Annotated in this window: 50 protein-coding genes (1 of these 50 running past the window's edge); 35 read left to right on the top strand and 15 right to left on the bottom strand. The window is 41.7% G+C overall.

All coding sequences use genetic code 11. The annotated features are described in order from the left end of the window. Positions 1-218: 218 nt before the first annotated feature. On the top strand, positions 219-1,433 hold the full coding sequence (locus Q0Z55_RS06065; RefSeq protein ID WP_297425658.1) for an iron-containing alcohol dehydrogenase: 1,215 nt from the start codon (positions 219-221) through the stop codon (positions 1,431-1,433). A 133-nt stretch (positions 1,434-1,566) separates the two neighbouring features. Then, positions 1,567-2,535: an alpha/beta hydrolase gene (locus Q0Z55_RS06070; RefSeq protein ID WP_297425689.1), complete on the top strand. Its 969-nt coding sequence runs from the start codon at positions 1,567-1,569 to the stop codon at positions 2,533-2,535. On the opposite strand, the gene Q0Z55_RS06075 is transcribed toward Q0Z55_RS06070, so the two are convergent. Further along, positions 2,532-3,704 carry a transcriptional regulator gene (locus tag Q0Z55_RS06075; protein WP_297425691.1) on the bottom strand — a complete coding sequence of 391 codons (1,173 nt, stop codon included), beginning with the start codon at positions 3,702-3,704 and terminating at the stop codon, positions 2,532-2,534. The two genes, Q0Z55_RS06070 and Q0Z55_RS06075, sit on opposite strands and share 4 nt — an antisense overlap. A gap of 193 nt (positions 3,705-3,897) precedes the next feature. On the opposite strand from Q0Z55_RS06075, the gene Q0Z55_RS06080 reads away from it, so the two are divergent. Beyond that, positions 3,898-5,409 (top strand): aldehyde dehydrogenase family protein, encoded by a 1,512-nt coding sequence (locus Q0Z55_RS06080; RefSeq protein ID WP_297425693.1) that lies wholly within the window; start codon positions 3,898-3,900, stop codon positions 5,407-5,409. A 158-nt stretch (positions 5,410-5,567) separates the two neighbouring features. Here the strand turns inward: Q0Z55_RS06080 and Q0Z55_RS06085 are convergent, their stop codons facing one another. Then, the gene (locus tag Q0Z55_RS06085) at positions 5,568-6,332 is read right to left on the bottom strand and encodes a 3-hydroxyacyl-CoA dehydrogenase (protein WP_297425695.1); all 765 of its coding nucleotides are present in this window, start codon (positions 6,330-6,332) and stop codon (positions 5,568-5,570) included. Positions 6,333-6,458: 126 nt separating this feature from the next. Between Q0Z55_RS06085 and Q0Z55_RS06090 the strand changes: the two genes are divergently transcribed. Together Q0Z55_RS06090 and Q0Z55_RS06095 are read left to right on the top strand one after the other, a co-directional pair. Continuing rightward, positions 6,459-7,469: an AraC family transcriptional regulator gene (locus Q0Z55_RS06090; RefSeq protein WP_297425696.1), complete on the top strand. Its 1,011-nt coding sequence runs from the start codon at positions 6,459-6,461 to the stop codon at positions 7,467-7,469. A gap of 161 nt (positions 7,470-7,630) precedes the next feature. After that, on the top strand, positions 7,631-7,984 hold the full coding sequence (locus Q0Z55_RS06095; protein ID WP_297425698.1) for a hypothetical protein: 354 nt from the start codon (positions 7,631-7,633) through the stop codon (positions 7,982-7,984). A 36-nt stretch (positions 7,985-8,020) separates the two neighbouring features. Here Q0Z55_RS06095 and prmC read toward each other — a convergent pair whose 3' ends face one another. Continuing rightward, the gene (gene prmC / locus Q0Z55_RS06100) at positions 8,021-8,839 is read right to left on the bottom strand and encodes a peptide chain release factor N(5)-glutamine methyltransferase (protein WP_297425700.1); all 819 of its coding nucleotides are present in this window, start codon (positions 8,837-8,839) and stop codon (positions 8,021-8,023) included. Continuing rightward, a complete protein-coding gene (prfA, locus tag Q0Z55_RS06105) occupies positions 8,840-9,928 on the bottom strand; it encodes a peptide chain release factor 1 (protein ID WP_297425702.1) in 1,089 nt (362 codons plus the stop codon). 336 nt (positions 9,929-10,264) lie between these two features. Here prfA and Q0Z55_RS06110 point away from each other — a divergent pair, with 336 nt between their 5' ends. Both Q0Z55_RS06110 and Q0Z55_RS06115 read left to right on the top strand, forming a co-directional pair. Next, on the top strand, positions 10,265-10,699 hold the full coding sequence (locus Q0Z55_RS06110; protein ID WP_297425704.1) for a glycine zipper domain-containing protein: 435 nt from the start codon (positions 10,265-10,267) through the stop codon (positions 10,697-10,699). 226 nt (positions 10,700-10,925) lie between these two features. After that, entirely contained in the window at positions 10,926-11,921 is a 996-nt protein-coding gene (locus tag Q0Z55_RS06115; RefSeq protein WP_297425706.1) for an LLM class flavin-dependent oxidoreductase, read from the top strand. 242 nt (positions 11,922-12,163) lie between these two features. Here Q0Z55_RS06115 and Q0Z55_RS06120 read toward each other — a convergent pair whose 3' ends face one another. Continuing rightward, on the bottom strand, positions 12,164-13,000 hold the full coding sequence (locus Q0Z55_RS06120) for a pyruvate, water dikinase regulatory protein (RefSeq protein WP_297425709.1): 837 nt from the start codon (positions 12,998-13,000) through the stop codon (positions 12,164-12,166). Between the two features lie 155 nt (positions 13,001-13,155). On the opposite strand from Q0Z55_RS06120, the gene ppsA reads away from it, so the two are divergent. The 12 genes from ppsA (at position 13,156) to alr (ending at position 25,530) form a co-directional block, all read left to right on the top strand. Beyond that, entirely contained in the window at positions 13,156-15,537 is a 2,382-nt protein-coding gene (gene ppsA / locus Q0Z55_RS06125) for a phosphoenolpyruvate synthase (protein ID WP_297425711.1), read from the top strand. A 68-nt stretch (positions 15,538-15,605) separates the two neighbouring features. Beyond that, the gene (locus tag Q0Z55_RS06130; RefSeq protein ID WP_297425714.1) at positions 15,606-16,358 is read left to right on the top strand and encodes an RDD family protein; all 753 of its coding nucleotides are present in this window, start codon (positions 15,606-15,608) and stop codon (positions 16,356-16,358) included. A gap of 282 nt (positions 16,359-16,640) precedes the next feature. Then, positions 16,641-17,735 (top strand): ubiquinol oxidase subunit II, encoded by a 1,095-nt coding sequence (cyoA, locus tag Q0Z55_RS06135; RefSeq protein WP_297425717.1) that lies wholly within the window; start codon positions 16,641-16,643, stop codon positions 17,733-17,735. 3 nt (positions 17,736-17,738) lie between these two features. Beyond that, positions 17,739-19,727, top strand: a complete 1,989-nt coding sequence (gene cyoB, locus Q0Z55_RS06140) for a cytochrome o ubiquinol oxidase subunit I (RefSeq protein WP_297425720.1) — start codon at positions 17,739-17,741, stop codon at positions 19,725-19,727. A gap of 4 nt (positions 19,728-19,731) precedes the next feature. Continuing rightward, positions 19,732-20,352, top strand: coding sequence for a cytochrome o ubiquinol oxidase subunit III (cyoC, locus tag Q0Z55_RS06145; RefSeq protein ID WP_297425723.1), 621 nt, complete (start codon positions 19,732-19,734; stop codon positions 20,350-20,352). Further along, a complete protein-coding gene (cyoD, locus tag Q0Z55_RS06150; protein ID WP_297425842.1) occupies positions 20,349-20,684 on the top strand; it encodes a cytochrome o ubiquinol oxidase subunit IV in 336 nt (111 codons plus the stop codon). Before cyoC ends, cyoD begins: the two co-directional genes overlap by 4 nt. A 10-nt stretch (positions 20,685-20,694) precedes the next feature. Continuing rightward, positions 20,695-21,579 (top strand): heme o synthase, encoded by an 885-nt coding sequence (cyoE, locus tag Q0Z55_RS06155; protein WP_297425725.1) that lies wholly within the window; start codon positions 20,695-20,697, stop codon positions 21,577-21,579. A gap of 193 nt (positions 21,580-21,772) precedes the next feature. Further along, on the top strand, positions 21,773-22,162 hold the full coding sequence (rpsF, locus tag Q0Z55_RS06160) for a 30S ribosomal protein S6 (RefSeq protein WP_297425728.1): 390 nt from the start codon (positions 21,773-21,775) through the stop codon (positions 22,160-22,162). A 12-nt stretch (positions 22,163-22,174) separates the two neighbouring features. Beyond that, positions 22,175-22,402, top strand: a complete 228-nt coding sequence (gene rpsR / locus Q0Z55_RS06165) for a 30S ribosomal protein S18 (RefSeq protein WP_152874543.1) — start codon at positions 22,175-22,177, stop codon at positions 22,400-22,402. Between the two features lie 9 nt (positions 22,403-22,411). Further along, positions 22,412-22,858, top strand: coding sequence for a 50S ribosomal protein L9 (gene rplI / locus Q0Z55_RS06170; protein ID WP_297425734.1), 447 nt, complete (start codon positions 22,412-22,414; stop codon positions 22,856-22,858). A gap of 143 nt (positions 22,859-23,001) precedes the next feature. Further along, the gene (gene dnaB, locus Q0Z55_RS06175; RefSeq protein WP_297425737.1) at positions 23,002-24,435 is read left to right on the top strand and encodes a replicative DNA helicase; all 1,434 of its coding nucleotides are present in this window, start codon (positions 23,002-23,004) and stop codon (positions 24,433-24,435) included. A gap of 24 nt (positions 24,436-24,459) precedes the next feature. Beyond that, positions 24,460-25,530 (top strand): alanine racemase, encoded by a 1,071-nt coding sequence (gene alr, locus Q0Z55_RS06180; protein WP_297425740.1) that lies wholly within the window; start codon positions 24,460-24,462, stop codon positions 25,528-25,530. A 35-nt stretch (positions 25,531-25,565) separates the two neighbouring features. Here the strand turns inward: alr and Q0Z55_RS06185 are convergent, their stop codons facing one another. From Q0Z55_RS06185 to Q0Z55_RS06205, 5 genes are read right to left on the bottom strand one after another with little or no spacing between them, the layout of a single operon-like run. Beyond that, positions 25,566-25,991 carry a BLUF domain-containing protein gene (locus tag Q0Z55_RS06185; RefSeq protein ID WP_297425743.1) on the bottom strand — a complete coding sequence of 142 codons (426 nt, stop codon included), beginning with the start codon at positions 25,989-25,991 and terminating at the stop codon, positions 25,566-25,568. A 3-nt stretch (positions 25,992-25,994) separates the two neighbouring features. After that, complete coding sequence (locus Q0Z55_RS06190; protein ID WP_297425746.1) at positions 25,995-26,729, bottom strand: proteasome-type protease; 735 nt, start codon at positions 26,727-26,729, stop codon at positions 25,995-25,997. A gap of 27 nt (positions 26,730-26,756) precedes the next feature. Next, a complete protein-coding gene (locus Q0Z55_RS06195) occupies positions 26,757-27,536 on the bottom strand; it encodes a transglutaminase family protein (protein ID WP_297425749.1) in 780 nt (259 codons plus the stop codon). Beyond that, complete coding sequence (locus Q0Z55_RS06200) at positions 27,533-28,135, bottom strand: alpha-E domain-containing protein (RefSeq protein WP_297425752.1); 603 nt, start codon at positions 28,133-28,135, stop codon at positions 27,533-27,535. Before Q0Z55_RS06200 ends, Q0Z55_RS06195 begins: the two co-directional genes overlap by 4 nt. Before the next feature lie 27 nt (positions 28,136-28,162). Continuing rightward, on the bottom strand, positions 28,163-29,704 hold the full coding sequence (locus Q0Z55_RS06205; RefSeq protein WP_297425755.1) for a circularly permuted type 2 ATP-grasp protein: 1,542 nt from the start codon (positions 29,702-29,704) through the stop codon (positions 28,163-28,165). Positions 29,705-29,943: 239 nt separating this feature from the next. Between Q0Z55_RS06205 and Q0Z55_RS06210 the strand changes: the two genes are divergently transcribed. Further along, positions 29,944-30,948 carry a WYL domain-containing protein gene (locus Q0Z55_RS06210; RefSeq protein ID WP_297425758.1) on the top strand — a complete coding sequence of 335 codons (1,005 nt, stop codon included), beginning with the start codon at positions 29,944-29,946 and terminating at the stop codon, positions 30,946-30,948. Positions 30,949-31,257: 309 nt separating this feature from the next. Here Q0Z55_RS06210 and mhpT read toward each other — a convergent pair whose 3' ends face one another. Together mhpT and mnmG are read right to left on the bottom strand one after the other, a co-directional pair. Next, a complete protein-coding gene (mhpT, locus tag Q0Z55_RS06215) occupies positions 31,258-32,463 on the bottom strand; it encodes a 3-(3-hydroxy-phenyl)propionate transporter MhpT (protein ID WP_297425761.1) in 1,206 nt (401 codons plus the stop codon). Between the two features lie 399 nt (positions 32,464-32,862). Further along, positions 32,863-34,743, bottom strand: a complete 1,881-nt coding sequence (gene mnmG / locus Q0Z55_RS06220) for a tRNA uridine-5-carboxymethylaminomethyl(34) synthesis enzyme MnmG (protein ID WP_297425764.1) — start codon at positions 34,741-34,743, stop codon at positions 32,863-32,865. A gap of 228 nt (positions 34,744-34,971) precedes the next feature. Here mnmG and Q0Z55_RS06225 point away from each other — a divergent pair, with 228 nt between their 5' ends. The 14 genes from Q0Z55_RS06225 to Q0Z55_RS06290 all read left to right on the top strand — a co-directional run bounded on the left by Q0Z55_RS06225 (position 34,972) and on the right by Q0Z55_RS06290 (position 52,643). After that, positions 34,972-35,331 carry a hypothetical protein gene (locus Q0Z55_RS06225; protein WP_297425766.1) on the top strand — a complete coding sequence of 120 codons (360 nt, stop codon included), beginning with the start codon at positions 34,972-34,974 and terminating at the stop codon, positions 35,329-35,331. 146 nt (positions 35,332-35,477) lie between these two features. After that, complete coding sequence (prmA, locus tag Q0Z55_RS06230) at positions 35,478-36,377, top strand: 50S ribosomal protein L11 methyltransferase (RefSeq protein ID WP_297425769.1); 900 nt, start codon at positions 35,478-35,480, stop codon at positions 36,375-36,377. Between the two features lie 20 nt (positions 36,378-36,397). After that, positions 36,398-37,261 (top strand): DUF3426 domain-containing protein, encoded by an 864-nt coding sequence (locus Q0Z55_RS06235; RefSeq protein ID WP_297425772.1) that lies wholly within the window; start codon positions 36,398-36,400, stop codon positions 37,259-37,261. A gap of 400 nt (positions 37,262-37,661) precedes the next feature. Next, the gene (fis, locus tag Q0Z55_RS06240) at positions 37,662-37,931 is read left to right on the top strand and encodes a DNA-binding transcriptional regulator Fis (protein WP_001086304.1); all 270 of its coding nucleotides are present in this window, start codon (positions 37,662-37,664) and stop codon (positions 37,929-37,931) included. Between the two features lie 81 nt (positions 37,932-38,012). Then, positions 38,013-39,587: a bifunctional phosphoribosylaminoimidazolecarboxamide formyltransferase/IMP cyclohydrolase gene (gene purH / locus Q0Z55_RS06245; protein ID WP_297425778.1), complete on the top strand. Its 1,575-nt coding sequence runs from the start codon at positions 38,013-38,015 to the stop codon at positions 39,585-39,587. A 127-nt stretch (positions 39,588-39,714) separates the two neighbouring features. Beyond that, positions 39,715-40,998: a phosphoribosylamine--glycine ligase gene (gene purD, locus Q0Z55_RS06250; RefSeq protein ID WP_297425781.1), complete on the top strand. Its 1,284-nt coding sequence runs from the start codon at positions 39,715-39,717 to the stop codon at positions 40,996-40,998. Between the two features lie 498 nt (positions 40,999-41,496). Then, on the top strand, positions 41,497-42,363 hold the full coding sequence (locus Q0Z55_RS06255) for a MetQ/NlpA family ABC transporter substrate-binding protein (protein ID WP_297425784.1): 867 nt from the start codon (positions 41,497-41,499) through the stop codon (positions 42,361-42,363). An 82-nt stretch (positions 42,364-42,445) separates the two neighbouring features. Beyond that, positions 42,446-43,471: a methionine ABC transporter ATP-binding protein gene (locus Q0Z55_RS06260; protein WP_297425787.1), complete on the top strand. Its 1,026-nt coding sequence runs from the start codon at positions 42,446-42,448 to the stop codon at positions 43,469-43,471. Continuing rightward, positions 43,468-44,163 (top strand): methionine ABC transporter permease, encoded by a 696-nt coding sequence (locus Q0Z55_RS06265; RefSeq protein ID WP_297425790.1) that lies wholly within the window; start codon positions 43,468-43,470, stop codon positions 44,161-44,163. Before Q0Z55_RS06260 ends, Q0Z55_RS06265 begins: the two co-directional genes overlap by 4 nt. Before the next feature lie 125 nt (positions 44,164-44,288). After that, positions 44,289-47,852, top strand: a complete 3,564-nt coding sequence (gene dnaE / locus Q0Z55_RS06270) for a DNA polymerase III subunit alpha (RefSeq protein ID WP_297425793.1) — start codon at positions 44,289-44,291, stop codon at positions 47,850-47,852. A gap of 18 nt (positions 47,853-47,870) precedes the next feature. Continuing rightward, positions 47,871-48,719, top strand: a complete 849-nt coding sequence (locus tag Q0Z55_RS06275; RefSeq protein WP_297425796.1) for an RNA methyltransferase — start codon at positions 47,871-47,873, stop codon at positions 48,717-48,719. Beyond that, complete coding sequence (gene cysE / locus Q0Z55_RS06280) at positions 48,719-49,525, top strand: serine O-acetyltransferase (protein WP_297425799.1); 807 nt, start codon at positions 48,719-48,721, stop codon at positions 49,523-49,525. The genes Q0Z55_RS06275 and cysE overlap by 1 nt, the downstream gene beginning before the upstream one ends. A gap of 109 nt (positions 49,526-49,634) precedes the next feature. Continuing rightward, positions 49,635-50,540 carry an ABUW_2363 family tetratricopeptide repeat lipoprotein gene (locus Q0Z55_RS06285; protein WP_297425802.1) on the top strand — a complete coding sequence of 302 codons (906 nt, stop codon included), beginning with the start codon at positions 49,635-49,637 and terminating at the stop codon, positions 50,538-50,540. A 147-nt stretch (positions 50,541-50,687) separates the two neighbouring features. After that, on the top strand, positions 50,688-52,643 hold the full coding sequence (locus Q0Z55_RS06290) for an alpha/beta fold hydrolase (protein WP_297425805.1): 1,956 nt from the start codon (positions 50,688-50,690) through the stop codon (positions 52,641-52,643). A 33-nt stretch (positions 52,644-52,676) separates the two neighbouring features. Here the strand turns inward: Q0Z55_RS06290 and Q0Z55_RS06295 are convergent, their stop codons facing one another. Further along, on the bottom strand, positions 52,677-53,450 hold the full coding sequence (locus tag Q0Z55_RS06295; protein ID WP_297425807.1) for an iron-containing redox enzyme family protein: 774 nt from the start codon (positions 53,448-53,450) through the stop codon (positions 52,677-52,679). A 329-nt stretch (positions 53,451-53,779) separates the two neighbouring features. On the opposite strand from Q0Z55_RS06295, the gene Q0Z55_RS06300 reads away from it, so the two are divergent. After that, positions 53,780-54,988 (top strand): GGDEF domain-containing protein, encoded by a 1,209-nt coding sequence (locus tag Q0Z55_RS06300; protein WP_297425810.1) that lies wholly within the window; start codon positions 53,780-53,782, stop codon positions 54,986-54,988. Here the strand turns inward: Q0Z55_RS06300 and Q0Z55_RS06305 are convergent. Further along, a complete protein-coding gene (locus Q0Z55_RS06305; protein ID WP_297425813.1) occupies positions 54,915-56,003 on the bottom strand; it encodes a hypothetical protein in 1,089 nt (362 codons plus the stop codon). The two genes, Q0Z55_RS06300 and Q0Z55_RS06305, sit on opposite strands and share 74 nt — an antisense overlap. Continuing rightward, positions 56,000-57,671, bottom strand: partial view of an AAA family ATPase gene (locus Q0Z55_RS06310; protein ID WP_297425816.1) — the 3' portion only. 377 nt of this gene lie beyond the right edge of the window; the window shows 1,672 of its 2,049 coding nt (coding positions 378-2,049); its start codon lies beyond the right edge, outside the window; the stop codon is at positions 56,000-56,002. Before Q0Z55_RS06310 ends, Q0Z55_RS06305 begins: the two co-directional genes overlap by 4 nt.

Here is a 57,671-nt window from a genome sequence, read left to right on the forward strand (position 1 = left end):
TCTGAAAAACGGTTTAATTTCTGATATCTCATGAAATTTATATGGAGGTGATTTTTACTTTCGCAAGAGGTCTATTGATTTAAACTATAATCTTAGTCTCAAAAAGACTTATGGTAGGTATTTGGTAGGTTTTCTTTGCCTTTTAAAGTTTAGATACTCAAAACAACGGTGAGGCTCACCGAGCATAATCACAACAATACGAAAAAAGGAATTTAACTATGGCGTTTAAACATCTTGCCGACCAAACCAACGGCTTTTATATCCCATGTGTATCTTTATTTGGACCTGGCTGCGTTAAAGAAATTGGCAATAAAGCCAAAAGTTTAGGTGCAAAAAAAGCCTTAATTGTGACTGACGCCGGTTTGTTTAAATTTGGCGTGGCTGACATTATTGCCGGTCATTTAACCGAAGCTGGCGTACAAAGTCATATCTTCCCCGGCGCGGAACCGAACCCAACCGACATTAACGTGCATAACGGCGTAGATGCCTACAATGAACACGGCTGTGACTTTATTGTCTCTTTAGGTGGTGGTTCATCCCATGACTGCGCCAAAGGCATTGGCTTAGTGACAGCAGGTGGCGGGCATATTCGTGACTATGAAGGCATTGATAAAAGCACGGTACCTATGACTCCCCTCATTGCCGTGAACACCACCGCAGGTACAGCCTCTGAAATGACACGCTTTTGTATCATCACCAACACCGACACGCATGTCAAAATGGCAATTGTCGATTGGCGCTGTACCCCACTGATTGCCATTGATGATCCAAAACTGATGCTGGCCAAACCTGCTGCATTAACGGCGGCTACAGGTATGGATGCTTTAACCCATGCAGTTGAAGCTTATGTCTCTACTGCGGCCAACCCAATTACCGATGCATGTGCTGAAAAAGCCATTAGCATGATCAGTGAATGGCTGAGCCCTGCGGTAGCCAATGGTCAGAACTTAGAAGCGCGTGATGCCATGAGCTACGCGCAATACTTAGCTGGTATGGCCTTTAATAATGCATCACTTGGTTATGTCCATGCCATGGCACATCAATTAGGTGGTTTTTACAACTTGCCACACGGCGTATGTAATGCTGTTCTGTTACCGCATGTATGTGAATTTAACTTAATTGCCTGCCCAGATCGTTATGCCCGTATTGCAGAATTGATGGGTGTAAACACTTACGGTTTAACCGTCACTGAAGCGGCACATGCTGCAATTGACGCCATTCGTACCTTGTCTAAATCCATTGGTATTCCGGCCAGTTTATCTGAACTGGGTGTCAAAGAAGAAGACTTAGATGTGATGTCACAAAATGCACAAAAAGATGCCTGCATGCTGACCAATCCACGTCAAGCCACCCATGCCGATGTAGTCAATATGTTTAAAGCAGCCATGCAAAGCCCTGATGCCGGTATTGTGAACTTTAAAGCGGCAATGTAAGTTTTTCCCAAGTTTTAGGCTTACATGCTTTTTGGGTCAATCCCCTCTTGAGGGGTTGACCTTTTTTTTATTTGACAAGCAGTCGTAACCTGATCAAAGATGCACGTTTACAACAATAACATGTTACACAATTATGGCGAGTCTCTTACAGTTTCCCCTTCACTATGACACTGACCCCTTAACCGGCTTTGACTGTGCCACTATAAACTTGCCAGATGACCATGAAGGTGCTGTGATTGCCAAACTGATTCGTCACACTGCCCCACATCGCACCCCAAAAGCGGTACTGTATATTCACGGTTTTATTGACTATTTTTTTCAAACTGAACTTGCCCAGCAATTTAATGAACACGGCTATGATTTTTATGCATTAGATTTACGTAAATACGGGCGTGCTTTGTTGCCGCATCAACGGGCTTACGATGTACACGACTTACGTGAATATGATGCCGAAATACATCAGACTTTAGATGTGATTTGGCGCGAAGGTCATCAAAGCTTAATTTTAGCTGGACATTCCACCGGTGGCTTAATTTGCACCTCATTTGCTGCACGCCACAGTAAACACCCTTTGATTAAGGCTTTATGGCTCAATAGCCCTTTTTTTGATTTTAATTTAAATCACTCAGTGCAAAAATTCTTACTGCACCAAGTGGTGAAATTGGCAAACATGCTGCCTAATTTAGCCGTGCCTAGTGGCTTAAATCCTTTATATGTACCGAGTTTGCATCAAGACTTCGATGGTGAATGGTGTTTTGATTTAAAGCTTAAACCGCAACATTATCCATGGGTGCGTTTAAGTTTTATTCACGCAGTCTATCGCGTACAGCAACAGTTACAGCAAGGTATCTCGCTGCACCTACCTACGCTTGTCATGCACAGTCAAAAAAGTAGCGCACCCAGAACAAAGACCAAGGAGGTTAACCATAGCGATATTATTTTAAATGTCGATGACATTGTGCGCTGTGCCAAACAGATCCAAGGCGATGTCAGCATTGTTGCCGTGGAGGGCGCATTACATGACGTAGTGCTGTCTCAACCCGCTGTACGCGCTTTTGCCTATCAACAACTTTTTGCATGGTTACAACAAAAAGCACTTTAATGGGCTTTATACTTGAGTAAATTTTGATGTACAGGATGCTCCATTGGCATCAGTTCAATCAGACGTTCAATAGCATCAATTGCCTCTGGACAACGGGCTAAATGTCTGAGCAATACATCGGTTTCATTGGCTTTAAAAATCGCATCACTTAAGCGTGATTCTAAGCAATCACGCCATGCTGACAAAAATGGACTTTCCGTTTTGGACAAAAATACGCCCGAGCAAAGTTTTAAAGCAGCAGTGGTCGCACCACGATCTAAAGCATGTTCGGCTTGTAAAAAGTCAGCTTCTACATCTGCCAATAAACGATAAGGACGTGAGCCCAGCAAGCCCCCCAACAGTTCTCGCAATTGTGACATTTCTGCTTTTAAAGTCCCCATACTCACTTTACGCTCACCATATAAAGCTTGATGCAAAGAGTCTAAGCTTAGACCTTGCGGGCACAGCGCTAAAATAGTCAAGATTTCAATTTGACGTGGGGTAAGCACTAAAATCTTACCGTTAAACAACACTTGCGGCACACTAAAAGCACGGATATACAAATGCTGGCGCTGACATTGCAGTAATGCGGTTTGAATGATTGCCGCACAGCGCTCTGCTGCGAGCACCCCTAAACTATTGTGCTGATCCCAAATGGTCGACAAATCCACCACGCCTAAAATTTGTTTTGAATATGGATCTGTGATGGGGGCGGCATAACAGACCCAATTTTGTACCGAGGGCATATAGTGTTCATTAGAAAATACCCAGCTCGATTGCTCGGTCTTGATACTCAAAGCCAAAGCATTGGTGCCCACCAACGCCTCACACCACTGCCCGCCTTGTACAAAATGCACATTTTCTGCCTCGCGTTGCATCTGTCCTTGTGCGGCACTCCATAAAATGGTGCTGCCCACATCAGCAATGGCTAACACCATATTGGCCTGTGCTGCAATGGCTTTGAGCTCATCTTCACAATAGGCTAAGGCATGTTGTAATGGACTCGGCTGTGTATCTAAGCGAATTAAAGGTGCTGCCATACGTTCTTTGGGAATATCAGCACGGGCTGAGCGTTGCCATGAGCGTATGATGCTTTCGCCTAAAACATGGCTGTGTTGGGTCAGACTGTGTGGATTGTGCTTAAATTGTTCAATTTGTTGTCTTTTTTCAATCAATTGGCTTTTATTCATTTTTTTATTCCTTGAGACCACACTCAAAAACGCGCATCCTACGCATTGCTTATGTAAACAATTGTCTTGATCTTGTAATAGGACTTTTGCCTACCTTTTTCCAACCTTATGCTAAGTATGCTTTTCACTATATTCAGTTGATGAATGTTTGTCATTAACCCTGACATATTACACCACGCAAAGGAAAATAAATATGCGCTATATCGATCCAAATCAGCCGGGCTCAAAAGTACAGTTCAAAGCTCAATACGACAACTTTATTGGTGGCGAATGGGTAAAACCCGTTAAAGGTGAATATTTTGACAATATTTCACCAGTAGACGGCAAAGTATTTACCAAAGTGCCACGTTCTTCTGCTGAAGATATTGAACTTGCACTGGATGCTGCACATAAAGCCAAGGATGCTTGGGGCAAAACTTCCCCAACTGAACGTGCCAACATTTTACTTAAAATTGCTGATCGTCTTGAAGCCAATTTAGAAACATTGGCCGTGGCTGAAACGTGGGACAACGGTAAGCCCATTCGTGAAACTTTAGCTGCAGATATTCCACTGACCATTGATCATTTCCGTTATTTTGCCAGCTGTATCCGTACCCAAGAAGGTGGCATTTCTGAAATTGACCATGATACCGTCGCTTATCATTTTCATGAGCCACTTGGTGTTGTCGGCCAAATTATTCCGTGGAACTTCCCAATTTTAATGGCGGCGTGGAAATTGGCACCTGCTTTGGCAGCGGGCAACTGTATTGTATTAAAGCCGGCTGAGCAAACCCCTGTTAGTATTTTGGTGTTAGCGGAGTTAATTCAAGATTTGCTTCCTGCTGGTGTACTCAATATTGTCAATGGTTATGGGGTTGAAGTGGGTCGTCCATTGGCGACGAATCCACGCATTGCTAAAATTGCCTTTACCGGTTCAACGGCGGTGGGTCAATTGATCATGCAATATGCAACGGAAAATATTATTCCGGTGACCTTAGAATTGGGTGGTAAATCACCAAACATTTTCTTTGGAGATATTTTAGATCAAGAAGACGAGTTCTTAGACAAAGCTTTAGAAGGCTTTGCCATGTTTGCCCTAAACCAAGGCGAAATTTGTACGTGCCCTTCACGTGCCTTGGTTCAAGAAAGTATTGCTGATCAATTTTTAGAGATGGCGGTTGAGCGTGTTAAACGTATTAAAACCGGTCATCCGCTAGACACCACCACCATGATTGGTGCCCAAGCTTCACAAGAACAACAAGATAAAATCTTAGGCTGTATTGCGACAGGTCGTGAAGAAGGTGCACAGGTGTTAACTGGTGGTGGCGCGCGTCATGAAGTGGGCGAAGGTTTTTATATTGAACCCACCATTTTTAAAGGTCATAACAGCATGAAAACCTTCCAAGAAGAAATTTTTGGACCGGTACTTGCAGTGACTACATTTAAAGATTTTGAAGATGCCATTAAAATTGCCAATGACACCATTTACGGCTTAGGCGCAGGGGTTTGGTCACGCTCAACGCATACTGCTTACCGTGCTGGTCGTGCAATTCAAGCCGGTCGCGTATGGACCAATTGCTACCATATTTATCCTGCACATGCAGCCTTTGGTGGTTATAAGAAATCAGGCATTGGCCGTGAAAACCATAAAATGATGCTTGATCATTACCAACAAACCAAAAACTTGTTGGTGAGTTACTCAACCAAACCTGCAGGTTTCTTCTAAAACCCGGCATAAAAATAGCGAACCCAAGGTTCGCTATTTTTTTAACTGATTTTTAAGCGTTTAACATTTGTGACGAAGCATGGCCTTTTTTAACCACTCAACCAATATTTTAAAATTTTGTGGCTTGCCTTATAAACACAATGAAAATATCACTTAGGCTATTTAGCTGCCATACGAATGGCACCATCAAAACGAATTACTTCACCATTTAAATAGCTGTTTTCAATAATATGTGCCGCTAATTTGGCAAACTCATCTGGCTGCGCCAAACGATTTGGAAATGGTACCATCGCGCCTAAGGCTTGTTGCACATGTTCAGGCATGGCGGCAATCATAGGGGTGTGCATAATACCCGGTGCGATGGTCATGACCCGAATGGCATCGCGTGCTAGCTCGCGCGCTAAAGGCAAGGTCATGGCGACAATCGCACCCTTAGATGCAGCATAAGCAGTTTGTCCAATTTGACCCTCATAAGCGGCAACCGACGCGGTATTAATGATCACACCGCGCTCTTGATCCTGCAATTCTTGATTCGCCATCACTTGCGCGGCAAAACGCAGCATATTAAATGTGCCCGTAACATTAATATCGAGTACTTTTTGAAACAGGCTTAGGCTGTGCAAGCCATCTCGGCCTAAAACCTTGGCAGAAGGTGCAATTCCGGCACAATTAACCAAAATATCTAAACGCCCTTCTTGTTGTTGTAATTGTTCAAAGAAGGCAGCAACGTGTTGTTCTTGCGTGACATCTAAACTGGCAAAGCGTGCTTGCTCACCTAACTGTGCTTGTACGGCCTGACCTTGTTCGGCATTTAAATCGACCAATACCACTTGGGCGCCTTGCGCTATTAAATGTCGTGCAGTGGCTTCGCCTAAACCCGATGCGCCACCTGTTACTACAGCCACTTTTCCTTGAATGTGCATGTTATTGTTCCTCATATTTTTGCACTCGACTTAAGCCTCAGAGTAATCAGTCTGCTTTTTAAGTACAATTTCCAAAACATGCAGCCGTCGTGATGGATTTGAACAATACCCAATAAGGACAATCAGGTGAGCCATAGACCCGAGCACAGTATTTGTATCAGTCTTGTGCATGAAGCTTTGCAATCGGCAAAAGCACAAGGTATAAACATGACTTTGTTGTTACAACGCGCCAATATTGCCGTAGAACTGCTTGCTTTACCTCAAGCACGGGTTGCGATTGCCAACTATGCACAGCTTTGGATTGCGATTGCAGATGCCATGAATGATGAATTTTTTGGACTCGATCGCCGCGCTTTAAAACGTGGTAGTTTTCAGCTCTTAACCAAATGGCTGATTCATTGCAAAACCATTCAACATGCCCTTGAAGAAACTTTGCAATTTTTTAATGTGTGTTTTGAGGATTTATACGGTGAATTGCGCTTAGTACAAAATAGCGCGCAGATTGTGATTGTAGATCAACGTCAAAGGCAATCTATGTTCACTTATGCTTGTTATTGGATGCTGATTCATAGCTTACTGTGTTGGCTCAGTGGTCAACGTATTGTGTTAAATTGGATGTCTGTTCAAAGCAGCATGCCGCTTGCACACGCTGATTATCAAACCCGCTTTTGTTCCGATATTCGCTATGAAAGTGCTGAAAATATCTTAAGCTTATCGTTGGATTATTTAAGCTTACCCATTAAGCAAGATGCCCACTCACGTGATCAGTTTTTACAAGCCACCCCAGCCAATTTATTGGTACGCTTTAAAAACCCTGCCGCTTTAAGCCAACAGATTCGTAAAAATTTTTTACATACAGCGCCGCAACATTGGTTAGAATTTCGTGCTTTGGCGCATGCACTGCATATGTCTGAGGCAACTTTACAACGGCGCTTAAGAGCAGAAGGCATAAGCTATCAACAACTTAAAAATGAAATTCGCTGTGAGCGTGCCATTTTACTGTTAAAACAACCCGATTTAAGCTTGCAACAGATCAGCGAACAACTCAATTTCCATGACCCAAGTGCCTTTTATCGCGCCTTTAAAAAGTGGACCGGTTTAAAGCCAAGTTATTACCGCTCAGAAAAATTAAAGTAATGATAAAACAGATCTGCCAAGTGTTTTTTATGACTGACCATTCATCTTAATCGCTTTGCCAAGTGTTCGGTTTTAGGTTAAATTTTGCCCAAATTTTAAGCCCTATGCACCGTGTATCGGCTTAAATGCTTCGCTTTTATCACCTGATTTAAGGTTTATTCATGCTTAAGATGACTGACGTACTGTCACATAGCCTCGTACAGAACTTCACCCAAGGTTTTTCATCGTTGTCGGCAGCACAACTTGATGAACAACTGAATCAAAGCATTTTAAATGCCTCAGACCATGCTTTAGCACGTGCAGTTGCTGCATTTTTTGAACGTCCTGATGCCTTACAAAGCGCATCGGCTTTAGATATTAGCTTAGATGCGATTCAAGCCTTAAAACAAGGCATTGCACTTAAAGCTGAATATTTAAGCGACACCTTAAAAATTGCTGCTTTATGTTTAGCCCTTGAAACCAATGCCTTAGAGCAGCTTGATATTGCTGAACCCTTACAAGATTTTCCCATCTAAAAAAAGCGACCCTTTGGTCGCTTTTTTGTATGTTGTTTAATGTGGCCATTGCCCTAAAGTGACACGGTCATTGCCACCATAATCTTTCACGGTACGCACTTGTTTATAGCCGGCTTGGCGGAATAAATGCTGCACTGCATCGCCTTGATCATAACCATGTTCAAGCACCACCCAACCATTGACCGTCAGGTGCTTTTTGGCGTTTACAATAATTTCAGCCAAATCAGCTAAACCCTGTTGCTCTGCCACCAAAGCACGGCGCGGTTCAGTGGCCAACGTCTGCATATGCACATCTTTTGCATCAATATAAGGTGGATTAGACACAATCGCATCAAAAAATTGACGACCAAAAGGTTTTAACCACGAACCTAGCACGAATTCCACATGATTTAAATCATGCTTTTCGGCATTAAATTGTGCCACTTCAAGCGTAGGCGCATACACATCTGAAGCAGTGATTTTCCATGTTGCACGTTCAGATGCCAATGACAAGGCAATTGCACCTGTGCCTGTACCTAAATCTACCACCCGTGCATCTTCAGGTAAGTCTAGCTTTAACACGGTTTCTACTAATACTTCGGTATCAGGACGTGGCACCAAAGTATCTTGAGTGACTTTGAGATCAAGCGTCCAAAATGGCTGTGAACCGGTCACATAGGCCAATGGCTCACCTGCTTCAATGCGTTGCAGCGCAGCTTTATAGGCTGCTTCTTGCTCAGAGGTTAATGCTTGATCCTTTTTCATGATTAAATCAAAAGAATCAATTTTCGTGATATGTTCAAGCAGCCATGCATTTTCTTGACGTTCGTAGCTTTCGGGTTCACCACGTAAGGCTAAAGCCTGTGCAATATTCAATTAACCACCATTTTGTTGAGCAAGCATTGCTAATTGATCTGCTTGGTATTCACGATGCAAGCTGTCTAAAAGTTCGTTTAAATCACCTTCCATTACCGCATCTAACTTATATAAGGTTAAGTTAATACGATGATCGGTCATACGACCTTGCGGATAGTTATAGGTACGAATACGTTCTGAACGATCACCTGAACCCACCAAATCACGGCGCATTTCAGACGTGGCAGCATCGGCTGCTGCACGTTTGGCATTTTCTAAACGTGAGGCCAACAAGGCTAAGGCTTTGGCTTTGTTTTTATGCTGTGAACGTTCGTCTTGACACTCTACCACCGTGCCTGTTGGCAAATGGGTAATACGAACGGCAGAGTCGGTTTTGTTAATGTGCTGACCACCGGCACCTGAAGCGCGATAGGTATCAATACGTAAATCTGCAGGGTTAATCTCAACCGAAGTATCCACATCCACTTCAGGCAAAATTGCCACGGTGCAGGCCGAGGTATGTACACGCCCTTGTGATTCTGTCGCTGGTACACGTTGTACACGATGCGCGCCACTTTCAAATTTTAAGCGACCATAGACACCTTCACCGTTAATCAAGCAAATGACTTCTTTGTAGCCGCCATGCTCACCTTCATTTTCAGACAGGATTTCAATACGCCAACCTTTAGATTCGGCATATTTACTATACATACGGTATAAATCACCTGAGAAGATGGCTGCTTCGTCACCACCGGTTCCGGCACGAATCTCTAAATAAGCTGAGTTGGCATCATTTGGATCTTTTGGAATCATAAGGATATTTAAATCAGCCTCAAGTGAATCAATCACGGCTTTATTTTCTTTGATTTCCTCAACCGCCATTTCTTTAAAGTCAGGGTCACTGAGCATGGCTTGTGCAGTTTCAATATCGGCTTCGGCTTGTTTATATTTGCTCCACACTGCCGTGATTTCGGTTAAATCATTGTGTTCACGAGACAGTTGGCGAAAACGTTTATTGTCAGAAATGACCTCAATATCCGCCAATAATGCGGTCAGTTCTTCATGACGGTCGGACAATTGATCCAAACGTAAGCGTAAAGATTCTTTCATGGGAAAATTATTCTCAAAATAGGACGGCTTGCGCCCTGTGTATGACACATTGCGCCTAGTTTACCTACTCTTCGGTTTAAAAGACATCTTTGCCCCCATTCAAGCTTTATTTTTTCAAGCGATTTGAACAAAGATACGATTGCTTGACTTGTAAGCTTTGCTGTTGATTTAGTCGCTTTTTCACATATTTCTCCACAATGTTAATCAAAGCTATACAAACACTCTCGCTTTTGTCGCAGACCTCCTTAGATTCTCCATATTTTTTTCTAAATCGCCTGTTAAATTAGCCGCATTGAAATTATTTTACTTTTGGTCCATGTGGACATGGAGTTTGCCATGAAATTAAATGCCTTATTAATGAGTACTGTGATTGCAGCAGGTTCAATGTTTACGGTATCAGCGCACGCTGATAGTACAGCGCGTGTTGCAGCGGCAAGTGCCTTAGGCAGTGTCGCGGGTACTGCCTTGGGTAAAAATTTAGGTGGCACAACTGGTGCAACTATTGGTGCAGCCTTAGGGGGTGCAGGTGGTGCAGCAGTTGCAAGTAATAAGAAAAATCGTACCGAATCGGCTATTGGTGGTGCATTGGGTGGTGGTGCAGGTTATACGGTAGGTAAAAATATGGGTGGCACCAATGGCGGTTACATTGGTTCAGCTTTAGGTGCGGCAGGTGGTGCAGCTTTAGGCAATAAAATTGCCAAAGATAAAGCCGCCGATAAACGTGCTGAACAACGCGCCAATAAACGTTGGAAAAAACGTCGTTATAACTAACAAAAAAAGCAGCCTACAGGCTGCTTTTTTTTAATGCTCAATTCAGTGCGTGCCATATCAGCAAGAGATTTAATAAATGAATCCATTTAGACTCTGTAGCTCATCGTGAGCCATTAACGAATCATGCTCATGCGATGGCCTTAAGCTAAGTTAATCCAATCATCTCGATATACAAAGCCTCTCTTATATCGTAATATTTCGATATACCTAATAGCTTGAGATGATCATGCGTCGTTTAGCCCATACCGAATTTTCGATTTTAGAACTTGCACCAGTCCGTAGCGGTCAAAGCATTCAAGATGCCCTCACCCATGCCTTAGCCTTGGCACAACATGCCGAAAATTTAAACTTTCGCCGTTTATGGTTAGCCGAACATCATAATATGTCCGGTATTGCCAGTTCTGCGACCAGTGTTTTAATGGGTTATCTTCTTGCCAATACCAAACATTTAACCATTGGTTCAGGTGGTGTCATGCTACCCAATCACGCCCCATTAGTGGTTGCTGAACAATTTGGTACTTTAGCCACACTGTATCCCCATCGTGTAGAGTTGGGTTTAGGCCGTGCTCCAGGTACTGATCAATACACCATGCGTGCTTTACGCCGCGGTCATCAAGAAAGCGAAGATCAATTTCCACAAGATGTATTGGAAATTTTACAGTATTTTAAAGACCCAGAAGCCAATCAACGTATTATCGCCACGCCGGGACAAAGCACCCATGTACCCGTGTGGTTATTGGGTTCAAGTTTATTTAGTGCACAACTCGCAGCGCGTTTAGGTTTACCTTACTCGTTTGCATCACACTTTGCCCCGCGTATGCTGGGTCAAGCGATTCAATTGTATCGTGACAATTTCCAGCCTTCTGAATATTTAAGCCAACCTTATGTGTCGATGGGTGTGCCCACTATTATTGCTAAGACAGATGAAGAAGCACAGTATTTGGCTACGACGCCTTATCAACGTATTTTAAATATGTTGCGTGGCACGCGTGGACATTTACCTCAACCGGTTACAAGTATGGATGGATTATGGTCGGTGAGTGAACAACGTGCGGTACAAGATTTTTATGCCCTGGCACAAATTGGCTCAGCCGATACGGTACGTCAAGGTCTACAAAAACTGCTTGAACAATATGCCGTAGATGAGTTTATTTTCACCTGTGATATTTATGATCCTGAGCAACGCTTAAACAATTTTAGTGCTTTAAGCGATATGAAATAGCGCTAATTGATATTTATATATAAATAAACACCATTTATTTAAATGATAATGGTGTTTTTTTTTAGACATTTTAAAACTAATTTGCTTAAATTGAGCAAAAAACAATCAATCAAACACATACAATTGGTACTTTTAACCCTATTTTGCTGTCTATGACGGAGGACTATATTCTTTCATTTATATATATTTTGTCTTAATAATAGAAGCAAAACAGCCATCACATGGATGGCTGAACATACCACTTAACTAATACGACGCTTCAAACCTGTCATCTGTAAAACACGCGTTGAGATCTCCTCAATTGACATCTCGGACACATTCAAATACTTAATACCTTCTGAAATATAGATACCTTCTATGGCACGTAATTCCATTTGGCATTGGCTAAAGCTTGCATAACGACTGTTGGCTTTACGTTCGTTACGGATCGCCACTAAACGATCAGCATCAATCATCAAACCAAACAATTTGTGTTTATGCGGACGCAAAACTGCTGGTAAACGGTTGTCATCTAAGTCTTCTTCGGTCAATGGATAGTTCGCGACACGAATACCAAATTGCAAGGACAAATAGATTGAAGTGGGGGTTTTACCCGAGCGAGATACGCCAATCAGGATCAAATCCGCCTTATCATAGTGGCGTGTACGTGCGCCATCGTCATTATCGAGGGCAAAATGCACTGCATCAATACGGGCTTTATAAGATTCTGAGTTGGTCACTGCGTGGGTTTGCCCGACCAAAGTCGTAGGTTGTGTCCCCAATTCTTCAGAGAGTTTACTGATCAACCCTTCAAATACATCGAGGTTAATGGCATTGGCTGTATTGATAATATCGCGCACATCTTTATCAACTAAGGTATCAAATACTAAGGGTTTTTCGCCATCAGTATCGGCACGCTGATTGATCTCAGCCACCACATTCATGGCTGCTTCTTCTGAGCTAATATACGGGATGATATGGATATCAAAATTCACATGCGGAAACTGCGCCAGAAGCGAGTGACCTAACGTTTCTGCCGTAATTGCAGTGCCATCAGAAATGAAAAATACACTGCGCTTAATCGGTTTCTCGTCTGACATCAACTTTTCTCCTTAAATATTTGTCTAAGTGCACGATTATCTTTATAGTAAACCCATCTTACATGAGAGTCGCTTAGTAAAAATATATAAACTAAGCTTTTTCATAAAATCATGCCTAGATAGTGATTTATACTGCAAAAAGTGGAGTAACAACTTTGGAAGCGCGCGTAATTGGTCTGGAAAAATTAGGGAAACACGACGTTGAACTCGTGGGTGGCAAAAACTCATCTTTAGGTGAAATGATTAGCCATTTAGCTAACGCTGGTGTATCTGTACCAGGTGGCTTTGCAACAACAGCAGCAGCTTATCGTGAATTCCTCGAGCAAAGCGGCCTAAACGCCAAAATTAATGCTGAGCTTGCTGCACTCAACGTAGATGACGTGAATGCACTGGCTGAAACAGGCGCGAAAATCCGTCAATGGATTGTTGAAACTCCGCTAACTGCAGGTTTAGAACAAGAAGTTCGTACTGCATTTGCAGAACTTTCAAATGGCAACCCAGATATCGCGGTTGCGGTACGTTCATCTGCAACAGCAGAAGACTTACCAGATGCTTCTTTTGCAGGTCAACAAGAAACATTCTTAAACATCCGTGGCATTGACAATGTATTGATCGCCATTAAAGAAGTATTTGCATCGTTATACAACGACCGTGCCATCTCTTACCGTGTACACCAAAACTTTGCCCATGACGTGGTTGCGTTATCTGCAGGTGTACAACGTATGGTACGTTCTGAAACTGGCGCTGCGGGTGTAATGTTTACCCTAGATACAGAATCAGGCTTCCGTGATGCAGTATTTATTACTGCCTCTTATGGTTTGGGTGAAATGGTTGTTCAAGGTGCTGTAAACCCTGACGAATTTTATATCTCTAAACCGCTTTTAAATGCAGGTAAGCATGCGATTTTACGTCGTAACTTAGGTTCTAAACATCAAAAGATGATTTACAGCCAAGATGCATCTGCAGGTAAATCAGTGTCTATCGTTGATGTCGACAAAGCTGAACGTCAACAATTCGCTCTAAACGACCAAGAGTTACAAGAGCTTGCTAAACAAGCCTTGATCATCGAAAACCATTACGGTGCGCCAATGGACATCGAATGGGCAAAAGATGGTGATGACGGTCAAATCTACATTGTGCAAGCACGTCCTGAAACGGTAAAAAGCCGTGAAAACGTGGGTACTATGGAACGCTACCTATTAAAACAAAAAGGTAATGTGCTCTGCGAAGGCCGTTCAATCGGTCAACGTATTGGTTCAGGTCGCGTACGTATTGTCACTTCAATTAAAGAAATGGACAAAGTACAAGACGGCGACGTACTGGTATCGGACATGACTGACCCAGATTGGGAACCAGTGATGAAACGTGCTGCTGCGATTGTCACCAACCGTGGTGGTCGTACCTGTCACGCAGCGATTATTGCGCGTGAACTTGGTGTACCTGCAATTGTCGGTTGTGGTAATGCCACTGAACTTTTAACTGACGGTCAAGAAGTGACAGTGTCTTGTGCTGAAGGTGATACAGGTTTCATCTACGAAGGCGCGCTTGATTTTGAGATTCAAAAGAACTCAATCGAATCTATGCCTGCACTTCCATTTAAAGTGATGATGAACGTAGGTAACCCAGACCGCGCATTTGACTTTGCTCAAATTCCAAACGCAGGTATTGGTTTGGCACGTCTAGAGTTCATTATTAACCGTATGATCGGTGTGCATCCAAAAGCATTACTTAACATTGATAGCTTACCGCGTGAAACACGTGCGGCTGTGATGGCACGTACTGCAGGTTATGCATCTCCAATCGAGTTTTATGTAGAAAAATTGGTTGAAGGTATCTCTACCCTAGCAGCTGCATTTGCTGACAAACCAGTGATCGTACGTATGTCTGACTTTAAGTCAAACGAATACGCAAACTTGATCGGTGGTAAGTTATACGAGCCAGAAGAAGAAAACCCAATGTTAGGTTTCCGTGGTGCCAGCCGCTACGTATCTGACAACTTCCGTGACTGCTTTGAACTTGAATGCCGTGCATTGAAGAAAGTACGTGACGAAATGGGCTTAACCAACGTTCAAATCATGATTCCGTTTGTACGTACCGTCGCTGAAGCGAAGCGTGTGATTGAATTGTTAGCGCTTAACGGTTTAACACGTGGCGAAAACGGTCTTAAAGTGATCATGATGTGTGAACTTCCAACCAATGCATTGTTGGCTGAACAGTTCCTTGAACACTTCGATGGTTTCTCTATCGGTTCAAATGACTTAACCCAGTTAACACTTGGTTTAGACCGTGACTCAGGTATTGTGTCGCATTTGTTTGACGAACGTGACCCTGCGGTGAAAGCATTATTGTCTCTTGCTATTCAAGCATGTCGTAAAGCAGGTAAATACGTGGGTATCTGTGGTCAAGGCCCTTCAGATCATCCAGATCTTGCAAAATGGCTCATGGAACAAGGCATTGATTCAGTGTCTTTAAACCCTGACTCAGTGTTAGAGACTTGGTTCTTCTTAGCTGAAGAAGAAAAAGCTCAACAAGCGTAACAATCTGTGTTAAAAAAAGACCCAACCTTGGGTCTTTTTTTATTTCCCGTTTTTGAGACTAAATTTTTATGCAAATTTATTTGGCACGCAACAATCAACAAGCCGGTCCGTATAGCTTAGAACAGCTCAATCAGATGTTGGCCAGCCAGCAAGTCTTGCTCACCGATTTAGCTTGGCATCAGGGTTTAACTGAGTGGAAAACCTTAGGTGAACTCACTCAAGGTCGTATGACTTATCAGCCACAAGGTTATACTGCGCCACAAGTCAGCGCTTTTGAGCCAAAAGTCGATGTACCAAGCGCTGTGCAGCCAAGTACTGAACTGGCTTCGATTGGTCAACGTGCACTTGCCAAAGTTTTAGATCTATTGCTTTGGTTACCCGCAATTGCCATTCCCTCTTTTTTCTTAAATGCTGAACAACTGGAACAACTCAGTGCTTTACAGCAAAAAATGCAACAAGCCAGCACCTCAGCCCAAGCACAAGAGCTACAAACACAATTGTGGGCATTGGTGCCAAACGAAGCATGGCAAGTCATGGGCGTGTATATTGTCTTGATGCTGATTATTCAAGCGCTGATGATCACCAAAACAGGACAAAGTCTAGGCAAGCGCTTATGCAAGATCCAAATTGTTGATCAAGACAACAATGAAAAGGTCAGTTTATGGCGTGGTTTTACCTTACGCACCTTTTTGTTTGTGTTCTTAAACCTGATGTTTTTCCCGTTTATTACTTTGGTCGACTATGCCTTTGGATTGAGCCAAAAACGTCAAACTTTGCATGACAAATTGGCCAAAACAAAAGTGATTAAGAAAGTAAAATAAGAGGTGCTAAGCGCCTCTTTTTCTTTACATAATATTGATATTCAAAAAAAATTATAAGATAGGAAATTTAAATCCGAGTAAAAAAATCAGTTTTTAATACAGTCATTTAAAGCCGTTTTATATATAGCTTAGTTTGTTGATATAGGGCATAATGCCTCAAACGTAGCGGTGTCTCATGATTGAGAGGTTTTTTCACATCTGAAAAAAAGCTTTTCAACCATGCGACACTTTAATCGCTATCCCATATTATTAGGGAATGGGACTCTTCACCGAGGTTGTAAAATGAGACAAACGACTTTAGCTGTATTGTCTTTATCTGCGATGGCTGCACTCTTAACTGGGTGTGGTGGTGATATGGTACTTCTAAACTCTAAAGGTCCAGTCGCATCAGGTCAGTCAGATTTGATGATGAAAGCGATCTATTTAATGCTGTTGGTGGTGATTCCATCTATCATTATGGCATTATGGTTTGGTTGGAAATATCGCGCGTCGAATAAAGATGCAGACTATAAACCTACATGGGCACATTCAACTACAATTGAGATTGTAGTTTGGGGTATCCCTGTCATTATTATTGGTATTCTTGCGTACTTAACATGGTGGGGTTCACACCAATATGACCCATACCGTCCGCTTGAATCTGATAAAAAGCCACTCACAGTTCAAGTCATTGCTGAACAGTTCAAATGGATTTTTATCTACCCAGAACAAAACATTGCGACAGTTAACGAACTACGCTTCCCTGCGGAAACACCGCTAAGCTTACGTTTAACTTCTAACTTCACAATGAACTCGTTCTTTATCCCTGCATTATCTGGTCAGATCTATGCAATGGCGGGTATGCAAACACATTTGAATATGTTAGCTGACGAACCAGGTGTATTCCGTGGTTTCTCTTCAAACTATTCAGGCTATGGCTTCTCACAAATGCGCTTTAAAGCACATGCGGTAACAGAGCCTCAGTTTGCTGAATGGGTATCTGCTGTTCAAGCAGGTAACGGAACGTCAATCAACGCTGAAGCAGTTCAAAAAGGCATGTTAGACCAAGCTGAATTTGCATCGCTACGTGACGGTAACCGTTCAGAGAAACAAATTGCGGCAATGGTTCGTAATGCGAAAACTGATTTAGAGAAAAAGCTTGCTGCGACAGCTGAAGCTGAAGGTGCATACAAAAATCAGCCTCATCCTGTGACTTACTACTCTGCAGTTGAACCGAAGCTGTTTGAATCAGTAATTAACAAATACATGAGCAACTACCATGGCGCTGATCATAAAGCCGCTAATGTAGAAGCTGTGCCTGCACATGATGCCGTTGCTGCTGCTGAAATTGCTGCTGTGAATGCTGAACAACCTGCTTCTTCAGTTGTAGGGGAATAAGACATGAGCTTCTTAGGTAAGTTAAGTATGGACGCGATCCCGTACGATCCAATCGTACAGGTGACCGTTGTCATGATGATTTTAGGTGGTCTTGCAGTTTTTGCAGGGATTACCTATTTCAAAAAATGGGGCTACTTGTGGAACGAATGGTTCACATCAGTCGACCATAAAAAAATTGGTATTATGTACCTTCTCGTGTCGATCATCATGTTATTACGTGGTTTCGCCGATGCGATTATGATGCGTCTTCAACTGTTCCTTGCAAAAGGTGGCGGTGAAGGTTATTTACACCCAGAACACTACGATCAGATCTTTACCGCACACGGTGTGATCATGATCTTCTTCGTAGCGATGGGTCTAGTTGTTGGTCTAATGAACATCTCTGTACCGCTGCAAATCGGTGCACGTGACGTTGCATTCCCATTATTAAACTCGCTTAGCTTTTGGTTATTCGCCGGCTCTGCAGGCTTAATGATGGTGTCTTTAGCTCTTGGTGAGTTCGCGGCAACAGGTTGGATGGCTTATCCACCATTGTCGGGTATCGAATACTCTCCAGGCGTTGGTATGGACTACTACATCTGGGCACTGCAAGTTTCAGGTTTAGGTACGCTATTAACGGGTGTTAACTTCTTTGTTACCATCATCAAAATGCGTGCGCCTGGCATGAAACTTATGGATATGCCGATTTTCACGTGGACATCTTTATGTGCCGCGGTGTTAATCATTGCATCATTCCCAGTGTTAACTGCAACAATTGCAATGCTTACCCTTGACCGTTACTTCGGTTTCCACTTCTTTACCAACGACATGGGTGGTAGCCCAATGTTGTACGTAAACTTGATTTGGACATGGGGTCACCCAGAAGTTTACATTCTGATCTTACCTGCATTTGGTATTTTCTCAGAAGTGGTATCAACGTATTCTCGTAAAACGTTGTTCGGTTATAAATCTATGGTGTATGCAACCATCGCGATCACAGTACTTGCGTTCGTGGTATGGCTACATCACTTCTTTACCATGGGTGCTGGTGCCAACGTTAACGCGTTCTTCGGTATCATGACCATGATTATTGCGATTCCAACTGGTGTGAAAATCTTCTCTTGGTTATTCACCATGTATAAGGGTCGTATTACCTATACAACACCAATGCTATGGACACTAGGCTTCCTTGTGACTTTTGGTATCGGTGGTTTAACAGGTGTGTTAATGGCAGTTCCACCAGCGGACTTCCTTGTACACAACTCATTATTCTTGATCGCTCACTTCCATAACGTAATTATTGGTGGTGTGGTGTTCGGTATGTTCGCAGGTATCATTTTCTACTGGCCAAAAATGTTTGGTTGGAGCTTAAATGAAACTTGGGGTAAAGCTGCTTTTTGGTTCTGGTTCTTCGGTTTCTATTTTGCATTCATGCCGTTGTATATCCTTGGTTTCATGGGTATGACACGTCGTTTGAATACATATGACAACCCAGAATGGGATCCGTACTTAGCGATTGCGTTCTTCGGTTCGGTTCTTGTATTGTTCGGTATTCTTTGCTTCATCATGCAAATTGTGGTTGGTTTCTTACAACGTAACCAACGTATCGACTACACAGGCGATCCATGGGATGGTCGTACTTTAGAATGGGCAACATCTTCTCCTGCTCCGTTCTATAACTTTGCGCATCTTCCAAAGATCAATGGTATTGATACGTTCTGGAATGACAAAGAAAATGGTATTGCTTATGCAAAACCAACTAAGTACGAAGACATCCACATGCCAACAAATCGTGCTGCTGGTGTTGTGATTGGTGCTCTTCTCACCGTCATGGGCTTTGCATTGGTTTGGCACATTTGGTGGTTAGCTATCGCAACTTTCGTTGGTTCGATCATTGCCTTCATCGTTTCTTCGTTCACGAAGAAAGTGGACTACTATGTTCCTGCAGCTGAAGTTGAGCGTATTGAAAACGAACGCTATGCGATCCTTGAAAAACACTTGAAGAAGGACTAAGACAATGGCTGACGTACTTCATCACGACAACCACGGACATGATGAGCATCATCACCACGATGATACTGACATCACGGTCTTTGGTTTTTGGACATATTTGATGAGTGACCTTGTACTTTTTGGTACACTCTTCATTGCGTTCGCTGTATTAAGTAGCCATATTCCTGTGGGTACACCAAGTGCAAAAGATCTGTTTGCAGATTCTTTAGGTTTTGTATTAACTGAAACTTTTGCACTGTTAATCTCTTCTGTAACCTTTGGTTTTGCAGTCCTTGCTGCATATAAAAAAGACGTTGCAAAAGTATTAACATGGTTAGGTATCACTTGGGTATTTGGTGCTATCTTCATTTGCATGGAACTTTATGAATTTAACCATTTAGTTCATGCAGGTCACGGTCCAAGCGTAAGTGCGTTCTTATCTGCGTTCTTTACTTTAGTTGGTACGCACGGTATTCACGTAACTTCAGGTTTAGTATGGATGCTGGTATTGATGTATCAAATCAAGAAAAATGGTTTGACATTAATCAATTTGCGTCGTCTTGCTTGCCTAAGCTTGTTCTGGCACTTCCTTGACATCGTTTGGATCTGTGTATTCAGCGTCGTTTACTTGATGGGAGTTCTATAATGAGTCACGATCATAACGCAGCTGGTGCTTCTCACGGCAACGTTAAACAATATACGATTGGTTTCATTCTTTCTGTATTACTTACCGTAATTCCATTCGGTATGGTCATGGCAGGTATGCAAGAAACTCAACGTGGTTTAGTGGTTGCTGTTATCGCGATTACTGCTGTTGCGCAGATTCTTGTTCAATTGGTGTACTTCCTACACATGAACTCATCGTCTGAACAACGCTGGAACGTGATTGCATTTGTTTATACCATTTTATGTATCGCTGTATTACTCATCGGTTCTGTATGGATTATGAACTACTTACACTACAACATGATGATCTAAACTGGTTGTCATGCTGAAAAAGTATTTATTCCTGACAAAACCAGGAATTCTCTTTGGTAACTTCGTTACCACTTTGGGCGGCTACTTTGTAGCCGCTCAAGGTTCTGTAGATTTCCTTCTCCTTCTGCTGACCCTACTTGGGACTACCCTCGTCGTTGCTTCTGGTTGTGTGGTCAACAATGTCATTGATCAAGACATCGACCATAAAATGCAACGTACACAAAATCGTGCCATGGTTAAAAAATCTGTTTCGGTGCCTGTCGCCCTTGTGTATGCATTGGTTTTAGGTGTCATTGGATTTAGCCTGCTTTGGTTTTGGGTCAACGCTTACGCTTTTCTTTTTGCTTTGATTGGTTATGTGTTTTATGTCGGCTTTTATAGCTTATGGACCAAACGCACAACCATTCATCAAACAGTGGTGGGTAGTATCTCTGGAGCAAGTCCTCCGGTGATCGGCTATACGGCGGTTGCCAATCAATTTGACTTAGCTGCTTTGCTGATTTTTCTAGGCTATGCACTTTGGCAAATGCCCCACTCTTGGGCGATTGCAATTTACCGTTTTGACGACTATAAAAACGCAGGTATTCCGATTTTACCTGTGGCGCGTAGTATTTTACGCACGAAAATTGAATCTTTGATTTATGTGGTTTTATTCACACTGGCAATGAATGGTCTGTTTATCTATGGCTATGCCAATTGGATTTACGCCATTGTCTTAAATGCTTTATGTATTTATTGGCTATATATTGCAGTGCTTGGCTTTAAAACAAAGCCTGAACAAGACACGCTGTGGGCAAAACGCTTTTTTTTATTTTCAGTGATTTTAATTACTGTGATTAGCCTATTGTTTAGCGTCACCTCTACAGCACCATCTTTCAATACGGTATTCTTTTAAAAGATAGTTGCATGCTATCTTTTAAAAGATCTTGCCTTTATTGCTGATAAAAACAGCAATCTCTTTTTCTTCCCTTTCTTCGCTTGTCTTTTTAAGCCAAAAGCTCTAGAATTGCAGCCTCGCACAACTTCGGTTGTGACTCCTTGCCACTAACAATTGCGTTAGCGGCTGTATAATCCGTAAGGAGCTGACAATGCGTCACTACGAAATCGTACTTTTAGTACATCCTGATCAAAGCGATCAAGTAGTGGGTATGGTAGAACGTTACCTAACTCACATCAAAGACGCTGAAGGTCAAATTCACCGTTTAGAAGATTGGGGCCGTCGTCAATTGGCTTACCCAATTAACAAAATTCACAAAGCACATTACATTTTAATGAACGTTGAATGTAATCAAACTACGCTTGATGAATTAGAAGAATTGTTCCGTTACAACGATGCAATCCTTCGTAGCCTTATCATTCGTCGTGAAAACGCAATTACTGAAGAGTCTTTATTGGCTAAGAGTGCTGAAGAAAAACGTGCGCGTAAAGCTCAACGTGAAGAAGCACAACAAGTTAACCAAGACTCTGCTGAAGCATAAGGAGAACATTCAATGGCACGTTTTTACCGTCGTCGCAAGTTCTGCCGCTTTACAGCAGAAAAAGTTGTGTATATCGACTACAAAGATATCGATACGTTAAAACAGTACATCACTGAAAACGGCAAAATTGTTCCTAGCCGTATTACAGGTACTAAAGCTCGTTACCAACGTCAATTAGCGCTTGCGATCAAACAAGCTCGCTACTTATCGTTGATCCCTTACACTGACAATCATAAGTGAGGTTGAGCTGTGGATATTATTTTATTACAACGCATTAAAAACCTAGGTAAGCTAGGCGATAAAGTATCTGTTAAAGCAGGTTACGGCCGTAACTTCCTTATCCCACAAGGTAAGGCTGTTGCTGCAACTGAAACCAATACAGCTGCTTTTGAAGCTCGTCGTGCTGAACTTGAAAAAGCTGAAGCTGATATTTTAGCTGCTGCTCAAGCACGTGCTGACCAATTGAACGAAGTAAATATCGTAATCACTGCGAAAGCGGGTGACGAAGGTAAATTATTCGGTTCAATCGGTACGCGTGATATCGCTGATGCGTTAACGAATGCTGGTCTTACTGTAGACCGCGCTGAAGTTCGTTTACCTAACGGTGCGCTTCGCAATACTGGTGAATTCAACATCGCAATCCAATTGCACCATGATGTTGTTGCAGAAGTTCTTGTTACTATCGTAGCAGAGTAATTTCTCACCACAAAAAAGGGCATGCTTTGGCATGCTCTTTTTTTTATCTGTAAAATTTCAAAAAATGCGCTCTCGTCCACTTTGATTTTTGTTAATATCGGTTCTTGCCGTTTGTTTTGCACCAGCTTCTTATAGGGTTTTTTATGTCTCAGGCGAACGCCGCTCCTGTACTCAATGTAGCTTCTGAAAAAAAACCAGAACAACTCAAAGAGTTTCGTACCCCGCCACACAACCTTGCGATTGAGCAAGCCGTTTTGGCTGCTTTAATGACTGTGGCCGAATCTTTTGAACAAGTGAGTGACATTTTAGTTGAGGAAGACTTCTATGCGACACGGCATAAATACATCTTCCGTGCCATTCATCAACTGGCTAAAGACAGTTCACCTTATGATGCTGTGTTAGTGAATGATTGGCTGATTAAACAAAATCTTATTGATGTGGTCGGTGGCGAAGAGTATTTAATGCAATTGATGGCCGATTCGCCGTCGAGTTTTTATAACTTAGAAACCTATGCAGGCAAAATCAAAGAATTTGCCACCTTACGCAATATGATTAAAGTCAGCACTGAAATTTTACAAAATGCCTATGACACCAAAGGTCGTAGTGTGTCTGAAATTTTAGATTTGGCTGAAACCAATATTTTCTCTATTGCCGAACAACACAATAATAATGCACGCGCACAAGGCCCTAAAGCGATTACCTCAGTTGTCGCCGATGTATTTGATAAGCTCAATGAATTATCACAGCTCGATGGCAACATTACCGGTTTAACCACAGGTTTTGTGGAGTTAGACAATAAAACCTCAGGTATGCAAGCCGGTGATTTAATTATTGTCGCGGCACGTCCATCGATGGGTAAAACTACCTTTGCCATGAACTTGGTAGAAAGTGTGCTGTTTAATTGTGATTTACCGGCTTTAGTGTTTTCGATGGAGATGCCTGCCGACTCCATTGCCATGCGTTTGATTTCATCGTATGGTAAAGTTCATCAAGGGCATTTACGTGCTGGTAAACTCGATGGTGATGAATGGTCAAAAGTCACAGGCACTATTTTACAACTCCAAGAAAAGCATTTGTATATTGATGACTCCTCTGCCCTACCACCAACTGAGTTACGTTCGCGTGCGCGTCGTATTGCCAAACAACATGGCGGTAAACTCGGTTGTATCATGGTCGATTACCTTCAGCTTATGAAAGTGCCAGGTATGGGGGATAACCGTGTGGGTGAGATCTCAGAGATTTCTCGTAGCTTAAAAGCCTTAGCCAAAGAGATGATGTGTCCGGTGATTGCTTTATCACAGCTTAACCGTGCCTTAGAGAATCGTCCCAACAAACGTCCGGTGATGTCAGATTTACGTGAATCGGGTGCTATTGAGCAAGATGCCGACTTGATCATGTTTATTTACCGTGATGAAGTCTACAATAAAGAATCAAAAGAAGCAGGAACAGCCGAGATTATTATTGGTAAGCAACGTAATGGTCCAATTGGTACAGTACGCTTAGCTTTTGAAGGTCATTACACACGTTTTAGTAACCTCTCACCAGAATATTATAGCCAATATAATGATGAAGAATAATTAACCCCTAAGGAGTAACTTCAGGTGCGCCAAGCAACCGTCTATATTGATCGTCAAGCGCTGCAATATAACTTAAACCGTGTCAAACAACTGGCACCACAGGCCAAAGTGGTGAGTATGGTCAAAGCCAATGCCTACGGACATGGGATTAACGACTGCCTAGACGCCTTGAAGCAAACCGATGCCTTTGGGGTAGCCTGCCTGCAAGAAGCTTTAGAAATTCGTGAGTTGGGCTTTGAGCAACCGATTACTTTGATTGAAGGTGTATTTAGCCGCGATGAAATGCCAATTGTATTGGCACACAATCTTGAGCTTGTGGTGCATCATCAGCAACAAGTTGATTGGCTGATTACTCATCAAGATGCCTATATCGCCAAAAACCTCAAAGTTTGGGTAAAACTTAACAGTGGGATGAACCGTCTAGGTTTTAAAATCACTGAGATTAAAGCCATTATCAAGCAGTTACAAGCACTTGGGTTTACTTGTGTGCTTGCCATGCATTTTGCCAATGCCGATGCTGAGCATACCTTAAACGATGTGCAAATTGCTCAATTTTTAGAGATTAAACACGACTGTGCACCGATCTTAGCCTCATGCTGTAATTCGGCGGCGATTTATAAATATCCTGAGCTACATTTTGACTATGTGCGTCCGGGGATTATGCTCTACGGTGCAAGCCCCTTTGCAGATCGCGATGTGCATGACCTAGATTTAAAGCCTGTTATGCGCTTTACTGCCGAAATTATTGCGCTTAATAGTATTCAAGCAGGCGAATCGGTCGGTTATGGTTCAACTTTTGTAGCTGAACAAGCCATGCAGTTAGCCATTGTCTCGATTGGTTATGGTGACGGTTATCCACGTGCATTTGTTGCGCCCAATAGCGTTGTAATTGATGGTCAATTTGTCGCTGTGGTTGGACGGGTAGCCATGGATATGATTGCCATTGATGTCACCGATGTCAAAGTTGATTTGGGTACAGAAGTAGAACTTTGGGGACCGACCCGTTTAGTAGACGATGTTGCAAGTGCCAATGGTACGATTGGCTATGAGCTGCTCTGTCGTTTAAGCAATCGCCCCAAACGCCAAGCCGTTTAAACATTCAAAAAAAAGAACCTTAAAGGTTCTTTTTTTTAGGCCACCAAATCATCCCCATCCAACTGATACATCAAGCTCAACAAATCTTGCAGTTGCTCTGAACTTAATTGATCTGGACAAAATTGACCATAATGCTGGCTGTGAAAAAATTGCTTAATCGGGTGCTGACGCGAAATAAATTTCATTGACCAACCTGCAAACAGCGCTTGTGTTATCGGTTGTTGAAAAATCACATTGATATTTTGATGTCTGGGGTCACGGCGAATGCGCTGCACCAATTGCTCTACATCTTCAGTCTGCCCTTCTAAGCATTGCAAAAACTGCCCGTCGGCAAAATATAATACCCCGTGAATATCATGTCGTGCGTTAAATTGACGCGATTCGGTTAAAATGTCGCTGAGATGCTGCATCTGCATAGGCATCTCAAAAGTAGCATGACTGATATAACACAGGGTTTGCATGCTTTATTCCAAATAATCAGCAGTTGGGGTAGGCAATTCATGTAAGCCTTTTCTTAAGGTTTCTGACCATTGTTTACTAATGTTGGCAAAGTAAGGGTCTTCTTCATAAATACGTTTACCAATCGGGATATGTAAACTATCAATTTGATACACAAAACAATCCAGTGGCAAACCTACAGACACATTAGAACGTAAGGTGGAATCAAAAGAAATCAAACTACAGCGCAAGGCTTGATCTAAAGGCATATCGTAACTTAAAGCCCGATCTAAAATTGGTTTACCATATTTACTTTCGCCAATCTGAAAAAATGGCGTGTCTTTGGTGGCACAAATAAAATTACCTTGTGGGTAAATATTATACAGTTGCATTTCTTGGTTACCAATTTGTCCACCAAGCAATAAACTACAGTAATACGTGCTTTGATCTTCAGGTTCAGGTGCAACATTATGAATGACTTTTTTGACCAAATTTCCAACCAACTCGGCAGCTTCAAACATAGTATTCACACTGTTTAAATTGGGTTCTTGCCCAAGCGCCAACTGATTTTTTAAATGTCCAATTACCGCTTGTGTTGTGGCTAGATTCCCTGCAGCTTGAATTGCAATAAAACGCTCGCCTTCTATGCCAAAGGTATAAAGCTTGCGAAATACCGAAATATGATCTACACCCGCATTGGTACGGGTATCGCTGATAAAAATAAGTCCTTGTTTTAAACGTAGCGCACAACAATAGGTCATACATCCTCCTGTGATGATCTGTTTATACTAGCAAGCCAAAACTTGCACAATCGAATGCATATTTTCTATGCCCCCTTGCTGACGTACGCCACGCACAGGTGCTACATCCCAATAATCGCGACCCACCGCAACATAAATGTGTGATGCAGGGGTAAAAATTTGATTACTAATATCAAAACTATACCAAGCTTGATTTAAAAACACTTCTGCCCAAGCATGGCTGGCTAAATGCGATGAATTGGGCACATACAAATAGCCCGACACATAACGCGCTGGTAAACCTAAAGCTTTACACATGGCAATAAACACATGACTATGATCTTGGCATACCCCCTGCCGATGGGCAAAAGCCTGTGCCGCTGACGTATTGACCGATGTAGTAGCAGGCAAGTACGGCATATAATCTAAAATCGCACCAGCCAAATGAATTAAACATTGACGTGAGGGCTGTTTGACATAACGATGTGCAAATTCCAACATCTCTTTACTACACTGGGTAGCTAAGGTCGGCTGCAAAAAAATAGTCGGATGCATATGATCCATAGGCATGGCTTGAGTATCTGGCTCAATCTCAATGGTTCCTTGTGCCATGATAGACATATGCTGATAACTAAAGCGTTGTGCACTGGTGATCCATATATTGGCGAAAGCATCTTTTTTGACTTGACGCTGTCCGGGTACACTCACATCCCAATAATGTACCTTTTGATGAACACTGTTGCTGGGTGACATACGAATATATTGGATACTGCTGTGTACAGGATCGCTATAGTGGTAATGCGTTTGATGATTAATCATCAATTTCATACATCAACCTCAAATAAATGTTGGATATGGTCACTAAAATGATAAAAATTGATGCTATTCGGCAAAATATGCAATTGTTGCCATGCCGCTTTCACACCTGACCACCCCAATTGAGTCAGTAAATCAATCACTTGATCAAGTTGATTTAATGTGACTTGTGTATCTTGTTTTAAGCGTAGTTGTCGATCAAGCTGTTCAACATATTGACCCAACATAAAAAATAAGAAGATGTCTTGTGCTTCTGCTTCTAAAATTTCATGGCACTCCGACACCACGTCGCAAATATCAAGGCTATTTTCACTGGCATTTTTAATCAGTTGATTAAGTTCTGCATAGCTTTTCGCGGACAACACTCCACGTAAATCCTGAATATTGTCTTTGGCACAACTAAATTGCTGGGCAAAAGAAGCAAAGTGGTGAGGATCTTGTACCAATGTGTTTAAAGATGCGGCATCATGTTCACCTAAGGCAAAAGCATTGGCATATTTTTTGGCCGTATCATCGGCTTGAAACGGAAATTGGCTGCACAAATATTGCACTCGGGTTAAATAACGTGCTAACCAAAAAATTTGCTGTGCATTACTGCTCAATAAAATCATCTGTTGTCTCTTTGTTATTGTTTTAAATTAATTACGGCGTGTGTCCACAACCCATGTATCTTTAATTCCACCACCTTGTGATGAGTTCACCACCAATGAACCGGCTTGCATCGCCACACGTGTTAAACCACCCGGTACAATCTCGGTGCGTAACGGTGAACTTAATACAAAGGGGCGTAAATCAATGTGACGCTCTGCCATACCGTCATGGGTTAAGGTTGGGCACACCGATAAATCTAAGGTTGGCTGTGCAATATAAGCATGTGGTGTGGCCAATAACTTTTTACGGAAAAGTTCAATCTCTTTTTGAGACGCTTGCGGACCAATTAACATGCCATAACCGCCCGAACCTTGTGCTTCTTTAACCACTAGTTTTTCTAGGTTTTCAAGTACATACTCTAAAGCATTGTGTTCACGGCATTGATAGGTTGGCACATTTTTTAACATCGGTTTTTCATTGAGGTAATATTCAATCATTTTATCCACATAAGGATAAATTGATTTATCATCAGCGACCCCTGTGCCTGGTGCATTACTGATCACCACATTATGCGCCAAATAAGCCGACATTAAACCCGCAACCCCTAAAGTACTGTCTGCTTTAAAGCACAGTGGATCTAAAAAGGCATCATCGACACGGCGATAGATCACATCGACCTGTTGGCGACCACGTAAGGTACGTACATAGACTTTGTCATTTTCGACAAATAAATCACGCGCTGAGACTAAAGGCACATCCATTTCACGTGCCAAGAACGAGTGTTCATAATAAGCACTGTTAAAACGTCCTGGTGTGAGTACCACAATAAATGGATTGTCGACATAAGCACTTTCTGCCAAAATCTGTTTTAACAATTGTGGATATTGCTCTATGGCCAATACATGGTTGCTTTGGCACAAATCTGGCATTAGCTTTTGGCTGATTTTACGGCTTTCTAACATATACGATACACCCGATGGAGTACGTAAATTATCTTCTAAAACGTAAAACTCGCCTTCACGGTCACGAATAATATCTATGCCGCTAATTTGACCATAAATACCACCTTTTAAGTGATGACCCAACATTTGTGGCAAATACGCTTCATGGGTTAAAACTTGTTGTGCAGGCACAATACCGGCTTTTAAAATTTCTTGATCATGATAAATATCATGTAAAAATAAGTTCAAGGCACGCACACGTTGTGCTGAACCCAGTGCAATCTTATTCCATTGCTGCTTGGCAATTACACGTGGAATCACATCAAATGGGATAGTACGTTCAATCCCTTCGTCTTCACCATAGACCGTAAAGGTAATTCCTTCGTATAAAAAATGCTGTTTGGCTGCTTCATTGAGTGCATTGAGCTTGCTGAGGTCATGTTGTGCTAACCATTGCTCAATGTTGGCGCAGGTCTCACCTGAGATGCTTTTTTCATCTCTTAATTCATTAAAAAACTCAGATTTGAGCTGTTGAAATAGATAATGCGCTTGCGCAGGGACACGCTTTGCCTCTTCGACTGTTTTTGGTTGTAGCTGCTCGGTCGCCTGCACAGCTGCGCGAGCATTGTGCTTAGTTTCTTTCAACATGCTTACCCTCTTTTATCTATTTGTTATGTATTATTGTATATGTAAGCAAAATCAGTGCCATGATCATAGAGCATGATATGCTACTGTATAATAAAGCATCACCTCATACCTTCGCAATGGTGTTTTATACCAAGTGATTACACGACAAAATTTATATTTGAAGACACATGAAAACACTTCAATTTTTACACTTGCACGCCTTACAATGCCTATTCAACTGACTGCACACTGATATTGATATGACAGGTCATACAGAAAAAGAAACCTCCAACAGCTTATATCGCCAATGGCAAATTTTAGCGCGTCTGTCTACAGGCAAATGGATTGGTACGCGTGAGTTGCAGCAACAATTACAACGTGAAGGCATTGAAACCAGTCTGCGTACTATCCAGCGTGACCTGAATCAAATTGCACAACGCTTCCCCATAGAGAGCAATAAAACTGTGCCACAAGGTTGGCGTTGGTGTCATGATGCACCTATTCAGAGCTTACCGCATATGACCAGTTCTCAAGCGGTCACCTTTATGATGGTAGAAGAACACCTTAAACATTTACTACCACCCAGCTTAGTGGCCGAAATGAATCCTTGGTTTGATGCAGCACGTCGTAGCCTACCCGACCAAAATCATGTCAAACAATGGATGAATAGAGTGCGCATTGTGCCCTCCAGTCAACCTTTGATTCCACCCATGGTCGATCAAGCAGCACAACAAGCGATTTATGAAGCTTTATTACAAGACAAACAGCTTGAATGCGAATATCAAAGCCGTATTTCAGGCGAAGAGAAAACCTATGTCTTAAATCCGCTCGCTTTGGTACAAAAAGGCGCGGTGATTTACCTCATTTGCACCCGCCACGATAAAAATGCCATTCAGACCTTTGCTTTGCACCGTTTTAAGGCAGCAAGAGTGCTCGAGAGTCGTGCCATGCACCAAAATGATTTTCATTTAGATGAGTATATCGAATCGGGGGCTTTGGGGTTTCGCGTGGACTATCAAAAAGCCACAGAAAACATTGAACTAAAATTGACCATGAATGCCAAAACCGTGCATTTTTTTGAAGAAAGTGCCTTAAGTCGCGATCAAGTCATTGAGCAATTCACGGATAACTTATATCAAGTACGTGCTACGGTGCCTTTTACCTCGCAATTGGTATGGTGGCTACGTGGTTTTGGGCGCAAAATTTTGCAGATTGAACCGCAAATAGTCGCTGATGCCGTATATGAACATGAAGTAGATGCTTAAAATAAACAAGGCATCCCAGACTTTGGGATGCCTATTTTTTATGATTATGAGTTTTTTAAGTTTTTTTCTTGGATTAAAGCAAACTGTATGCCATGTTTTTATCTTATCAGTGATGCTTTGTTTTAAAACTTATGCTAGGTATTCATATTTTAAAAAACAGCGATTTAACTTTCATATAATAAGAACAACTCATCATCATCTGTAGCGCTAAGGTGGAGCAAGTAGGCTTTTCAATTCATAACTGTCTCATATGGGGCATAATACAGGGCACAAAAAAGGCAGCCTACGCTGCCTTCTTTTGTACATGGGTTATCTTGAATCTTGCTTGGCTTTATAACGCGACAATGCAGTGACTGCTACAGCCGATACCACCACAGCAGGTAAGCTTGCCATTAAAATACCGGTAGTGCCTAAACCAAGTGCTAAAATCTTACCTGTTAACAATGGACCTGTCATTGCGCCTAAACGCCCCAGTGAAATTGCAGTTCCAACGCCAGTAACTTTGCCTGAACCCGAATAGAAAATCGGAGAGATACCATACAGAATAGATTGACCACCTGTAGAGAAAATACCCCCCATCACACCTGCTAAAATTAAGACTGGCACAGCGGTTGTGGTAAATAACAGTGACAGTGCGATAAATAAACCACTGTAAATAATCACCGCCATTTGCCAAAGTTTTAAACGGTCAAGTAAATAACCCAATCCTAAAGTACCAATTACTGCACCGACTTGGAACACCAACATCACTAAAAAGGCTTGTTGTTTTTCTAGGCCTTGTTGCATAAGTAAGTTTGGCAACCAACTAATTAAAATGTAGTTGATCATTAAGGTAAAAAAGAAGCCAACCCACAGCGGTAAGGTATTTTTATATTGCTGTTGTTTAAACAAGACCTCTGCCATACCCGGTACATCTTCATTGCTGGCTTGTTTAACCACACGTGGCTTGTCTTTTAAAATCACGGCCATAAATGGAATCAGCAATAATGGGGTTAAACCACCAATTAAAAACAGCGTTTGCCATTTAATGTCGGTGACCAGCATTGCTAAACCAGCCACGAAAATTGCACCTACAGGTAGACCACAGTACATTAAGCTATTGAGTTTACCGCGGTTTTCTTCGGTTGCTTCATCCCCCACCACTGAAATCATGGTCGGCATCGCAGCACCTAAACCTAAGCCTGTTAAAAAGCGCGCAAGGTATAAAATCTCTAGATTGGGTGCAATTGCAGTTAATGCCATAAACACGCCAAAAATCCCGATGGAAAGCATCAGAACTTTCTTTTGACCTAAATAATCGGCCACGCGTCCGCCAAAAAATGCCCCAAACAACATCCCAAATACACCTAAGCTAAACACATAGCCCATTTGTACTTGGTCTAAAGCATAGCTTGCTGCAATTCCTTGTGCAGCAATCCCTGGTGCTTGTAAATCAAAGCCTTCAAAGAATGCAACCCAGAAACATAAAAATACGATCAAGATTTTTTGTTTCTTGCTTGTGGTACTGTGCGCCATAAATGATTCTCCGTTTTTCACAGTGCATTCGTGTAGTGGGGCATTTTGAGCGAGTCGCGCTCAGATACCTAGCACGACAATAGTCGGACAAATATAAAGCAAAAACCTAGCAAACTTCATTCTTTTATAGTTAAAACATTGAATAAAAATAACTATTACGTCTTAATTATTTAATTAATACTTAAAAAACATAGATTTATATATTTGAAAGTTTTTAACGATCGCATCATCATTAAAAGTAATTTAAGCTAAACCTAAATTAAATTTATCAGCCTAACGATAAAAAATTATTCTCTTTATTATAAATTAATGGGTTTGATTATTTTATGTAGATCATAGACATACTCAAGAAATACATAAAAAAACCCGCACTTGGCGGGTTCTTTATTAGCTAAAATATTATGCGGATTTTTTAGCTTGGTTATTTTTACGAATCGTAATCATCACCAATTGCACTGCCGCAGGTGTCACACCCGGAATACGACCTGCTTGTGCAAGTGTTTCAGGACGAACATCTTTTAACTTTAATGTAATTTCACGTGATAAACCTGACACGATGTCATAATCAAAATCCGCAGGAATTTTGGTTTCTTCCAAACGCTTCATTTGCGCCACGTCTTCTTGCTGACGGTTAATATAACCGGCATATTTCACCGCAATTTCAATTTGCTCACCGACAAATGCAGAAACTTCAGAATCTGTAATTTCAGCAATTTGTGCAAAATTAATATTTGGACGTTTGAGCAAATCAATCGCATTGGTTTCTTTAGATAAATCATCGCCTGTGAGTTCAACAAACTTTTTACCTAAAGCATTGTTGGGTGCAGCCCAAAGATGTTGCAAACGACCTTTTTCACTCTCTACAGCTTCCATCTTCTGGCTATATGCTGCCCAACGCGCGTCATCCACCAAACCTAACTCACGACCAATCGCGGTTAAGCGTTGATCGGCGTTGTCTTCACGCAGCATTAAGCGGTATTCGGCACGTGAGGTAAACATACGATAGGGTTCTTTAGTACCAAGCGTGATTAAATCATCAACCAATACACCCATATAGGCTTCATCACGTTTTGGTGTCCATTGTTCTTGATCCCATGCACGGCGTGCCGCATTTAGACCTGCCAATAAACCTTGTGCACCGGCTTCTTCATAACCTGTGGTACCGTTAATTTGACCGGCAAAATACAAGTTATTAATGGCTTTGGTTTCAAGTGAGAACTTTAACGCTTGTGGGTTAAAGTAATCATATTCAATCGCATAACCCGGACGCAAGATGTGTGCATTTTCCATACCACGGATTGAGCGCACCAATTCAAACTGCACATCAAATGGCAATGAGGTTGAAATACCATTTGGATAAAGTTCATGTGTATCTAGACCTTCAGGCTCTAAAAACACTTGATGTGAATCTTTATCAGCAAATTTATGAATTTTATCTTCAATTGATGGGCAGTAACGTGGACCTACCCCTTCAATCACGCCTGTGTACATTGGCGAGCGGTCTAAACCACCACGAATAATGTCATGGGTTTTTTCATTGGTATGAGTAATGTAGCAATTCACTTGTTCAGGGTGCATAGACGCATCACCCATAAATGACATGGTTGGCGATGGGAAATCACCCGGCTGCGCTGTCATCACAGAAAAATCTACAGAACGTGCATCAATACGTGGCGGTGTACCTGTTTTTAAACGACCGACAGGTAAATTCAATTCACGTAAACGTGCAGCCAATGAAATTGAAGGTGGATCACCGGCACGACCACCGCTCGATTTTTCTAAACCGATGTGAATCACACCACCTAAGAATGTACCTGTTGTAAGCACAACAGTTTTGGCATCAAAGCGCACACCCATTTGCGTGATCACGCCTTTAACGGTATCACCTTCCACAATTAAGTCATCTGCCGCTTGTTGGAAAATGTCTAAATTGGCTTGATTTTCTAAGGTTTCACGAATCGCCGCTTTAAAGCGCACACGGTCAGCTTGGGCACGTGTGGCACGTACTGCTGCACCTTTACGTGAGTTTAAAATACGAAATTGAATACCGCCTTTATCGGCAGCCAATGCCATGGCACCGCCTAAAGCATCAATTTCACGGACTAAATGTGATTTACCAATACCACCAATGGCTGGGTTACAGCTCATCTGCCCCAAAGTCTCAATGTTATGAGTTAAGAGCAAAGTCTGTCGACCCATACGTGCTGCAGCAAGTGCGGCTTCCGTACCTGCGTGACCGCCACCGATAACAATGACATCATAAACTTTAGGATAGTGCATAGTGGTAATAGAGAGATTGAAAAATAAGACCGAAGATTATAGCAAAAGTTTGTCTATAAGTTGACATTTTCGTGGATTTTCTTTTTGGTTAAAAATGACAATCACAGTATGTTTTTGAGTTCATTTGGTTTAAGGTAAAATTTGATTTTTTTCATCAAAGATCAAGCCAAACAACAGCAACAATAATATGCATGTTGTTGGATATACAATAATCTAAGGGTATTCACTATGAATAAGAAAATTTTAATCAGCGCTTTACTTGCAAGTGTATTGAGTCCAATGATGGCGATTGCCAATGATAAAGTACCGGCCATCTATCACCCAGAAGGTTTTCAAAAGGTCTGTAAAGGCAAACAACAAGGTGATTGGGTGCAGTTTGCTTATCGCGGCATTATTTGGAATGGCAGCTGCCAACCACAATTTTTCAGCTCAGAAAAAAATGCCGTTATTTATGGTGATGAACCCGAGTTACTGAATGTCTGTCGCACAAATCCTCAAAGCACCAGCATTATCTTAGACGGACGCACCTATAAAGGTCAATGTGCTTTAGGTTTTAACCCACCACGTCCCGCTGCGGGCAATCGTTAATTCCACACCGAAGATGCACGATCACCAATTGATCGTGCATTTTTTATCAGCTTAGTTGAGTTGCACAATCAATTGTTGCTAAAACTCACGGTTTCAGCTTGAGGTACGCTACACTATTGCCTTTCCTTTTGTTGTAGGTGATGCCCGTGAAGTGGTTACAAATTCATATTACAGTTGATCAAGCGCAAGTCGATTTTACCGAAACCTTACTTGAATCTTTAGGTGCGCTGAGCGTGACTTTAGATGATGCTGAAAATCAAGATTTACTCGAACCACTGCCGGGTGAGACACCACTTTGGAATAAAGTCATTGTAACAGGCATCTATGCCCAAGAAGATGACGAAGAAATTGATGTTGATTCGATTGTGACTTTTGCCAAAGCCCAATTACCCGATGCCCCATTGACGCATGAATTTATTGAAGACCAAGAATGGGAACGTACATGGATGGATGCCTATGAGCCGATTCAAATTGCCGATCATTTTTGGATTGTGCCTGAATGGCTTAACTCACCCGATCAAAATGCGGTAAATTTAAAACTTGATCCGGGCTTGGCCTTTGGTACAGGCAACCATGCATCAACGTTCTTATGCTTACAATGGTTAGCAAAAACAGATCTTAAAGACAAAATTGTGATTGATTATGGGTGCGGCTCAGGCATTTTAGCGGTTGCAGCATTGTTATTGGGCGCCAAAAAAGTCTATGCCACTGATATTGACCCTCAAGCGGTTTTGGCCACACAACAAAATGCTGAGCTTAATGGTGTACTTGAAAACTTATATGTAGGCTTACCTGATGAGTTCAATGAAACCTTAAAAGACCAAAAAGCTGATGTGTTTGTCGCGAACATTTTAGCCGGTCCTTTAATGATGCTTGCGCCACAGTTCGCAACACTGGTCAAATCTGAGGGAGAGTTCGCACTTGCAGGTGTAATTGAAGAGCAAGTATCTGATGTTTCTAGTGTTTATTCTGAATTTTTTGATATATTAGAGGTCGAAAAACGCGATGGATACTGGTGTCGCATCTCGGGTAAACGCCAACCTTAATAAACTTTAAGTTATCAGCTATGAATAAAAAGCAAACCCAATGCCCTGAATGTACAACAATCTATAAAGTTTCTGTTGCACAGCTCACCATTGCACAGGGCATGGTTTGTTGTCCAAAATGTAGCCATAGCTTCAATGGTTTATTGAATTTGGTTGAAATCAGCACAGCGCAACATCTGCCCGAGGCGGCGGAGCCTGCTTTGTTGCACCACGACTATGAGCATGAAGTCAGTGATCATGTTTTGGCCAGAAGTTATAGTCAGCAACATTTGCTCGATATTTTTGATCGTAAGATTGAACAGTCCAATATTGACTTACACACCTATTTAAACAATTTAAATTATTTTAGTAGCGACCCCATCTATCAATTTCCTAGTTTAAAACTCTCAGAGCGAGAGCTGCATGTGCCTGAAAAACATAGCCTTGGTTACTATATTTTGTGGAGCAGTATTAATTTAGTGTTAGTGGGTTTTTTAGCCTTTCAAATCTTATGGTTCAATCCTGATTTTGTAGCACGCTATCCCAGCTTAAATCATGGTTTGGTCTTTGCCTGCAATTTGATGGATTGTCAGCGCTTTGAGCAACGTTATGAATATATCCATATCTCTCAGTTCAAAATCACAACCCATGCACAGGGTCAGCAAATATTCAGTGGTATTTTGCTCAATCAAGATACAAAAAGCATGCCGCTGCCCAATTTACGTTTACGCTTTGAAAATGACACTGGCAGCGTAGAATATCTTTATCTCCCTGAAGATTATCTTGAATCTAAATACCAAGGCATTGAACGTATCCCCTCAAATACACCGTTTGGCTTTAATTTTCGGCTGGCTTTACCTAAAAACCAAATACAAAACCCACGTTTAGAAATCGTTGCCCCATAATCTTGAAAAAAAATCCCATAAACATGAAAAAAAAATGAAAAAAATGCAGTTTTCTTGCTCACTTTTTCTTAGACAATGGTATTATACGCGCCATTACAGCTTCGGCTGCAAACACCTCGCTTGATTGAAAACAAATAACAACTTCTGCTCATATTGCGCTTTATCTCCTATAACAGCGTATGAGCCGGTTTTTTGTTTTATTTTGGTGTGTAACAAAAATTCATGGTTTGTTACGATCAAAAAACAACCAAAGCGTATGCTTGTGGCAAGCTAACCTATCTGTTTTAGAGTTTAGAGCTTTTCTGGATTTAAGATCTAAAACTGGGGGGTTCAATTAATTTTTAGACCACATTTATATATCACCTTATCCCGGTGATATTTATTTTTCGGATTACTTCGCATGAATAGCAAATCTCCTATTTTTACTGCTCAATCAGACGTTGCGTTACGTATCCACGTTGATCGCGCAGTTCGCCATTACTTTGCACAATTGCAAGGCGAGCAACCATCTCAAGTGTATGATATGGTTCTAGCAGAAATGGAGAAGCCACTTCTCTCTGTTGTTTTAGAATACACTCGCGGTAACCAAACACGCGCTGCTGAAATTCTAGGCCTTAACCGTGGTACTTTACGTAAAAAGTTGAAAGCTCACGGTTTAATGAGTGAATAAATGATAAGATGCTTGCGTTGAACGCAGGCATTTTTTTTGCCTTATTTTGTTTTATGTTCCTTGAAAACTGTGACGAAGATCATGACTATTAAACGCGCTTTAATCTCTGTTTCCGACAAAACTGGTATTGTCGAATTTGCACAAGACCTTGCTGCTCTAGGGGTAGAAATTTTATCGACTGGCGGTACTTATAAGTTATTAAAAGATAACAATATTGCTGTAGTTGAAGTTTCAGAGCATACAGGTTTTCCAGAGATGATGGACGGCCGTGTAAAAACCCTACATCCAAAAATTCATGGCGGTATTTTAGCTCGTCGTGGTCTAGATGAAGCTGTGATGGCTGAACACAACATTGATGCGATCGATTTAGTTGTGGTCAACCTTTACCCATTTGCAGCAACTGTTGCAAAACCAAACTGCTCGCTTGCTGATGCAATTGAAAACATCGACATCGGTGGTCCAACCATGGTTCGCGCTGCGGCGAAAAACCATGCATCAGTGGGTATCGTTGTAAATGCAACTGACTATGCAAGTGTTGTGGCTGAGCTTAAAGCTGAAGGTGCTTTATCTTATGCAACTCGTTTTGACTTAGCAGTAAAAGCATTTGAACACACTGCACAATATGACGGCATGATCGCATCTTACTTAGGTGCTCGTGTTGGTAAAGAAGAAGGTCAAGCTGACAAATTTGCCCGTACTTTCAACACGCAACTCAACAAAGCACAAGATTTACGTTACGGTGAAAACCCACACCAATCTGCTGCATTCTATGTTGATCCTGCTGCAACTGAAGCGTCTGTTTCTACTGCTAAACAGTTACAAGGTAAAGAATTATCTTATAACAACATCGCAGATACCGATGCAGCTTTAGAGTGTGTTAAATCATTCGCTAAACCTGCTTGTGTGATTGTAAAACATGCTAACCCATGTGGCGTTGCAGTGTCTTTAGACGGTATTCAAGCTGCATATGATTTAGCTTATGCAACTGACCCTGAGTCAGCTTTTGGTGGCATCATTGCATTCAACCGTGAATTAGACGTTGCAACTGCACAAGCCATTGTTGATCGTCAATTTGTTGAAGTAATTATTGCTCCTAGCGTTGCTGATGGCGTATTAGAAGTGACAGGCGCGAAGAAAAACGTACGTGTACTTGTATGTGGCGAATTACCTGCCATTGACGAACGTGCTGCACAATTAGACTACAAACGTGTAAATGGTGGTTTATTAGTACAAGATCAAGACTTAGGTATGATTACTAAAGATGATCTTAAAGTGGTGACTAAACGTGCCCCAACTGAACAAGAAATTGATGACATGATTTTTGCTTGGAAAGTAGCAAAATACGTGAAATCTAACGCGATTGTGTATGCTAAAAACCGTCAAACCATTGGTGTAGGCGCAGGTCAAATGAGCCGTGTCAACTCTGCTCGTATTGCTGCGATTAAAGCTGAACACGCAGGACTCGTGGTTGAAGGTGCAGTGATGGCATCTGATGCATTCTTCCCATTCCGTGATGGTATTGATAACGCTGCTAAAGCTGGTATCAAATGTATCATTCAACCGGGTGGTTCTATGCGTGATGAAGAAACCATTGCAGCAGCTGATGAAGCAGGTATTGCAATGGTCTTCACTGGCATGCGTCATTTCCGTCACTAAGTTGACACGCTTATCATGATTAAGCACAACTTTTTGCTTAATACACAAGATTTATAATCTTGCCTAAAGTCCTCTCCTGCTTACAGGCTGAGGACTTTATGCTTTTCGATTCATGGAGTATGAACCGATGAATATTTTAGTTTTAGGTAATGGCGGTCGTGAACATGCATTGGCATGGAAAATCGCTCAAGATGAAAAAGTTTCAAAAGTGTTTGTTGCACCAGGCAATGCAGGTACAGCAACTGAAAACAAATGCGAAAATGTTGCACTTAACATTTTAGATAACCCTGCCATTATCGACTTTGCTAAAAACAATGCAGTGGACTTGGTAATTGTAGGACCTGAAGCACCACTTGTGAATGGTGTAGTCGATGCTTGCCGTGCAGCAGGTGTAAAAATTTGGGGCCCTACCCAATTTGCAGCGCAATTAGAAGGTTCTAAAGCATTTGCTAAGCATTTCTTAAAACGCCACAACATTCCAACTGCTTTTTATGATGTATTTACTGAAGTCGATGCAGCTAAGGCATTTGTTGAGAAAAATGGTGCGCCGATCGTGATCAAAGCTGATGGTCTTGCTGCTGGTAAAGGCGTGATCGTTGCGATGACCAATCAAGAAGCGTTTGATGCGATTGATGACATGCTTGCAGGCAACAAATTTGGTGATGCAGGTTCACGCGTTGTCATTGAAGAGTTCTTGGCAGGTGAAGAAGCATCTTTCATTTGTATGATTGATGGCGACAACATTTTACCTATGGCAACTTCACAAGATCACAAACGTATCTTTGAAGGTGACCAAGGGCCAAACACTGGCGGTATGGGTGCTTACTCGCCTGCCCCTGTAGTGACTGCTGATGTATTTGAAAAAACCATGAATGAAGTGATGCGTCCTACCGTTGAAGGTATGAAAAAAGACGGTCATGTTTATACAGGTTTCTTATACGCAGGTTTGATGATTGACGAACAGGGTCAACCTAAAGTAATCGAGTTTAACTGTCGTTTTGGTGACCCTGAAACTCAACCGATCATGATGCGTTTAAAATCATCCCTTGTTGAATTGGTTGAAGCAGGTATTGCAGGCAATTTACCAAGCCATGCTGAATGGGATGAGCGTAAAACTGTAGGGATTGTGCTTGCGTCACGTGGCTACCCTGAAACTTCAAGCAATGGCGATGTGATTTCCGGTTTAGATACTGTAATGACAGATGCTAAAGTTTTCCATGCAGGTACAAAAGCCAATGAAAATGGCGACATCGTCACTGCTGGCGGTCGTGTACTTTGCGTGACTGCACTTGGTGATACCATTGGTGAAGCACAAGCCAAAGCGCTCGAGCTTTGCCAAAAAGTCACCTTTGATGGTGTGCAATATCGTAAAGATATTGGTTACCGTGCCATTGCGCGTGAAAATGCGTAAAGCATGATTTAAAAAAACCTGCCATCGCGGCAGGTTTTTTTATGCCTCAAAAAGCAGATGATGTTTAAATGATTGAGGCTATAATTTAATCTTTAAAAACAAGGGTTTTATATGTTTCCTCATATATCTTTTTTTATGATAAATATGGCATAAAATCTTATAACTTATGCATTGATAATATTTGGTTATTTTTTAACAAAATAATTTTTATCATTCTCTTGTTTTTGTTCATATTTTTTCATTATACTGTATAATTCTTATGCACTTTATCCGCTAAATATAGCATTCTTATGCACTATATTGAATATTATTTTATTGCTATGATGCAAAAAATCACTGTCTGTTTATGCTCTGTATAACCATCTCCCATGCCGATCTAAACAACAGTCATCCACTTTACGACAATCCTATTAAACACACACAATTTGTACAAAATTCAATCTCCCTAAAAGAGGATGTGTGCTTTAACATGGTTTTAAATTGAATCAGGACGAACATATGAACAAGCTTATTGGTTTGGCTTTTGGTGCCTCTGTGGTTTTAGCTGGTTGTGGTCAATCACAATCTCCACAGTCCGATGCAAAAACGACAGATGATTTACAAACCGTTACGATGGCCTCTACTGGTTCAGATGCAGATGTATGGCGCTATATTGCGACTTTGCCTGAAACCAAAGCTGCTGGCATCAAGCTTGAAGTTAAAAACTTTAATGACTATGTGGCAATGAACACAGCGGTGGCCAATCAAGAAATTGATGTCAATACCTTCCAATCATACAATTACATGGTGGCATACAACACCGAAACCACTGATAAAAAAGTGGCTGCGGTTTCAACCACATATATCGAACCAATGGGCATTTATTCAGATAAATACAAAAAAATTGATCAATTCCCTAATAATGCCACTATCGCGATTCCAAACGATGCAGCCAATGAAGCACGCTCATTGTCTTTATTACAAACAGCAGGCTTAATTAAACTCAAAACTGATTTTAGTCCGATTTTAGGCACCACTAAAGACGTGATTGAAAATCCAAAAAATATCACTTTTAAAAGCATTCCAATGGCCACTGCGGTACGTGTGAAAAGTGAAGTTGATGCCATTGTTCTCGGCAATACTTTAGCAATGGAAGGTGGTTTAAATGTACTTAAAGACGCCACATTCTATGAGCCAGTAGATGCATCGACTAAATTGTATGTGAACTTATTGGTGACGGCTCAAGGTCGTGAAAATGATCCTGTATTACAGCGCTTAGGTCAGTTGTATCATAGCGAAGCAGTGAAAAAATACGTAGCGGACAATTTAGGCGGTACTAAAATTGCAGTTGATAAGCCAATGAGTTATTTTGATGAAGTGAAATAACCATCTCCCTTACGCTTTTATAAATATAAAATAGGCAGAGCAATTTGCCTATTTTTTTCATTTTTGGGCCTATGTTGACAATATGATTCAATTTAAAAATATTTCAAAGCACTATCAGCTCAAAGGTCAAACCTTAACTGCCTTAAAACAGATTAATTTAGACATCCCACAAGGCAGTATTTTTGGCATTATTGGCTATAGTGGTGCAGGTAAAAGTACCTTAATCCGTTTAATCAACTTGCTTGAGCGCCCGAGTGAAGGTCAAGTAATTGTCAATGGACATGACTTAACTGCGCTAAATGCTGCATCATTGCGTCAGCAGCGTGCCAACATTGGGATGATTTTTCAGCATTTTAATTTAATGCAAACCAAAACTGTGGCGGCCAATATTGAAATGCCAATGCAACTTTTGGGTTGGAGTAAGGCCAAGCGCCAGCAGCGTTTAGATGAATTACTGGCGTTTATTGGTCTTGAGCATAAACGCAATGCGTATCCTGATGAACTCTCTGGCGGGCAAAAGCAACGCGTAGGTATTGCGCGTGCTTTAGCCAATCATCCAAAAATTTTACTCTGTGATGAAGCCACTTCGGCACTTGATCCACAAACCACGCAATCTGTCTTGCAACTACTCAAAAAAATCAATCAAGAACAAGGCATTACCATTGTTATGGTCACGCATGAAATGGATGTGATTGAATCAGTGTGCGATCATGTAGCGGTGATGGAACAAGGTCAAGTGATTGAAATGGGTTCAACTTTATCTATTTTTAGTCAGCCACAACACCCAACCACACAAACCTTTATTCAAACTGTGTTGCAACAACATTTACCGGTGAAGATTTTAAATAATTTAGAAAATCAAAATCATCATAGTATTTATAGTTTGCAATTTTTGGGCACCTCAGCACAAGAAACTGTGGTTCAAGCTGTGATTAAACAGTTTGATTTAAGCTTAAATATTTTATTTGCCAATATGACTGAAATTGATGGCACGGTCATTGGACAAATGTTTGTTCAATTGCTTGGCAATGAACAGATTATTCAAGAAGCAATTGCATTTTTACAAGCGCGTGGCGTGAAAGTACAACAAGCAGGAGTACAAGCATGAGAGATTTAATTGTTGCTTGGCTCACCGACATCACTGCACCGTTTTGGAAAAGCTCTTTGTCGATTGATCAGTTTGTAACAGCTTTGCAAGAAACCATGCATATGGTGTTTTTTGCACTGTTGTTTGGCTGTATGTGGGGTTTGATCCAAGCCATTATTGTCTGGACGACACGTCCGCAAGGGATTTTACCCAATAAAGTGATTTATCACGGGCTGAATCCGATTATTAATGCCTTACGCTCATTGCCGTTTATTATTTTATTGATTGCTGTGATTCCACTGACTAAGTTTTTAGTGGGCAGCTCGATTGGTACATGGGCGGCGATTGTGCCTTTAACCATTTACATTGGGCCATATATTGGGCGTTTAATTGAAATTTCGTTGCTTGAGGTCAATGAAGGTATTGTTGAGTCTGCTCAAGCCATGGGTGCTACACCCACACAGATTATTTTTAAATTTGTGTTACCTGAAGCACGTAGTTCGGTAATTTTAAACTTAACCACTGCCACCATTAGCTTAATTGGTGCTACAGCCATGGCAGGTGCGGTAGGTGCCGGTGGTATCGGTGACTTAGCCATTTCCTATGGTTATCAGCGCTTTGATACCAGTGTGGTCATCTTAACCGTGATTGTACTGTTAATTTTGGTGCAAATTGTGCAAATGCTGGGTGAATGGCTGGCGAAAATACGTTAAGCCTCCCCTGTTCGCATTTTACTTAACCTTCCGCTTTGGAGGGTTATTTTTTATCTGTTAAATATTAGACAGAACCTTAAGGCATTGCGTGATAAAATGCCGACAGTTTTAGCAAGGATTCATCTATGCACTTTGTCCATCTGGGTATTCATACAGAATTTTCCATTACAGAATCAATTGTACGTGTGCCAGAGCTTGTAAAAGCCGCAGCCAGTGATGAAATGCCGGCTTTGGCACTCACAGATTTATCTAATCTGCATGCAGCGGTTAAATTTTATAAAAAATGCTTGGACAAAGGCATTAAACCCATTTTAGGCTCAGAAATTCGTCTAAATGACGCTGAACATCGTGTCACGTTATTGTCGATGACCAACACCGGTTGGCGTAACTTAACCGAAGTGGTGTCACGCGGTTACATTGAAGGTCAACAGCTGGATATTCCGTGTGTTAAAAAAGAATGGGTATTAGAACAACACCAAGACATGATTGTCATGCTGGGGCTCAACAGTGACGTGGGGAAAATGTTGGTATCCTCCAACCCACAAAAAGCTGAACCTTTATTACAAGAGTGGATTGCCAAATTTGGCGATCGGGTGTATTTGGCCTTAACCCGTACCAATCGCCCTTATGAAGATGACTTTATCAGTGAAGCGGTCAAACTGGCGCGTAAATACAATATTGGTGTGGTGGCACACAATGATGTGCATTTTATTCATGCAACCGATTATGAAGCGCATGAAGCACGGGTATGTATTGCCGATGGTTATGTCTTAGGCGATAGTCGTCGTCCTAAACGCTATAGTCCAGATCAATATTTTAAAACCGCTCAAGAAATGAGTGAGCTGTTTGCCGATATTCCATCTGCGCTTGAAAACACTTATCACATTGCACGGCGTTGTAACGTGGCTTTGCGTTTAGGCTTTAACGACTTACCCGATTACCCAATTCCTGAAGGCTATACCATTGACACCTTCTTTGCCCATTTGTCTAAAGAAGGCTTAGAAGAGCGCTTAAACTTCCTGTATCCGCCCGAAACGCGCGGTGAAGATTGGCCTGAGATCCGCAAACCTTACGATGAACGTATTGAGTTTGAGATTAATATTATTAATGCCATGGGCTTTCCCGGTTACTTTTTAATTGTCATGGACTTTATTCAGTGGTCCAAAAACAATGGTGTACCGGTGGGTCCCGGTCGTGGTTCGGGTGCCGGTTCTTTAGTGGCGTATAGTTTAAAAATTACCGACCTTGATCCGCTGCGTTATGACTTGCTGTTTGAACGTTTCTTAAACCCAGAACGTGTCTCGATGCCTGACTTTGACGTGGATTTTTGTATTGCAGGCCGTGACCGTGTCATTGATTATGTCGCGCGGACCTATGGTCGTGATGCCGTGTCGCAAATTGCCACCTTTGGTACCATGGCTGCCAAAGGTGCCATCCGTGACGTGGCGCGGGTTTTGGGTAAATCTTATGGTTTGGCCGATCGTATTTCTAAAATGATTCCGACCAAACCTTTGGGTTTAAGTTTACGTGAATCTTTAGATGCCGAACCGCAGCTTAAAGATATTGTCACCAACCCCAATAACCCCGATCATGATGATGCGGCTGAAATTTGGGAAATGGCGCTTAAACTCGAAGGCATTACCCGAAATACCGGTAAACATGCCGGCGGTGTGGTGATTGCACCCACTAAACTGACCGACTATTCTGCAGTGATGTGTGATGCTGATGGCAGCAACCGTGTGGCGCAATTTGACAAAGATGATGTTGAATCGGCAGGTTTAGTCAAGTTTGACTTCTTGGGTCTGCGTAACTTAACCGTGATTGAAGATGCCGTGCAGCATATTAACCAAAGCGCCAATTTAGACACTCCGCTTGACATTTCTTTGATTCCCCTTGATGACAAAGCCGCGTATGCAGTATTTGCCGAGGCCAATACCACAGCGGTGTTCCAGTTTGAATCCGTGGGCATGAAAAAAATGCTCAAAGAAGCACGCCCAAGTAAGTTTGAAGAAATTATTGCCTTTGTATCGTTATATCGTCCGGGGCCTATGGACCTGATCCCTGACTTTATCCATCGTATGCATGGCGGTGAGTTTGAATACTTACATCCTTTACTTGAAAGCGTGCTTGAACCCACCTACGGCATTATGGTGTATCAAGAACAGGTGATGCAAGCAGCGCAGTTCTGTGCCGGCTATAGCTTAGGTGGTGCCGACTTACTGCGTCGTGCCATGGGTAAGAAAAAACCTGAGGAAATGGTCAAACAGCGCCAAATCTTTATTGAAGGTGCCGCTCAAAAAGACATTGATACCGACACCGCCAACCATATCTTTGATTATATGGAAAAATTTGCAGGCTACGGTTTTAACAAATCCCATGCAGCAGCTTATGCCTTAGTGGCTTATCAAACGGCATGGCTGAAAGCACATTATCCTGCCGAATTTATGTCGGCGGTAATGACCTCTGAGATGCAAAACACCGATAACGTGGTGTTTTTAATTGATGACTGTCGTATTAACGGTTTAGATGTGCTGCCGCCTTCGGTCAATATGTCTTTGTATAACTTTCATGCTGTGGATACCAAAACCATTGTTTATGGTTTAGGCGCGATTAAAGGCGTCGGTGAAGCAGCCATGCAATCGGTGATTGAATCACGTCAAAGCCAAGGCCCTTATCAAGATTTATTTGATTTTTGCCATCGTATTGATTTGAAGAAAATCAATAAACGCACCTTAGAAGCTTTAATTCGTGCCGGTGCTTTAGACTGCCTTGGAATTGAACGTGCTGATTTAATGGCACAATTGCCAGAAGCTGTACAAGCTGCAGAACAAGCGCGTTCTAACCGTGAAACCGGCATTATGGATTTATTTGGTGAAGTGGCCGAAGTGCAACGTAAACCCACCAAACCGGTTAAAGCTTGGTCGGATGAAGTGCGTTTAAAAGGTGAAAAAGACACTTTAGGTTTATATTTAACGGGTCATCCAATTGATGTTTATCGCAGTGAACTTAAAGCTTTTATTCCGCATAAACTCAATGAGCTGACCCCAACCCGCCGTGGTGTAACCACTGTATTTGCAGGTTTGGTGCTTGATGTGGCCAATTTCCCTAATCGCATGGTGATTACCCTAGACGATGGCACATCGCGGATTGAAGTTTCTTGTAATCACGAACGTTTCCAACGCTTTAAAGACATTGTACAGGTGGATAAAGTGGTGGTCATTGAAGGCGAAATCTACGAACGTGAAGGCTTTGATCGTCCGATGGGGCGCTTAACCAAAGCCTTTGCCTTAAATGAGATTCGTCAAAAACGTGCCAATTGCATTAAAATTCAATTGTTACCTGAGCATTTAAGCCACACTTTGCCACAAGATTTAAGCCAAATCTTATTGCCATTTTGCAACGTCGATCTATGTCAACATATTCCGTTGCAGTTGCAACTTGATTATAGCTATGCGCGTGCCGATCTCAATTTAGGCGTCAATTGGAAAGTGGCTCCGATGGATGAGTTGCTGGCTCGACTGCGCGATTATTTTGGTAAAGAGCGAATTTATATCGAATACCAAGTCAAATCCAAAGCAGCAAAAGCCGCACCTAAACCGTATAAACAAGCCGTGGCAGCGCCACCTGAGCACAACATTGATGATGCTTTAGATGCTTATCACACCGACATGCAACAACAATATTCTTAAACAGACTTTGGATCACCGATGAACCCGACTGATAATGCTGCCCTTTCAGCAACCCTCTCCCATGTGCGTATTGTCATGGTCAACACCACGTTACCTGCCAATATTGGCAGTGCCTTACGTGCCATGAAAACCATGGGTTTAAGCAAATTGGTCTTGGTTGCGCCTAAGACCTATCCACACCCTGATATTGATGCCTTGGCTGCGGGTGCAACTGACCTCATCGAACAGATTGAAATTGTAGAGACCTTAGAACAAGCTATTCAAGATTGTCATTTGGTTTTTGGTACCAGTGCCCGTAGCCGTACTATTCCATGGCCCTTACTTGATGCCCGTCCTGCAGCGCAAAAATCTATGCAAGCGGTAACGCAGCAAAACCAAGAGGTGGCGATTGTTTTTGGTCGTGAAGATCGTGGCTTAACCAACGAAGAATTGGCACTTGCCAATTATCATGTCACCATTCCGGTCAACACCGACTATGGCGTGCTCAACGTTGCACAAGCCATTCAAGTGATTTGTTATGAAATGCGTATGGCTGCCATGGAACTGGCTGAAGTTCAGCCTGATCAAAGTGCGACCATGCAAGTGATTGATGGGCAAAGTATGCATTGGGATGAACCTTTGGTTACCCATCAAGACATGGACAAATTCTACCCACATTTAGAAACAATGTTGGCAGAGATTGAATTTATGGACCCAAATAATAAACGATTATTGCCTTTACGCTTGCGTCGCCTTTTTGGACGTATACAATTAGATAAAATGGAATATCACTTATTACGCGGTATTTTTAGCCGTGTACAGGCCATGCGTCATGGCACATGGACCCCATCTGGCAAATCGACTACAGATCATGAGGATCAATCCTAATGCTTAAACAGCTCAAAGAAGACATACAAGCTGTATTCGCGCGAGATCCTGCCGCTCGAAATACTTTAGAAGTTTTAACCACATATCCTGGTATTCATGCCTTAATGATGCATCGCGTCGCGCATGAATTATGGAAAAAAGAATGTAAAGGACCAGCCCGCGTCCTTTCCTCTTTTAGCCGTTTTGCCACCGGTATCGAGATCCATCCGGGGGCTAAAATTGGTCGTCGCTTTTTTATTGATCATGGTATGGGTGTCGTGATTGGTGAAACCGCTGAAATTGGCGATGACGTAACGTTATATCATGGCGTGACCTTAGGTGGCACCACATGGAATAAAGGCAAACGTCACCCCACGTTAGAAGATGGTGTGGTGGTAGGTGCTGGTGCAAAAATTTTAGGCCCGTTTACGGTGGGCAAAAATGCCAAGGTCGGCTCGAATGCAGTGGTAACCAAAGCGGTACCACCTGAAACCACAGCGGTGGGCAACCCTGCACGTTTTATCAGTAAGGATAAACCCCAAACTGATGAAGAAAGCCGTCGTCGTGACTATGCACAAAGTATTGGTTTTCAACCTTATGCAGCCACGCAAGATCAAAGTGATCCAATGCTTGAAGGTATGCGTGTCTTGCTTGACCGTATTCAACACAATGAAAAACGTATGAATTTATTATGTCAGCGTTTGTCTTTGTTAGACCCCACCTTTAATAAATCATCTGCCCACGCACAACCATTTAGCGAAGCAGAACTTAAGATTATTGATGAAGTACGCCGTGAATGTGAAGCACAAAGTACCGAGCTCAAATAAGCTTTTAAGTTTTAATATGTAGCCAAGCTTGCATGTTCGTCAGAGTTTTCTTAGACTGACGAACAATACTAAATCTCTATGTTTACAATAAATTGAACGGATTATGCGAATGAAATTAATGCCCTTGGCTTGCGCTTTACTTGCAGCTTCAGTTTTAAGCGGCTGTGCCACAACTGCCCCAAAAAATAATACGCCAAATACCAACGCGACTGTGTTTACTGAGCCTGAGGTATCTACACCTTTTTATGCTTTAAATCCAATGGATTATCAAGCGCCATCTCCATTTGAACTGGCATTGGTTGCTGCACAAAAACAACCGGTCACCAAAATGGTGGTCAGCCGTCAAAATGATCCAGATCGTAAGCTGACCCTTGATAGCAATAAACTGATTATTCCAACCATCAACAGCAATCAACGTAGCATGAGCTATGCGGCATTGGCAGGCGAAAATCAAATTGATATCACCGATATTGATGACTTTTTAAATATGGTGGAAGGTAAAGCACGTCATTACCCGCCACGTTTTAGCGACCGTAAAGAACGTCGTGGTTTTGAATACAAACTCAAAAATGTCAGTGCACAACTAGATACTTTAGCTGCAGCACCCAATGCTTCATTTGACGTGTTAATTCGTGCTTTTAAAGCCGCTGTTATGGGTCGTAACCTTGATTTAGGTTCGGCATATACCACCAAGTCATTAAACTATGCACAGCGTATTTTAAAGATCAATCCAAATGATGCCGAAGTCAATTTCTGGTTTGGTTTTGCACTCTCAGAAGGTGGGGGTCACCGTGAAGCCATGCCTTATTTGGATAAGGCCATGAAAGCTGGCGTGCAAGAAGCCTATTTATCAGCGGTCAATAACTACATTGCCCTTGAACAAAAGAAAAATGCTTTACAAACTTTGCGTAACTACAAAGTTAAATACCCACAAGAAGCGGCTGTGGCAGATCGTCTAATTCAAGAAATTGATAAAAAAGGGCGTTGGAACGTCTGGCAAGTGATGAATAAATAATTCAAAATTTGTCAAAAGACCGCAATATGCGGTCTTTTTTTATGCAAAAAATTCTATCAGCGTCTAAAAATCACGTATGATAAAAATACTTCCACACCATCGACTTCTAGCACTATGCACAAGATTTTCCTGCTGTCCTTTACAAGCATGCTACTCCTGTCTGGTTGTCAGGTGGTCAGTGTCAAAAATCAATCCTTAAATGTCACGATTGCCAATGAACGTGACAGTATTTTAACACGCAATAAATTAAGCGAAGCCAGTCTTAATTTGCTATCCATGACTGGGCGCGAGGCAAAAATTTGTAGCAGCAACCCTGAACAATGTGTGACGGATTTAAGAGCGATTCCCCAGATTCAAGATGAACAACTTTTGTCTACCGCAAGTGAAATTTATTTGGCTAAAGCCATTGAGCTTGAACAATCAGCAGCCTGTAAAACAGCCTTAATTGCGGGTATTCAATCACAACAAAAACAACAACAAAAACAAGTGGCGCAACAAGACTGTTTAGACCAACAGTTGCATATGCTAGATAAAAGTATCCGTTATAGCTATGCCTATATGTTTCAAAGCAAACGTGCTCCACAAGATCGCCTATTTGATAACCGTCAAGTGCAAATCCGTGATTTTTATAATCAATCTTTAGCAAAAATCGTCAGCGTATATACCATGCGTCATCAACACACGCATTTACCTAAAACCATTCAAGTCGGTGAGAGTCGTTACCACCTTAATTTTGATGCTTATCCTGCACTTAAAAATCGTCCAATTGAACAATTGATCTCGACCTATAATTTAAACTTTTCAGGGTTACGCTCGATTAACCGTCGTGACGGTTTTGGTGCAGAATTTGCCTTGGTGTTGCCTGAAATACCACGAGCCACGAAAACGACTTATATCGTCGATCCACTCAATTATGCGTATAAAAATGGGCATAACCCCAATTTACATGCACCACGTTATTTGGCTGCAACCATTACAGCTCAACCTAAAGGTGCTCAATCGATTGAGCGCATTTTGCATCACGGCGATTTTGAAATCTCCGCTTATGACCCCTATCAATATGAAAGCGTGCAAGTTGCGCAAAAAACCTATCCATTAGCGGCGAATTTCTCAGCTCCCTATGGCTTGTGGTTAGCGCAAAATAATTTGGGCAAAGCGGCATATTTAAGCTTAATTGATCGAGATGACCGTCTTACCATGCCGCATTTATATATGCTAGAGCCCTATAACCCCAATAAAAAGGTCATTATTTTGGTGCATGGTTTGGCCAGCAGTCCTGAAGCTTGGGTGCGTTTAACCAATGACATCATGGGTGATCCGGTACTGCGCGAACACTATCAAGTCTGGCAGGTATTTTATTCAACCAATATGCCAATTTTAGAAAGTCGTTTTCAAATTTATGCCCTGTTAACGCAAGCATTTGCAAAAGTCGATGCCAATGCAGCAGCCAAGGACGATGCGGTTTTGGTTGGGCATAGTATGGGCGGTATTATTTCAAGATTACTGGTGAGCAATTCCGATATCACGCAAGCCACTTTAGCTTTAATGAATAATCGTCAATTGAACCGTTATCGTAATCTACCGATTGTGCGACAACGTATGGTCATGAAACCCATTCCCAACATTGATCGTGCCATCTTCTTAGCTGCCCCACATCGCGGAACAGATTTTGCTGATCGTTGGTTTACCAAAGCTGCACGTAAAGTGATTAAACTACCCGTTGCTTTTTTAACTGCTGTAGGTGATGCCTTAGTGGACGAGGATCCAAGTTTAAAAGAGCTTTGGCAACAAATTGATCGAAGCTTAATTCAAAATGGACCGAGTGATTTAAGTCATCAATCTAAGTTTATGCAGCTCACCCAAGATATTATGCCGCGTCAAAACCTACCTTTTCACAGCATTATTGGCAATAATACGGGCTTAGATGATCTAGCACAGATCAATGATGACGTTGTGCCTTATCAAAGTGCGCATTTAAAAGCAGCACATTCCGAAAAAATTATTCGTGGCAGTCATTCTATTCAAGAAACGCCTGAGGCTGTACTAGAACTCAGACGAATTTTACGCCTACATTTGACCCAATTGGGTATGTATAAGCCTTAAAAAAAAGCCGAAGTTGAACTTCGGCTTTTTCGCTTAAGCAGATTTTGCCACGGGTTGATCTTGGTTTAAACTCAATTCATGTACACGCTGGCATTCATCTAAAGCCAATTCATAATAGGCCAAACCTTCCTTAACCGATTCAAAGGCTTGTTGTTGCATTTTGACATCGTCATTGGCAAGACGCTTGATGAGTTCCATCGCTTCATACGGATGGATATCATCATAATGCGCATGGGCGCGTAGCCAAGCAATGGTCCGTTTATTGATGTGAATTTCAGGATGATCAGCATAAGTCTGAATACCTTCATACACATGACTGCTCCAATCCCCTGTTGCCCACTCAATGGCTAAATTGGTTGCAGCTAAAGCTTGTGCCAAATTGCCACGGGTATTATTACTCCATAAAAAATGGTTTACCCCATTCATGGCTGCATTAGGTTTAACATTGTCTAATTCTTCTACCGTTAAACCAAAGCCTGCTGCCCAATCGCGATACCAATTAAGGTGACGTTCTTCTACTTTAATATTTTGAATCAGCCAATTACGTGCCTCATTTACACCCGGATCGGCAAAATTAGTGGCTTTGGCCAATGCCAATGACATATAAGATGGAAAATGTGCCACCAATGGGTAGAAATTTAAAAGCGCATAGCGAAAACTGGTTAAAGTGAGTTGACCCGATGCCATGTTTAAAAAAAATGGATGCTGACTAATACGATCTTTAAATGGAATCAGATCGTCCCAAAATTTTTGCGACCATTCATTGTGCGGTGTAATTTCTAAATCATCTTCATATTTTGTGTTCATAGCGTCCCCTTTGACCCTGATGTATTCATTATAAAAATTAAAGCTTGCTTGTTATGTGATTATCCAGTGTGCAAAATATATTAAAGGTCTGTATGCATCAAAAAGATAACTACATCTCACTTTTTTTAAAAAGATAAAATGGTATCAATATTTTTATAAGCAATCCAAAGCACTTTAAGCTAAGCCACTATTATTCAACACAAATATCGTTTATAGTGCAATCCAATCTACAACAATTTGTACATTTTGCAAGCTCTAATGCCGCATCTTTTACTGCTATTTTATATAAAAATAAACATGGATACTTTCTTTTTGTTTGAGTTTGGATTATGAAGTTACCTGGCTCAAGTAAATTCACCTATCATCAAATTGAGAAGCTGATTTCACATGGCTTAAACTTGGTGCATTTTACTTGGCAAGTTGAAGCCATTTATCGCCGTCGTTATTGTCAAGAGGCAGCACACGAGTTTCGTTATCGTGCCCCAATTATTTTAGCGTTATATGGTTTTTTGACCCTTGGCATTTATAAAATCAGCCTAGATTATGACGTGAGTATTACTTGGCTGTATTACTACGCTTGGGTCGGTATTATCATTTTTATCGCTTGGATCATGTCATTTATCCCACGCTTTGATCGTTTTTTTGATCTATATGTGGGTATTGGCTCTATGCTTGCGGTGGCTTTAAGTTTTTTAATGGTGACTGTCATCGGCTCAGTCCACAGCAATGCTTTGTTCCATGTTGCCATGATGTATGCCGTGGTCATTATCTATGGCTTTGTCGGCTTACGTTTTTATACCGCTTTTATTGCCGGTTGGTCAGGTGGACTATTAGCTATGGTAGTCAGTTTATGGCTGAACTACGAAATCGATTGGGTCTTATTTAACCGCACCTATACCTTTAGTAGTTTTTTTGGTATGGCACTTGCCTATGCGATTGACCGTCAGCATCGTGAAAATTATTTACAAAACTGCATTATTGAACTCAATCAAAAAAAGCTGTCACAACAAGCACAGTTATTAGAATCTTTATCACGTCAAGATGCACTCACCGATTTGGCCAATCGACGCTATTTAGAAGAGATACTCACCAAAGAATGGTTTAGCGCGTTGCGTTATCAACACCCTTTAACCATTATGATGATTGATATTGATTATTTTAAACACTATAACGACAGCTTTGGACATGTTGCAGGTGATAGCTGTTTAAAAGCCATTGCCCATGTGTTAAAAAAAATGACTTCTCGTGGCAATGAATTGGCAGCGCGTTATGGGGGTGAAGAATTTATGTTAATTTTTCCGATGACCAATCGTGAACAAGCAGAAAAAATTGCCAACAATTTAATTCAACGTGTCAATGAATTGGCCATTCCCCATCCCAGTAGTTTAGTTTGCGACAGGATTAGTATTAGTGTAGGCGTGATCAGTACAATTCCTCAGCGTCATCATCAGTTGTCAGATTTAATTATGCAAGCCGATCAAGCGCTATATCAGGCCAAGAAATATGGTCGCAATCAATATGCCTTGATGACTCTATAAAACTAAGCAACTGTTGTTCAATACCCTGCTGATCTTGCGTTAAATCAAGCGTGTAGAACCCTATCCAATAGTCATGTAATTGAAGATCTGCGGTCACGGTTTGTCCTATACTGGGGTAAATTAACATCCCTTGCGTAAAATTAAAGCGACTGGTTGCATGTTCTTGTGAGCGTAGATACGTATATAGCTGATACAGATGCGGACTTTTGAACAGCTGTTGCTTGCGATAATAACCTTGTGTCCATATTTGGGTAAATTTAGTATCAATTAAAATACAGCGTCCATCTTGATGGGTTAAAATCACATCAGTTTTCATCTGCGGCAAAGCCATGTGTTGGGTGGCTGGCGGCCATCTTAATACTGCTCCTTGTAGAACACGCCACCCTTGAGTTAAATACTTTTTATAAAAGCCACCTATGGCGCGCTCAAACAGCTGTCTTAACCAGTGCACATCATCTTGCGGCTGTTGCCATACATGTTGACCGTCCTCAGTACTTAGGATTTTAAAATTGAGCAGCACATCTGCTAAAGCCAATAACTCAGACAAGGCTTGATGATTGACATGTTTTGGCGCTAAAGGTCGCCCAATGACTTGCACGCCCAATTGTGCAAGTTGGCGTTGGCAACGCTTCAGAGCAAGATGATGCTCAAGCTTGGTTTGTTTAAGTAGCTTATCAATCACAACATACAAGTACTGATGTTCAGGTGAATTAAAGCTTAATTGTGCAAATTGGCAATGCACTTGACCTTGCTTGAGACTGTGTGTCAAATAACTGCGTTGTATATCCACTTTACCGCGAATATAAGCTAAAGCTTGCTGCTTGGGTATGTAATGCTGCTGAGGTTGCTTTAAATACTGCTCTAAGCACTGTATTAGCCATGCCACCAAACTGTCATGCATATAAGGGGTATCTAGATATTGAATGGCTTGGCGCACCTGAGTTAATTTTAAATCTGAGGCATACAGCATTAATAACCATAGATTTTTAATTGGAATACCTGCGTAGGTCTTCATACATGATCCATAAAACGCATATACCATGCTTCAACTTCATCAGGTTGCTCAGCATAATAGGCCTCTAACATCGGCACAATTTCACTTTCCACAATATCTACATACCATCGTTTTTCATCATTAATCTGAAGATGTGGCGTAAAATAACTATGTCCTAACTGTAGACCTTGCCCTAAATACACAGAGGCTGCAATCTGCTGATTCAGCGCTTGCATGGTCTGTGCAATATGCTGCAATAAGCTCTCACTGATGCCTCGCTGTTGTACATAAGTGTGCCATGCGAGATTAAAACTTGGCTTAAGTTGTGCAAAAGCAAAACGGCGTCTGAGTGCAAAATCCAAAGGCGTTAAACTACGATCTGCGGTGTTCATGGTCGCAATCAGATACAGATTATCGGGCAGATAAATTTTTTCATCCAACTTGGCATAAGTTAAACGTAAAGCATGATGACTATGGCGTTTAGAATGCTCCAACAAGGTAAGCATTTCACCAAAAATATGCGCGGTTTGCCCACGATTAATCTCCTCAATCACCATCACAAAACGATCATTGGGAAAGCGCTGTGCTTTTTCAACCAGTTGTAAAAATGGCCCATCTACCAGTTGCAATTCATGTTGACCGTTACTGTTAGCCAACGGTCGCCAACCCCGAATAAAATCTTCATAACTGGTATTGGCATGAAATTGCATACTTTGTATGTGATCATCGCTTTGATGGCCCACCACACTATAGGCCAAGCGTTTAGCAAGCCACGTTTTGCCTGTACCGCTTGGACCTTGCAAGATCAAATTTTTTTTATATAAAAGACGCTGCTGTAAGGTCTGTAGTTCGTCCAACGCTAAAAAACAGCCCTCTTGTTGTAGCTGTTGTAACCCATACGGAGTTACAGGTAATTCTTTTAATGCCATAGTCACATCGGTTAAATCTTGGTCATGATCTTGAGCCAAGCTTTTTAAGCCGCTCGTTTGTTGCCATGCATATAACGCCAATTCTGGAAAATTGTGTGCCAAGGCATAGGAGCTGTGAAAATAATGCATCAGAGCATATTTTAACTGCACGTAGTCATGCCCATGACAACGGCCTTTTGCACCATGTTTGACAATCCTCAGGTCTAAATCTTGCTCAATATATGCCTGTGATTGACTGTCTAAACTCATAAAATGATACGGTGCCAACCAAAATAAGCCCATACTCAAATTCCAGCCCACCGCATATTGGGCACTCACCTGATCATAGTACGCTATAAAACGCTGGGTATTTTCAACTGTTGCTTGGTGAGCATAGTCTAAAGCGATCGAAAAAAATTGCCACAATTGCGCAATGTCTTGGCGGCTATCACCATGATTAGGCTTAAAAAACAAAGAACGTTGATTATTTAAAGTTGGGATTCCAGCAAAATCTTGCGGTGCTTTCAAACCTACGCCTAGAAATTCTGCCAATTCTGTGGCAATCGCACGGCGCTTTTGCACGGTGATACCGCGATTAAACATGCCCAGCACGGTAAATGGACAGATGTCTTGTAGATCATGGCCCAGTAAATAAGCCAGCTCATAACGCTGTGCCACATTCATTACCCATTGCAACAAGACTTGACGTTTATGTTGATACGTTAATAAAGCCTGTGCGATAGCTTGGTAAAAGTCAGTCCATGCAAAACCTAGGTCGTTG

It is taken from the genome of uncultured Acinetobacter sp. (assembly GCF_947626835.1).
Lineage (GTDB): Bacteria > Pseudomonadota > Gammaproteobacteria > Pseudomonadales > Moraxellaceae > Acinetobacter.

Bases quoted from the DNA above. Each gene is read 5' to 3' on its own strand.
- Q0Z55_RS06095 (WP_297425698.1), top strand. From the start codon at position 7,631: ATGCTTAAGATGACTGACGTACTGTCACATAGCCTCGTACAGAACTTC.
- cysE (WP_297425799.1), top strand. From the start codon at position 48,719: ATGCTTAAACAGCTCAAAGAAGACATACAAGCTGTATTCGCGCGAGAT.
- rpsR (WP_152874543.1), top strand. From the start codon at position 22,175: ATGGCACGTTTTTACCGTCGTCGCAAGTTCTGCCGCTTTACAGCAGAA.
- Q0Z55_RS06200 (WP_297425752.1), bottom strand. From the start codon at position 28,135: ATGATTTTATTGAGCAGTAATGCACAGCAAATTTTTTGGTTAGCACGT.
- purH (WP_297425778.1), top strand. From the start codon at position 38,013: ATGACTATTAAACGCGCTTTAATCTCTGTTTCCGACAAAACTGGTATT.
- cyoB (WP_297425720.1), top strand. From the start codon at position 17,739: ATGAGCTTCTTAGGTAAGTTAAGTATGGACGCGATCCCGTACGATCCA.
- mhpT (WP_297425761.1), bottom strand. From the start codon at position 32,463: ATGGCGCACAGTACCACAAGCAAGAAACAAAAAATCTTGATCGTATTT.
- Q0Z55_RS06205 (WP_297425755.1), bottom strand. From the start codon at position 29,704: ATGTTGAAAGAAACTAAGCACAATGCTCGCGCAGCTGTGCAGGCGACC.
- Q0Z55_RS06235 (WP_297425772.1), top strand. From the start codon at position 36,398: ATGAATAAAAAGCAAACCCAATGCCCTGAATGTACAACAATCTATAAA.
- cyoA (WP_297425717.1), top strand. From the start codon at position 16,641: ATGAGACAAACGACTTTAGCTGTATTGTCTTTATCTGCGATGGCTGCA.
- Q0Z55_RS06275 (WP_297425796.1), top strand. From the start codon at position 47,871: ATGAACCCGACTGATAATGCTGCCCTTTCAGCAACCCTCTCCCATGTG.
- Q0Z55_RS06295 (WP_297425807.1), bottom strand. From the start codon at position 53,450: ATGAACACAAAATATGAAGATGATTTAGAAATTACACCGCACAATGAA.
- Q0Z55_RS06290 (WP_297425805.1), top strand. From the start codon at position 50,688: ATGCTACTCCTGTCTGGTTGTCAGGTGGTCAGTGTCAAAAATCAATCC.
- prfA (WP_297425702.1), bottom strand. From the start codon at position 9,928: ATGAAAGAATCTTTACGCTTACGTTTGGATCAATTGTCCGACCGTCAT.
- purD (WP_297425781.1), top strand. From the start codon at position 39,715: ATGAATATTTTAGTTTTAGGTAATGGCGGTCGTGAACATGCATTGGCA.
- Q0Z55_RS06195 (WP_297425749.1), bottom strand. From the start codon at position 27,536: ATGAAATTGATGATTAATCATCAAACGCATTACCACTATAGCGATCCT.
- Q0Z55_RS06130 (WP_297425714.1), top strand. From the start codon at position 15,606: ATGCAAATTTATTTGGCACGCAACAATCAACAAGCCGGTCCGTATAGC.
- dnaE (WP_297425793.1), top strand. From the start codon at position 44,289: ATGCACTTTGTCCATCTGGGTATTCATACAGAATTTTCCATTACAGAA.
- mnmG (WP_297425764.1), bottom strand. From the start codon at position 34,743: ATGCACTATCCTAAAGTTTATGATGTCATTGTTATCGGTGGCGGTCAC.
- fis (WP_001086304.1), top strand. From the start codon at position 37,662: ATGAATAGCAAATCTCCTATTTTTACTGCTCAATCAGACGTTGCGTTA.
- Q0Z55_RS06225 (WP_297425766.1), top strand. From the start codon at position 34,972: ATGAATAAGAAAATTTTAATCAGCGCTTTACTTGCAAGTGTATTGAGT.
- Q0Z55_RS06285 (WP_297425802.1), top strand. From the start codon at position 49,635: ATGAAATTAATGCCCTTGGCTTGCGCTTTACTTGCAGCTTCAGTTTTA.
- Q0Z55_RS06075 (WP_297425691.1), bottom strand. From the start codon at position 3,704: ATGAATAAAAGCCAATTGATTGAAAAAAGACAACAAATTGAACAATTT.
- cyoC (WP_297425723.1), top strand. From the start codon at position 19,732: ATGGCTGACGTACTTCATCACGACAACCACGGACATGATGAGCATCAT.
- Q0Z55_RS06265 (WP_297425790.1), top strand. From the start codon at position 43,468: ATGAGAGATTTAATTGTTGCTTGGCTCACCGACATCACTGCACCGTTT.
- dnaB (WP_297425737.1), top strand. From the start codon at position 23,002: ATGTCTCAGGCGAACGCCGCTCCTGTACTCAATGTAGCTTCTGAAAAA.
- cyoE (WP_297425725.1), top strand. From the start codon at position 20,695: ATGCTGAAAAAGTATTTATTCCTGACAAAACCAGGAATTCTCTTTGGT.
- Q0Z55_RS06065 (WP_297425658.1), top strand. From the start codon at position 219: ATGGCGTTTAAACATCTTGCCGACCAAACCAACGGCTTTTATATCCCA.
- Q0Z55_RS06185 (WP_297425743.1), bottom strand. From the start codon at position 25,991: ATGCAAACCCTGTGTTATATCAGTCATGCTACTTTTGAGATGCCTATG.
- Q0Z55_RS06210 (WP_297425758.1), top strand. From the start codon at position 29,944: ATGACAGGTCATACAGAAAAAGAAACCTCCAACAGCTTATATCGCCAA.
- Q0Z55_RS06070 (WP_297425689.1), top strand. From the start codon at position 1,567: ATGGCGAGTCTCTTACAGTTTCCCCTTCACTATGACACTGACCCCTTA.
- Q0Z55_RS06115 (WP_297425706.1), top strand. From the start codon at position 10,926: ATGCGTCGTTTAGCCCATACCGAATTTTCGATTTTAGAACTTGCACCA.
- Q0Z55_RS06255 (WP_297425784.1), top strand. From the start codon at position 41,497: ATGAACAAGCTTATTGGTTTGGCTTTTGGTGCCTCTGTGGTTTTAGCT.
- Q0Z55_RS06190 (WP_297425746.1), bottom strand. From the start codon at position 26,729: ATGACCTATTGTTGTGCGCTACGTTTAAAACAAGGACTTATTTTTATC.
- Q0Z55_RS06110 (WP_297425704.1), top strand. From the start codon at position 10,265: ATGAAATTAAATGCCTTATTAATGAGTACTGTGATTGCAGCAGGTTCA.
- rpsF (WP_297425728.1), top strand. From the start codon at position 21,773: ATGCGTCACTACGAAATCGTACTTTTAGTACATCCTGATCAAAGCGAT.
- Q0Z55_RS06305 (WP_297425813.1), bottom strand. From the start codon at position 56,003: ATGAAGACCTACGCAGGTATTCCAATTAAAAATCTATGGTTATTAATG.
- Q0Z55_RS06080 (WP_297425693.1), top strand. From the start codon at position 3,898: ATGCGCTATATCGATCCAAATCAGCCGGGCTCAAAAGTACAGTTCAAA.
- Q0Z55_RS06260 (WP_297425787.1), top strand. From the start codon at position 42,446: ATGATTCAATTTAAAAATATTTCAAAGCACTATCAGCTCAAAGGTCAA.
- Q0Z55_RS06300 (WP_297425810.1), top strand. From the start codon at position 53,780: ATGAAGTTACCTGGCTCAAGTAAATTCACCTATCATCAAATTGAGAAG.
- Q0Z55_RS06085 (WP_297425695.1), bottom strand. From the start codon at position 6,332: ATGCACATTCAAGGAAAAGTGGCTGTAGTAACAGGTGGCGCATCGGGT.
- Q0Z55_RS06120 (WP_297425709.1), bottom strand. From the start codon at position 13,000: ATGTCAGACGAGAAACCGATTAAGCGCAGTGTATTTTTCATTTCTGAT.